Here is a 56,098-nt window from a genome sequence, read left to right on the forward strand (position 1 = left end):
ACTCTAGTCGATCGGCCGATGTCCGCTTTGACAGCAGTCGCGCCTTAAACCTGCCGGTCTGCAACCGGCCCAGATCCCGTCATTCGATCATTCGCGAAGAGAACGGCAGAAAGTGGGCCGATAGCTGAATGTCGGGTCTGGGGTGAGATATTACCAAAACGGTCGCTGTCGGCTCGCCCGCGGCGGGGTCCGCAACCCCACAGCCCTAGAGATTCCACTGATTTCACGAGCGGTTGAACGTGATTGCGGCAATCAGCCTGCGCGGAGTAACGTCCGCGATGTACTCTCTACATTATATTGGGGGAGAGCTGTCGACGAGAACTCTTGCCCTGCGCACCACAGCGTTAATTCCGCTACGCTCATGGGCTTCGCAAATAGATAGCCTTGCGCAAGACTGCAGCCCACGGCCTGCAATGCAATCAATTGGCCTTCCGTCTCAACGCCCTCGATGATCAACTCCAGTTGCAACGTGCGGCACAGCCCCACTATCGCCGCGACGATATTGCGACCGCTGGGCTTGTTAATATCCGTCACGAAACTCCTGTCGACCTTTACTTTATCAAGCGGAAGCTGGCGCAAATAGCTGAGGCTGGAATATCCCGTTCCAAAATCGTCAAGCGCGACACGGATGCCTAGTTCGCGCAGCGCGCGGATCCCCATCACTGCCGCATCATAATCACTCATAACTGAAGTCTCTGTCAGTTCGAATGCGATGCGCTTGGGGTCCACCGTCGACTTGTTTATGTGGTCAAGCACCTTTGCGATTGTACTTGGAGACACAATGTCATGGGCAGATAAATTGAACGAAAGCCCGATTGATTCGGGCAGCGTAGCGAAATCAGCGAGCGCCTTGCCCAAAAGGTTGAGGGTGATCGATTGCATCATCCCCAGCCGTTCGGCCGTAACGATGAAGCGCTCCGGGCTGACGTCGCCCAAGACCGCGCTCCGCCACCGCCCAAGCGCCTCCACGGCAGTCACGACGTTAGTTCGCGTACACAAAATCGGTTGAAAGACGACGTAGAGTTCCGTCGCGAGATCGGCTTCCCGGAGCGCCGTTTCAAGTGAGCGATCGGAACGGATGCGTGTCTCGTGCTCGAGCGAAAAAAGGGAAGAACTCCCGACCGAGGCCGATTTGGCATGGTATAACGCGTAATCCGAGCGGTCGAACAGCTCATGAACGGTCGTGCCAGCCTCAGGAAATGAGGCAAAGCCGCCGGAACAGCCGATGGTGACACTGTGGCCGTCCACCTCGAACGGCTGCCCGAGAGCTTCACAAATCGCGGCTCCCAAACCCTCGACGTCGCTATCGGCGGGAATGATCAGCCCGAATTCGTCTCCGCCTAGGCGAGCAACGACGGTCCGTGCACCGACGTTGTGTAAAAGTCTCTCGCCGACGGCGGCCAGAAGACGATCGCCCAGCGCATGCCCGAAGGTATCATTGACCGGCTTGAATCGATCGAGGTCTAGCACGCCGACTGACAAGCGGGACCCACCCTCCTTGGCGTCTGCGAGGCGGCGGCCGAGCTCACTGAAGAAGAAGCGCCGGTTAGGCAACCCGGTCAGCGCGTCCGTATGCGCGAGCCGAGCGTTCTCCGTGCTAAGTATTTCCGTCTCTCTCTGCTTCGCAGCGACGGCAGCGGTGGCAATTATTGACGTCTTGAAGCTCATAAAGCTGTTGCACAGGACGCGGATCATCACAGTGTTGACCAAAAAGATGTTGAGCGCCATGGCCGTGAAGACGGCGTTTCCTCGCGATACGTAATAAAGGAGGTATGGTACCGTCACGACCAAAGTTCCGGTCGTTGCTGCTTGGGGGAGCTCGACGAAGCAGAAGATGCAGCCGATGACGGTAACCGCGACGAACAAAGCGATATGCCCGTGCTCAGCGGTACCGCCATAGTGATCCAGCAGCAGTGACCAAATGAGAAATCCACTGCCGAGGACGGCGGAAAGGTAGATCGTCCGACGCAATTGATGCCGAGCTTTGCAGTACTCGTTCCGCTGGAGGTTGGTTGTTCTCATCCAAAAGACAATCCGCCAGGCGCAGACGACCCCAAGCAAACCGCTGAAGCCGATAGTGAGCCACTTTGGCGCGACGCTCCAGTGCGTGTATGTTACGGCCGCCGTGTTGACGAAGATCAACGTGTACAACAGCGGCATCTGCCGCTTCAGCGCGCCATATTGCGCAACCAGTACCTCTGGCTCTTTTGGGAGCGCTAGCCAACTCCTCCAGACCGCGGCGTTCCAACCGATCTTCGACATTTTCAAGTTGTACAGAACGCGCCGTTAATGTCCCGTAACCACCGTTTCTCGTGAGCTCGTCTTTAGCCACCGACGACTGACGGCCAGCAGGTTACAGACTCGTCCAACACCGGATCGAACGTCTGAACCGGGCGCGCGTTGCTGCCATCGCAACGCTAGCTGACCGTTATCCTTGATGAGGCCTTGAGGTCGGACGATAAGAAGTCATGCGCGCCGAGTTCCTTACCTGCCTCGCTGTCATCCTGACAACCTCGCTCGCGGCGCCGGCGGCCGCGGGCGACGATGCTCCGCTCACGTCACGCCAGATGCGCGCTTTGTCAGCGCAAAAGGCGAACCGCCAAGTACGGCGCGATCTGAACTCGATCCTTAAGGGCACTGGCAAGATCGCTCGCGGCAACCGCGCCGCGGTGAGCACAGTGTGGATCCAGACAAAATCGTACGGTACTCAATTTCCCGGCCTGTGCCGCAGCGACAACCTGTTCCTCAAATATAACCAGCTTGAAGATCGGCCGAGCGAAGATAGTCCGATTCGTCCGTATGGAGTCGAAAGCACCGCCTCTTATCGAGTCGTCGGAGCCGTGCGGCAGAAGGATTGGAAATATTCGCGCCAGGAAACTACTTGGCAGCCTGCCTGCGCCGACCTGAACGACGAGCATTGGTTCTCTGCTTCGAATGTTGTCGACGCCTATGAGGGGGTAGTCGTGCTGCGCGAGGCGACCACGCGGCTGAAGACCGACACATCACCAGTGTTCGACTGCACCAAGGCCAACCTGCCCAAGGACAGGGATTGCAAGCAGACGATGCTCGCGGCGATGGCCGTCGCCAACCTGAACAGCATCGACGCCTGCGAACCCGCCGCCACGCATTGTCGCCACTACGACCTGGGCGAATGGACGATGACGATCCTGACGGACTGGAGCGGCGGCGACGCCGGTCCGCCGCGAATTGAAAAGATCGAACTGGATGGACCGAACATCATCGTCACGTGACGCCGCCCTCCGAGGTAAGGACCGCACGACCATTCGGCCCGTGGCGAAACGTCGCGCATCCTAGTCGCCCGGCGTCGGAGCAGCCCATCTCGAGTGCGGACCGGCCGCTCCAGCTTCAGATCTCGGTTCGCTCTCAAAGGGTGTGGGCGTCTTCAATATTGGCGCCGAGATAACGGACGGTGTTCTCGATCTTCGTGTGGCTCAGCAGGATCTGGATCGCATGAAGATTGCCGGTGGCCTTGTAGATCATCGATGTTTTCGTGCGGCGCAGTGAATGCGTGCCATACCCGGCACGCTTGAGACCCGATCACCCGCCAGACTGAGAATATCATATCAAGTTGGAAAGGTACGCCGTTATCGGCGCGATCCGGGCAGCGTGTGCGGGCGCGAAGAACCCGGTCGCACTGACGAATCGTCCTTGGCGAGAGCTCATTTCATCGCATTTCGTCCGATGATGTTTTCCGTACGTTTTCCGTACCTCCATCGCGACGCTCAGCTAAGTCATTGAGATTGTGGCGCACCCGACAGGATTCGAACCTGTGGCCTCTGCCTTCGGAGGGCAGCGCTCTATCCAGCTGAGCTACGGGTGCGAGCCGGGTGCGCCTAGCAAAGCATCGCCGCGCGCGCCAGCGATTCTATTCCGGCCCGATTTCGCGGCTATTTCGTAATCGTGACCGGCTGGAACTTGCCCAGGCCGCAGCGCGGGCCGGGACCGGCACCGCCCGATTGCAGCACGGTGATCGTATCGACCGAGCATAATTGGTTGGTCGACACCGAATAGGCGAACCTTTCCTCGAAGCCGAGGCCGGGGCAGGCGCTGGGCAAGGTGTTGCGCAGGATCTTGCGGTTGTTCATCTCGAAATCGATCACCTGGTCGCTGCGGACATGCGTCTCGCGCACCTGGCTCAGATTGACGCAATCGACCGCGGGGCCGGACGGAGTCGCGGGCGGCACTTCCTTGTCCTTCGCGCTCAACGGGGCGACGATCGCGGCGGCGGCGAGAGCGAATAGCAGCGGGCGCATGGTCTTCTACTCCAAAACATCTTGCGGAAAAGTGGGTACCGGTTTTCCGCCTAAACGATGCGACAACAAATCAATCAGGCGGCGCGCGATTTGGGCGCCGGCGTCTTGGGCTTGAACGCACAAAGATCGGCAACGACGCATCGCCAGCATTCTGGCGTGCGCGCCTTGCAGACATATCGGCCGTGCAGGATTAACCAGTGATGAGCATGCAGCCGGAACGGCTGCGGCACGGCCTTCTCCAATTTGAGCTCGACCGCCAGCGGCGTCTTGCCCCGCGCCAGCCCGGTGCGGTTGCCGACGCGGAAGATGTGGGTGTCGACCGCGAAGGTCTCGGCGCCGAACGCGACGTTCATCACGACATTGGCGGTCTTGCGTCCGACCCCGGGCAGTTTCTCGAGTTCGTCGCGATCGTCGGGGACTTCGCCGCCATGCTCGACGATCAATTGCTCGGACAAGGCGATGACGTTCTTGGCCTTGGTGTTGAACAGCCCGATCGTCTTGATGTGCTCCTTGAGCTTCTCCTCGCCGAGCTGCACCATCTGCTCCGGAGTATGCACGTCCTGGAACAGCTTTCGCGTCGCCTTGTTGACGCCGACATCGGTCGCCTGGGCCGACAGCACGACCGCGACCAGCAATTGATAGGGATTGCCCGATTCGAGCTCGGTTTCGGGATGCGGATTGTCGGCGGCGAGACGGCTGAAAAACTCGACCACATCGGCCTTGTTCATTGCGCGCCTCAGAGTCCGAGGACTTCGGGCATCGTGTAGCGCCCGGCCGGCTGGCCCGCGAGCCACATGGCCGCGCGGACCGCGCCGCGCGCGAACATCTCGCGGCTTTCGGCGCGGTGGATCAGTTCGAGCCGCTCGCCCGGCCCGGCAAAGATCACCTGATGGTCGCCGGCAATCGATCCGCCGCGGATCGACGCAAAGCCGATCGTTCCTTCGCTGCGCGCTCCGGTCAGCCCGGCTCGATCGACGACCTTGAGGTCGGCGAGCTTGGCGCCACGTCCCTCGGCGGCGGCGTCGCCCAACAGCAAGGCGGTGCCCGACGGCGCGTCGACCTTGTGGCGATGATGCGCCTCGACGATCTCGATGTCCCATTCCGGCCCAAGCCGCGCGGCGGCATCGGCGACGATCCGCGCGAGCAAGGTGACGCCGAGCGAGGTGGTGCTGGTCTGCAGCACGGCGACCCGCGCCGCGGCATTGTCGATCAGGTCATGATGGGCTTGCCCCAGCCCGGTGGTCCCGACGACGATCGGCGTTCCTGCTTCGCACGCCGCTGCCAGGTTCGCTTCGAGCGCCGAAGGGGCGGTGAAGTCGACCAGCACGTCCGCGCTCTTGGCCAGCGCCAGCGGATCGCCGTCGGCGTCGACCCCACCCGCCACGGTCGCGCCGAAATCGGCGGCGATCGCGGCGATCGCGCGGCCCATCCGGCCCTCGCTTCCCAAAATACCTATCGCGGTCATGGCTGGCCCCTTGCACCAATCTCCGTCGGCGCGACAGGGGGTAAGGGAGGCTGAACGCCGGGCAGCGCAGGTGCTGTGTCCAATACCAGCGACCAGGGCTGGGGCAGGTAATCGACCGACATGTAGAAATAGAAGGCGCAGCTGCCGTCGGGACGATAGGTCGCCCCCTTCAATATGCCGAGCGCGGTCGTCCCCGAAAAAACCGGCGAACCGCTGTCGCCGCCCTTGCAGGTCGGTCCCGATACCGTGACCCAGGTCGGCAGGCACGCTCCACCGCACAGATCGCCGGCCGGCGCGAAATCGGTCAGTTCGACCAATGCACAGCTATAGCCGGTACGCTCACCGCGATGGCAGACGAAGTCGCCCGCGCGCGTCTGGTCGCGCGTTCGCATCCCAGTGACCGGCCGCTCGATCGTCTTGGCGGTGTCGGCGTAGAACAGGCCGGCGAGCGGTTCCGCCACCGTGCCGATCTGGACGTCGTGATAGCCCCATCCCCATTGCCCGACGAAGTTCAGCGGCACTTCGCTATGGTCGGGCGCGACGAAGCTCATCTGGTCGAGGCAATGCGCGGCAGTGGCGACGCCGTAGCGCGTGCCGTCGGTAACGACGAAGCCGCTGGTGCAGAGGTAACGCTTGCCGTCGTCGGGACTGTTCCCCTCGAGCCGCGCGCCGCCCGCGGGCGAGGCCAGGTTGACGTCGACCTGATCGACCACGCGGATGCTGACCGGGACGCCCGCCACCGCCTCCACCTTCTTGCGCCATTGCTCGACGCCGCTCTTCGCCTCGCCGCTGGTGATCAGCACGACCAATTCGCCGGTGCGCGGGTCGAGGCCCATGGCGGGCGGGCGTGAGAACATCGCGCGGATCTGCGCCTGGTGCCAGGTCACTGCCCAGATCACTTTGTCGCGCGAGGCGAGCGCGCCCGTTCGAAAGGTGACGGGGACGGTCATCCCGCCGAGCTGCAAAGTCTCGTCGGGGACGGCGTCCGTGCCGGTCAGGTAGACGTTGATGCGGAAGTCGGGGCGGTGCTGGATCGAGATACCGGCGATGCGGTCGCGATACCGGGCTTCGATTGCGTCCGTGATCGGAACGCTGGCATCGAGCGCGGAGAGGCGGCGCTCGGCTTCACCCTGCGGCACTGCGAAGATTTTGGCGTATTCGGCGGCGTCGCGGGTCAGGGCTTCCGCAGGGCTCTCGACGGTCTGTGCCGCCGCCGCGCGCGGCAGGAGCGCCAGGAGAAGGAGCAAGCCGGTCAGCAGAACACGCATACAGCCGTCGTCCCTATTTGGTGACCCACTACTACTCCGTCATCCCGGCCTTGTGCCGGGATCCACTGTGCCTCAATCCCGAAGCAAGAGCCTCTTGTCCAGCGCCTGCCTCGCCGTGGACCCCGGCACAAGGCCAGGGTTACCAACGGAGGGAGGTTGGATTCGCAACTTACGTTGCCGCCGTTGCCCCCATCGTCACATAATCGAGCTTTCCCGTCCCGAGCACCGGGAGCGCGTCGACCACCCGAATGTCGCGTGGAATGGCAAGTTCGGCGATCCCATTGGCCTTGCCCCATGCCTGCAACTCCGCCGCCTTCGCTCCCTTGGCCGTCGTGAACAGCACCAGCTGCTCCCCCTTGCGTGCATCGGTCCGCGTCACGACCGCATGGTCGGCGTCGGGCCAGGTCGCGGCGGCATAGCCCTCGACCGCGGGCAGCGAGACCATCTCGCCGCCGATCTTGGCGAAGCGCTTGGCGCGGCCGCGGATCGTGACGAAGCCCATCTCGTCGATCGTCACGATATCGCCGGTATCGTGCCAGCCTTCTTCCGGGGGTTGCAACGCGCCCGGCCGGTCGGCCTTCATGTAGCCGGCCATGATGTTGGGCCCGCGGATCGACAATTTGCCGCCTTCCCAGATGCCCTCGACCGGCTCGACCTTGGCCTCGATCCCCGGCAACAGGCGGCCAACGCTGCCTGCCTTGAAGTGCATCGGTGTGTTGACCGCGATCACCGGCGCCGCCTCGGTCGCGCCATAGCCTTCGAAGATGCGCACGCCGAATTTCTCGGCCCAGACCTTGCGCGTCTCGTCGCGGACGCGCTCGGCGCCGGCGAAGACGTAGCGGACGGAGTAGAAGTCGTAATTATGCCCCATCCGCGCATAGCCGGCCAGGAAGGTGTCGGTGCCGAACAGGATCGTCGCATTGGCGTCGTACGCGAGCGCGGGCACGATCCGGTAATGGAGCGGGTTGGGGTAGAGCAGAGTGCGAATCCCGCTCAGGATCGGCAGCAAAGTGCCGCCGGTCAGCCCGAAGCTGTGGAACACCGGCAATGCGTTGAGCACCAGGTCGGACGAGTTGAAGTCGATCCGCGCCGACAGTTGCTGGCAATTGGACAGCAAATTGCGATGAGTCAGCACCACGCCCTTGGGCAGCCCTTCCGAGCCGCTGGTGAACAGGATCACCGCGGCATCGTCGGGCGAGACCTTGCGCTTGCGATGGAGCCGTCCCGCCCAGCGCGCCGCGACCAATGCGCGCAGCTTGGCGATCGTACCGATGCCGGCGCCGATATCCTCGAGATAGACGATCTTGCGCCCGTCGGCTTCGAGGCCCTCGACGATCGGCTCCAGCTTGCCCTGGGCGATGAAGGCGCGGGCGGTGATGATCGTGCGCACCTCGGCCGCCTGGCACGCCGCCTTCAAATTGGTCAGCCCGGCCGTGTAGTTGAGCATCGCCGGTACGCGCCCGATCCGTTGCAGCGCGAAGAAAGTCGCGACCACGCCGGCGACATTGGGCAGCAACACGCCGACGGCTTCGCCCTGTCGGGTGATCGGATCGAACGCGCGGCCCAGCGCCATGCTGCCGACGACCAGTTTCTTGTAGGTCATCGGCTCGCGCTTGATGTCCTCGACGATCGGCGACTTGCCACCATTGACGTCCTTGGCGTCGAGCAATGCCTGGAACAGCGTCGTCTCGGTTTCCGACGTCGCGAAGATCATGCTGCTCATCTCGTCATAGAGACGGCGCCCGGCGATCGCGCGGCGGGCGCGCGCGGTCATCTCGCCTTTGATCTCGAACCGCCGCGGCGGCAGCACGGTTAGCGTGATCTTGGGGAACAGCTTCAGCCGAACCTTGCCGCGCAGCTTGGAGAAGGTCGAATATTGCGCGCCGTCGATCCGCACCGGGATGATCGGCGCATCGGCCTTGTCGGCAACCATGCCGGGGCCGTCGAACACCTTCATTAGCGCGCCGGTGACGGTGATTCGTCCCTCGGGGAAGATCACCAGGGTATTGCCGTCCTTGACCGCCTTGACCATCGCCTTGGTCGACATCGGATTGGTCGGATCGACCGGGAAGGCGCGGAACAGCTTGAGCGCGGGCTTGATCCACCAGCTCGCGACCACTGCACTATGCACCGCGAACACCGGCTTGCCGGGCAGGAACACCGCGAGCAGCAGACCGTCGAGCCACGACACATGGTTGACCACGACGACCGCGCGCTCGCCGGGCTTGGGCATATTCTCCTTGCCATGGACCTCGACGCGATAGGCGATTTCGAGCAGCGTTCGCATCAGCCGCTTGATCACCGTTTCGGGCAGCAGCCAGCAGCTGATGAGCGCGACGACCAGGGTCGAGAAACCCATCGTCGCGATCACCGCGGGGATCGACGCGCCCAAGGCCGCCATCGCGATCACCACCGCCATCACCAGCACGATGACGAGCGAATTGACGATATTGTTGGCGGCGATGATCCGCGAGCGCTCGGCGACCGGGCTGTTGGTCTGGAGCAAGGCATAAAGCGGCACGATGAACATGCCGCCGGCAAAGGCGAGGCCGGCGAGGTCGATCAGGATGCGCCAGCTGCCCGGCGCGGCCACGAAGCGGGCGATATCGGCACCGGGGGCGGTGACGACGAAATGGTGCGTCGCCTGCCACAGGTCGATCATGAACCCGGCCATCAGCAAGGCGGCGAGCGGCACGTAGCGGGCCGACACCCTGCCCTTGAGCAGGCGGTTGACCGCCAGTGAACCGATCGCGATCGAGATCGAGAAGACCAGCAGGAACAGGGTCACGACCGGCTTGCCCGCACCGAGCCGGTTGCTGACTAGCGGCGCGAAATCGTTGAGCAGCACCGCGCCGATCGCGAAGAACCAGCTGATCCCCAGGATGCACAGCCAGGCATCGCGCGCGTCATGCGCCGATCGCAACACTTGCCAGGTGCTGCGGAACACGTTGCGGTCGACCGGCACCACGCCTGGAGCTGCGGGTGCTGGCGGAATCGCCAGGCTGGCGAGGAATCCCACTACGGCCATCCCCGTCGCGACCAGGCCCGCTTCCCAGGGCGGGATGAAATTGGGCATCAGCTGGCCCGCCAGGATAGCGAGGAATGTGCCCGCCTCGATCATGCCGGTACCGCCCATGATCTCGTTGGGGCCGAGATGCTGGGGCAGGATCGAATATTTGACCGGGCCGAAGATAGTAGAATGGCACCCCATCAGGAACAGGACCATCAGCAGGAGCGGCACCGATTGCAGCGCCAGCCCGGCCAGGCCCATCGCCATGAACAGGATCTCCGCGCCCTTCACGATGCGCATCAATTTCGCCTTGTCCCACCCGTCGGCGATCTGCCCCGCGAGCGCGGAGAACAGGAAATAGGGGAGGATGAAGAGGCCGGTGGCGAGTGCCGCGAGCGACGCCGCGCCATTCTCGTCACCTTTGTAGAGCGTGAAAGTGACGAGGAAGAGCATCGCATATTTGAGCGCGTTGTCGTTGAACGCGCCGATGAACTGAACGACGAACATCGGACCGAAGCGGCGCTTCGCGAGCAGCGAGAAATCAGGTGCGGACATCGTGAATCTCCGGGAGGATCAGGCGGCCGCAGCAGCAGCTTGGCGCGATTTCATCTCGCGCAGGAAACCGTGCAGCACCTCGGTCGACAGACCGTGGAGCATCAGGCGAAAGCCCGCGCGCAGCGTCGAAAACGGCACCAGGGGATGCCGGTTGTTGATCATCGCCAGATGCTTTTCCTCCCCCGTCAGACGCGCGGCATAAAGCCCGATCGTCTCGTCCAATTGTAGCGAATTCGACGCGCGCCAGAAATCGCGATCGCTCAACAGCATGGCATAAGCCGGCGTGTAGAGCTCGATTGCAGTCTGCAGGTCGATCACGTTGAGCCAGCCGTTGGGCAGCGGGTCGAGCGCAACCTCGTCCTCGATCGCCGAGAAATCGAGATCAGTGACGCGGCCAAGTGCTACCCCGCGCCGCTCCAGTTCGCGGTTCAGGTCGATCAGGAAATTGTAGATGTTGAGGTCGTGGTGAAGGAACAGATTGTCCTTCACCTCGGCGATCCGCCGCGGGCGCATCGGCCGCAAATCGGGATGATAGCCCGGCGTGGCGTTGTCCGAAATGAACCGCAGGACCTGTGCGCCAAGGTGGAAGTGCCGCAGGATCAGGCGGTTGGCGTCGGGCGTGAGGAAGCGCCGCATACCGAACGCGATCGAGCGGTGGAGCAGTCGCGGCGCGTTGGGCCAGCGCGGGCTGATCGTGTGGACCAATTGCGCGACGACGATCATCGCGCGCGCCAGCGGGCGGACCAGCGGCAGCAGGAACTGACGGCTGCGCGATTGCTGGTCGCGGATCAGCGCGGCCTTGGCTTCCTTGGCCAGCGGTAGCGAACGGTCGAGCATCAGCGCGAGCCACGGATCGGGATCGCGCGGATCGTGCTGCGTGACGCGATCAGACATGGTCGATCTCCTCAAGCTGCAGGCGATAGAGGCGCGCGACGATCCGCGCGTGGCGCACGATCTCGTCCGCCGTCGCGCGATCGGCGATGGCGAGCGCGAGCGCGCGGTCGAACATGTCGAGATGATCCCCATCATTGGCGCCGTGATAGGCAAGGAAGCTTACCGCTTCGTCGCCAAGCCCGAGTTGTTCGCGGATTGCCTGCGACCACGGCCCGGCGAGGCGCTCGCCCAGTCCTTCGATCACATACATCGCGCCAAGCAGCCCGACCGGATCGGGACGCGACGCGGCGTGATACATGAATGCCGACAGCGCTTCCGAACCGATGTTCATGCGGCCGGCGCGAATGTCTTCGGCGGTACCGCCCGCGGCGACGTAATTGTCCTCGAGCAGACGATAGTCGCGATGTTCGGCGACCGCGTGGCGGACGAACAGCGAGCGTAATTCCTCGTGATTGGGACCCAGGTTCGACGCCGCGCGGCTGATCCAACGGCTGCCCTCCACCACTTGCTGGCGCAGATTGAACAGCAAGCGGCGATAATCCTCGAGCCGGAGCTTGCCGGCGAGCAGGCGCGCGACGACCGGCACTTGTGCCAGCGCACTTTCGAACTCGATCCAGGTCTGGGCGAGCCCGCGATGCGCGGCTTCGACCAGTGCGCGATTGTCGGCGGTCGTGGGAATGGCGGCGTTCATTGCAAGTCTCCTTCGACAACGGTCATTGCGGCATAGGCCATGATACACTGGCCACTTTCGGGCACTGCGCAGAGGATGCGCTGGCCGGGCGACAGCCGACCCGACCGCATCAGATCGTCGAGCAGCAGGAAGATGGCGGCGGCGCCGACATTCCCCTTGTCATAGATGTTGGTGAACCAGCGCTCGTCGGGGATCATGCACCCTGCGCGCTCGGCAAGCCGCGCCATTTCCTGGCGCAGCGAATGCGCCGAGAAATGGCACAGGAACCAGTCGACCGACACGGGATCAATCTTCCTCTCGTCAACCAGCCGCATGAACTCGCCGAGCCAGACGGGCAGCATGCGATAGAGCGCGTCGACGTCCTGGCGCAGCTGAAACGCGCCCGCCGCAGCGGCCTCGGCGGCGCTGCCGTGCAGACTCCATGGCTTGAGCGAGCCATCGGGCTGGTGCGCGCCGCCGCCGGTCATGCACGGCGCGAAGCGGTCGGCGAACGAACGCAGCGAGATCCAGTCGATGCGGAGCGACAGACCGTGCGCCGCGGGGCGGTCCTCGATCAGCAGGCTGGCCGCGCCGTCGCTCAAGGTCCAGCGCAGGAATTCGGCATCGCCGGGCAGGGTGCCGTCGAGCTTGACCGTGGCCGTGCCGCGATATTGGCCGGGTCGGAAATAACGACTGGAGAATTCGGCGCCGACCGCGATCGCGGCGCGGTGCTCGCCGGCGGCGACTTGCAGCGCCGCCGCCTTCAGCGCCATCATCGAACTCGCGCAGACGCTCTGCAGGCTGGCGAGCTCGATCGGCGGCAGCCCCGATTCGGCATGCACGCCGCTGGCCAGGCCCGGCACCATCAGGTCGTTCTGGGTCGTGGCGGTGGCGAGAAACCCGATGGCGGCGCGATCGATCTCGGCGTCCGCGATCAGATCGCGGACCGCTTTCCCGGCGAGCTTGGCCACGGTCCAGTCGCTGCTGCCGTCGGGACGGATCGCGTAATGGCGCGAGCGGATGCCGTTCTGGCGCAGGGTCAGGCGACCGAACCGTTCGGCCTCGGGCGACAGGCGCCCGATATAATCGGCCATCCGGTCATTCGCGATCGGCGCGCCCGGAAGGCATTGCGCGGTCGCGGTCACGTAAACGGGTTGCATTCGGACAACTCCATTCGACACCCGTCGAATCGGCGGGCGGAAGTGATGTGCCACTGAATTGAGCGGTGTTCAATAAAAATATTAGACAGTGTTCAGTTTCGCATTTAGTCAGGTCTTATGGGACGGCGGTCGGATCATACGCGTGACGAACTCGAACAGCTGATCGTTGGCGCGGGGCACACGTTGCTCGCCGAAGTCGGCTATCAGCGCTTCTCGGCGCGCGAGGTGGCGAAGCGGATCGGCTATTCGGTCGGCACGATCTACAACGTGTTCGACAGCCTCGACGACCTGATGCTCGCAATCAACGGCCGGACTTTCCTGGTCTGGGCCGAGACGGTTGCTAGATCGCTCGAAGCCGCCGGTGCGGATCGCATCGCCGTGCTGGTCGCATCATATTTCGATTTCGCGCTGAGCAACCGCAATCTGTGGATGGCGATTTACGACCACCGCCTGCCGGTCGGGGTGCCGTTTCCCGAACGCTATGCGCGGCAGCGCGGCGTGCTTACCGATATCTTGCGCGGAGAAATCGCGGCGGTGCTGCCGGACGACCGCCGCGACCGCGCCGGGGCACTGGCGAGATCGTTGCTCGCAACCGTGCATGGCCATTGCGTATTCGCGCTCAATGGCACTTTCGCGCTGCTCGGCGAACAGGACCCGCACGGCGCAGCCTTGGCGCGCGTGCGGGAGACGCTGGCGGCAGCAGGAGCCGCAATGCCCGGCGTGCCGATCCAGTCTGAGCGACCTGTCAAAGCGAGTCCGCGTGACCACTCGACACCCGCCCAGGGTGCAAACGACTCGCAATAAAAGACTTCCGGGAACGAACCTGACCAGACGCGGTTCAAGAAGAAAATCCAGGAGAAACGACATGGCCGAGAAACAGGATGCGATCGCACTGCTGAAAGCCGATCATCGCAAGGTCGAGGAATTGTTCGAGCAGTTCGAGAAGGCGAGCGGCGAAGGCCGCAAACAGAAGATCGCGCTCGAAATTTGCCTCGAACTGACCGTCCATGCCCAGATCGAGGAAGAGATCTTCTATCCGGCGTGCGAGGGCAAGATCGAAGAGAATCTGCTCAAGGAAGCCTATGTCGAGCATGACGGCGCCAAGGTGCTGATCGCCGAGATCGAAGCCGGCGCGCCGAGCGACGAATTCTACGATGCCAAGGTCAAGGTGCTCTCCGAACAGATCGAGCATCATGTCGAAGAGGAAGAAAAGCGGATGGAAGGCATGTTCAGCCAGGCGCGCCACGCCGGGTTGGACATGGACGCACTTGGCGACCAACTGTGGGCGCGCAAGGAAGAGCTGATCGCCAATTACAAGGCGAATGGGCTCACCAAGCCGGAAACCACTACCTTGACCGAGGCGACCGTCTGACAGCCTCGCCGCCCTCCTCGCCGCGCACCGGACCGGCCCGCCGCTATGCTTGATTGCGTCGTGGTGGGCGGCGGTCCGGCCGGGTTGACCGCTGCCATCTATCTCGCGCGCTTTCATCTCGATGTGCGCGTGATCGATGCGGGCAAGAGCCGCGCGGCGACGATCCCGATGACGCGCAACCATGCCGGGTTTCCCGACGGGATCGCCGGCACCGACCTGCTTGCTCGCATGCGGGCGCAGGCCCGCCGCTATGGCGCGGAATTGATACGCGCAGAGGTTGCCGGCCTGAAGGGGGTTGCCGGCGGCCTTCACGTCTCAGTCGGTGACGAGGTCATCGCCACGCGAAGCGTCCTGCTCGCCACCGGCGTCGTCAATCGCCGTCCGCCGATATCCGATGATCTGCACGCGGCTGCGTTGGCGCGCGGCTTGCTGCGTTATTGCCCGATCTGCGACGGCTATGAAGTGACCGACTGTCGGGTCGCCGTGCTTGGCACTGGCGGGCACGGAACGCGCGAAGCGATGTTCCTGCGCAGTTATACCGCCGACGTGACGTTGATCGCGCCGGACGGAAAGCACGACCTCTCGCCGGACGAGCGCGCCCTATTGGCGAAAGGCGAGATAGTGGTGGTCGATGGGCCCGCTCGCGACTTTGCGATCGATGGCGACCAGATTCGCCTGCGCATCGCGCAACGCGATTGGGGCTTCGACAGTCTCTATCCGGCGCTCGGCTCGGACATCAATTCGGAGCTCGCCATCGGTCTCGGCGCGGCGCGATCGGACGAAGGCTGCCTGATCGTCGATGCGCATCAGCGGACCAATATCGCGCGCCTGTATGCGGCGGGAGATGTGGTCAAGGGGCTGGACCAGATCAGCCACGCGATGGGCGAAGGCGGCGTGGCGGCGACCACGATCCGCAACGATCTGGCAAGCGAGCAAGCGCTGCTACGCTCCGCGCCGGATGGGTAAGCCATCGTGCGCCTATTAATGCGCCGGTCATCGGCTGGCGCTGACCGTGTTTCCGCTGAAGTGCAACCTTTCCTGGATGCGCTGACATAGGCCGTCGGGCGCCGGCAAAGCAGCCTATCGATGCTCTCCTATCCCAGCCTGCGAAGCTAACCGCGCGGGTTCCATCGGATGCTCGCGCTTCGGAAAGGAGCCAGCCATCTCGATCGCGACGATTTTCTTGATGCCCAATAAATACTAAACGGTCCAAAATGGTTCGGCATTGGGCTAGCTTGGCGTTATGGATGATTCGCGCTTCTCTTCGCTGACCCCCCGGGAGGTCGAATGTTTGAAGGGCGTCGCGCAACACAAGCGCACCAAGGACATCGCCAGCGACCTGCACCTCTCCCCCAAGACGGTGGACGCGTACATCGCCAATGCGGTGCGAAAGCTCGGCTATACAGATCGCGATAGCGCGGTTCGCGCCCTGATGAGCAGCAGCGCAATGGTAGGGGGTTTTTCCTCATCGGCAATTTCCGGCGTTGAGAATGAGGTTTCGACGGCGTCTTCCTCATGGCTCGAACGGCTGCCCTGGCCGTTCCCGACAAGAGGAAGGCCGACCAATGACCTGAATTATCCTGGAACGATCGCCGCGATTTTGATCGCGGCTTCGCTGATGGTGACGGCAGTGTCTCTCTACATGCTCGCCATCCGCATGCTCATCGAGCGCCTCTAGGCGCACACCCAGCAGTCGATTTTTGATTGGCCGGACCGGTTGGTTCCGGCGGAGGGGGAATCATGTCCGTTGCATCAATCCAAACTAGTAACCTCGCCGGCTTTCCGACAACTGATTTGGCGGTCGCGCGAAAGATCCTGCGCGCGCTACTGCCGGCCGAAACCGGCATCGACAGTGCGATCGTCGCCCAAACCGATCTCATTGGCTTGATTGTCCGTGGCCGAATGGAAATCGGCGCGTCGATCGAGGTGGGCCACGATGCCGCGGTTCTGGCGGCGCATTCGCTCGCACGCCTGTTCGAGGCTCGCGAGGACACCATCAAATGCCATCAGCGTCTCGCCGTCACGCGCGACGCGCTGGGCCTGGATGGATCCGATGTCGGCTGTGGGACCGACAAACTGATGGGGGCACGCCGCAAGGCGAGGGCTGCGTAAATTCGTCGACCGCTATAGGGATCAGAACCTATGCAACTCTATCTCTATATCGGTCTTGTCGTCTACGTCATTGCGTTTCCGAGCCTATGCGTATTCGCATGGTTTCGGGGCGGCGCGACCGAGCGACGGGTGGCAACTTCTTACATGATCGCCGCCATCGCCTCGATCTCCGCTGGCCTGTTCGGACACCATTGGCATGGACCAAATTGGGGCGTGATCGTCGTCGACGTCATATTCCTGGTCGTCCTCGTCGTCATCGCGCGCCAAAGCACAAGGTTCTGGCCGCTATGGACAGCAGCATCTCAATTGGGAGGGTGTCTCGCGCACTTTCCCGCAATCATGAATCCAGCCCTTCCCAAGGAACTCTACGTCAGCACGCAGCCCTATTGGGCACTGCCACTGCTGGTGAGTCTTTTGATCGGGACCCTTTCCGCTCATCGACTACGCCGGATGCGGGAGAAATCGGGCGGTCCACCAGTCTCGATACCGGTCTGATCGCCTATGCCAAATTCCTGCTCAAGACGGCGGGACGACGAACGAAGGTGGCGTCGGAGCTCCGCCTGGTCAGCGCGCAATGGAGCATCCTGCTCGACTTGTTCATCTCCGCGTTCGAGCGGCGAGCGGTGCCGACCGGCGATGCCTGTCTTGCCAGTTCGGCGCCGCATTCGACCGCGCTGCGTCACGTCATCTTCCTGATGGAAGCGGGGTATGTCACCCGGTTGCCGGATCCGGAGGACGCGCGCCGCACATTGGTCGGGCTGACGCCCAAAGGGTTGGATTTCGTCGGCGGTTGCCTGGAGGCGGAATTCGAAGCGCTGAGGGCTGCGCTGGCGGGGCGGATCGACTGATCACCGCCCTCCAAGGACGGCGGCCGGTCGCCTATAGTTTGTTTCAGCGAAGCTGAAAACGACTCTACGACCAGCCGCCCGCCAGGGCGCGGAACACGTCGATCTGGGCGTCGGCGATCCGCGCGTCCTGATCGGCGAGTGCCGCCTCGGTTTCCGCATAGGTGCGCTCGGCGTCGAGCCAGGCGAGCGAATCGACCGCGCCTTCGCGCTGTTGCGCACGCGTGATCGCCGCGGCGCGTGCCGCTTCGTCGCGCGCCGCCTTGAGCGCGGTGCGGCGGTCGAGCGCGCGGGCGTAAGCGTTGAGCGCGGTCTCGGTCTCTTCGAGCGCGCGCAGCACCGTGCCGTCGAAAGTCGCGAGCGACGCCTGGGTGTCGGCCTTGGCGGCCGCGATCTTGGCGCGCGCGCCTTCCTGATTGGGAAAGGCCCAGTTGATCAACGGCCCGAGCAGCCAGCGCAGCGGCCCGCCGCCGAACACGTCGCCGATATTGGGACCGGTCGAGCCGATCGACCCGCCCAGGCTGATATGCGGATAGAGATCGGCGGTGGCGACCCCGATTCGCGCGGTATCGGCGGCCAGCCGGCGGTCGGCAGCGAGGACGTCGGGGCGGCGCTTGAGCAAAGCAGCGCCGTCGCCGACCGGGATCGGTTGGGTGATCTCGAGACCGACGGCGCGTTCGCCGGCCGCGGCCGGAAGATCTGCCGGGGGCCGGCCGGTCAAGGTCGCGAGGCGGAACAAGGCGGCCTGGCGATCGGCTTCGAGCGCCGGAATGTCGGCGGCGCGCTGCTGGCGGAGCGTCGCAATGCGCGATACGTCGAGCTGCGTGGCGAGCCCGGCCTCGTGCCGGCGCTGGGTCAGCTGCAGTGATTTGTCGAGCAGGTCGACGATCTGGTTGGCCACCTTGAGCCGCGCGGCGCCAGAGGCGGCATCGGCATAAGCGCGCGTGGTGTCGGCGACGACGGCGAGGCGGACCGCGTCGGCATCGGCTGCGGCCGCGGCTTCGTCGCCGCGTGCTGCCTCGATCCCGCGTTTGACCCGGCCGAACAGATCGACCTCGTACGACACCGAGAGGCCGGTATCGATCGACCAATCCTCCCGCGGGCTGCCCGGCGCGCGCTGGCTTTCGGGCAGGCGCCCATAGGTCGCGCCGGCATTGAGCCCGGTCGACGGCAGCCGCTCGCTGCGCGCGCCGCGTAGCGAGGCGCGCGCGCGTTCCAGATTCGCCACCGCGACGCGGATGTCGGTATTCGACTTGAGCGCATCGGCGATCAGCCCGTCCAGGACGGGATCCTGATAGAGCCGCCACCAATTGGACGCGGCGGGATCATTGCTGAGCGCCGGGGAATTGGCCGAGACGAACTGGCCGGCCGCGGTCGGCGGGGTGATGGGCGCGACATAGTTGGGCCCCGCGCAGGCGGCGAGCGCGAGGGCGGAGACCATCGGAGCGATCAGACGAAGCGAATACATTGCTTGGTTCCTCATTCGGCCGGCTGCAGCGATCCGGACAGGTCCGGACCGGCGGCGGGCCGCTTGCCGCGCGCGCGGGCGATGCGATCGCCCAGCGCGCGGCACACGACGTAGAAAGTGGGGGTGAACAGCAGGCCGAAGGCGGTGACGCCGATCATCCCGAAGAACACCGCGGTGCCCAGCGCCTGGCGGAGTTCGGACCCCGCGCCGCTCGCGATCAGCAGGGGCACGGTGCCCAGGATGAAGGCGAAGCTCGTCATCAGGATCGGCCGCAACCGGGTCTGTGCCGCCTGGATCGCGGCACGTGCCGGGCTCAGGCCTTGCTGCTCCTCGCCCTGCTTGGCGAACTCGACGATCAGGATCGCGTTTTTCGCTGCCAGCGCGATCAGGACGACGAGGCCGATCTGGGTCAGGACGTTATTGTCCATCCCCCGCAAGTTCACGCCGACCATCGCGGCGAGCAGGCACATCGGCACGATCAGGATGATCGACAGCGGCAGGACGAGGCTTTCATATTGCGCCGCCAGCACCAGGAAGACGAACACCACGGCGAGCGCGAACACCACGCCGGCGGTGCTGCCCGCCGCCTTTTGCTGATAGGCGATGCCGGTCCATTCGGTGCCGTAATCGCCGGGCAGATTGTCGGCGGCGAGTTTCTCGAAGGTCTGCAGCGACTGGCCCGACGAATAACCGGGGGCTGTGTCGCCGTCGACCTCGACCGCGGGGAACAGATTGTAGCGCACGACGCGATACGGCCCGGTCTTGTCGCTGAAATTGGCAACCGATCCGATCGGCACCATCTCGCCCGAATTCGACCGCGTCTTGAGGTTGGCGATGTCGGCGACGGTCGCGCGGAACGGGGCGTCGGCCTGGGCGGTGACGCGATAGGTGCGCCCCAGCAGGTTGAAGTCGTTGACGTACGCCGAGCCGAGATAGACGTTGAGCGCTTCGAACACGCGCTCGGGCGGCACGCCGATCAGATCGGCCTTGGCGCGATCGATATCGGCGAAGACGCGCGGCGTGCTGGTGTCGAAGAAGGTGTAGATCTGGCTGAGGCCGGGAGTCTGATTGGCCTTGCCGATCAGGCCATAGGATTTGGCGGCGAGGTCGGCATAGCCGTGCCCGCCACGGTCCTCGACCATCAGGCGATAACCGCCGGCCGAGCCGATTCCCTGGATCAGCGGCGGGGGTACGATCATCAATCGCGCCTCATTGATGTCCCCGGTCGCCTTGCGCGCCTCATCCATGATGCTGGCCAGCGTCACGCCGAGTTTCTCGCGATCCTCGAACGACTTGAGCGGGATGTACGCCGCGGCCGAATTGGGCGCGAGCGTCTGCGACGGCCCGTCGAACCCGGCGAGCATCACCGCACCCTTGACGCCCTTGAGCGGCAGGATGCGGTTTGCGACCTTGCGCATCACCGCGTCGGTGCGCTCGACCGAGGCGCCGGGCGGCAGCGAGATGACGGTCAGGAAGTACCCCTGGTCCTGCGCCGGGATGAAGCCGGTCGGCGTCGCGTAGAACAACGCGGCGGTGGCGGCGATCAGCCCGGCATAGATGGTCATCATCCGCTTCGGCCGTGCGACCAGGCGCTCGGTGAGGCGCGCATAGCCGTTGCTCATCCGCTCGAACCCGCGGTTGAAACGGTCGCCCGCCGCCAGCACGAGCTGGTGGAGGCGGCCGCCCGTGGCTTCCTCGGCGCGCGGGCGCAGCAGCAAGGCGGCGAGCGCGGGCGAGAGGGTCAGTGACAGCAGCAGCGAGATGATCGTCGCGGTGGTGATGGTGACCGCGAACTGCTGGTAGAAGGCGCCCGACAGGCCGGTCAGGAACAGGGTCGGCACGAACACCGCGCAGAGCACCAGCACGATCGCGACCAGCGCGGCGGACACTTCGTCCATCGAGGTGCGGGCGGCCTCCAACGGGCTCAGCCCATGTTCGAGGTTACGCTCGACATTCTCGACCACGACGATCGCGTCGTCGACGACGATGCCGATCGCCAGCACCATGCCGAACAGCGAGAGGTTGTTGAGCGAATAACCGAACGCCGATAGCACCGCGAAGCTGCCGATCAGCGATACCGGGATGGCGATCACCGGGATGATCGCGGCGCGCCATTTCTGCAGGAACACGACGATCACCAGCACGACCAATACGATCGCCTCGAGCAAGGTGTGCATCACCGCGGTGACCGATTGCTGGATGAAGTCGGTCGGGTTCCAGATGACGCTATAGGCGAGTCCCTTGGGGAATTTCGCCGACATCGCGTCCATTTCCGCCTTCACCTTCTCGGCGGCGGCGAGCGCGTTCGATCCGGGGCGCTGGAAAATGCCCAGCACGACGGTCGGCTTGCCCGACAGATAGGTGTTGGAATTGTAATCGGCGGCGCCGAGTTCGACCCGCGCGACGTCCGACACACGGACCTGACGGCCGCTGGCATCCGAGCGGATCACAACATTGCCGAATTGCGCGGGGTCGGTCAGCCGGCCCTGCGTCTCGACGTTGAACTGGAAGGCATTGCCCTGCGCATAAGGCGGCTGGCCGAGCGAGCCGGCCGCGACCTGGACGTTCTGCGCGCGCAACGCCTGGACGATCTCACCCGCGGTCAGGTTGAGCGCGGCGGCGCGATTGGGGTCGATCCACACGCGCATCGCATAATCGCGGCTGCCGAACAGGCGGACGTCGCCGACGCCGTCGATGCGGCTCAAGCGGTCGCGCACCTGGGTCAGCGCGTAATTGGAGAGATAGCCGCGATCGAGCGAATTGTCGGGCGAGACCAGGTTGACGACCATCAGGAAGTCGGGCGAGGTCTTGCGCGTGACGACGCCCAGCCGCTGCGCTTCCTCGGGCAAACGCGGGACGGCGATCGCGACGCGATTCTGCACCAGCACCTGCGCGGCATCGAGATTGGTGCCGATCTTGAAGGTGACGGTGATCGTGACGTTGCCGTCGCCGGTCGATTGGCTCGACTGGTAGAGCATGTTGTCGACACCGTTGATCTCCTGCTCGATCGGCGCGGCGACGGTCTCCGCGACCGTCTCGGCCGAAGCGCCGGGGTAGGAAGCGCTGACCGTGACCGTCGGCGGCACGATGTCGGGATATTGCGACACGGGCAGGCTGGCCCAGGCGATCGCGCCGATGATGGTGATCACCACCGCGATGACCGCGGCGAAGATCGGGCGCGTGATGAAGAAGCGCGACAGGCGCATGATTCCTGTTCCTCGGAGATAGAGGCGAAAAGGTCGGGATTTCGCTCCGCTCGCGCCGAGCCCGCTCTTCGGCGAGCTCAGGGCGAGCGGAGAGTTGGCCCTTACTGGGCGAGCGTGGCTTGACCTGCCGGTGGCGCGGACGGAGCGGGCGGCGCGGCGGCCGGTGCCACTGGCGCGATCTTGCCGGCGAGCGTCTGCACCTTGGTCCCCGGCTGCGCCATTTGCGTGCCGACGATCACCACGCGGTCGTTCGTCGCGAGCCCGCCGCGGATCACGCGGAGACCATCGACGACCGGACCGAGCTGGACCGGCTTGGCGGCGACGCTGCCGTCCTTGGTGACGACCAACACCGTCTTGCGCGCCTGGTCGGTGACGATCGCGGTGTCGGGCACCATCAAGGCACGGGTACGGCCGCCGGTCGCCAGCCGCATGTTGCCGAACATGCCGGGGGTCAGGAACAGGTTCGGGTTGTCGAGCACGGCGCGGCCGCGGATCGTCCCCGACTTCATGTCGAGCGCGTTGTCGGTGAAGTCCAGCTTGCCCTTCCAGCGATAATCGCTCTCGTCCTGCAGCTTGACCTCGATCGGCGAGGCGGTGCCGGCGCCGGCGCGCTTGGCCTTGAGGAACAAGGCCTCTGATCCGTCGAAGCTGAAATAGATCGGGTCGAGCGCGTTGATGGTGGTCAGCAGCGTCGCATTGGCGCCTTCGCCCGCCGCGACCAGATTGCCGGCATCGACCTTGCGGTCCGAAATCCGGCCCGAGATCGGCGCCCGGACGACGGTGAACTCGACATCGAGCGCACGGGCACGAACCCGCGCCTGAGCCGCGGCGAGCGCGGCGGTGGTCGCCTGGACGCGGGCGCGCAGCCGATCCAGCTCGCTCTTCGATACGCCGTCGACGTCGACCAGTCGCGACGCGCGGTCATAATCGGCGCGTGCGAGGGCAAGGTCGCTATTGGCCGTCGCGACGCCGGCGCGTGCCTCTGCCAAAGCGGCGGCATAAGGGCGCGGGTCGATCGTGAAGAGCGGTTGGCCGGCACGGACGATCTGTCCGTCGGTGAAGTGGATCGCGGTCACCGCGCCCGAAACGCGCGGGCGCACCTCGACCGAGCGGCTCGGCTCGAACCGGCCGACATAATCGTCCCATTCGGTAACGTCGCGCTCCAACGGAGTAGCGACGGTAACGGTCGGCGGCGGCGGCGCGGCCATGGCCGGTGCCGAGCGATGGACCAGGCCATAGCCGGCGGCGAGCAAGGCGATCGGCGCGGCGACCCAGGCGGCGCGCTGCCACATCGGGCTGCGGCCCGACGCGGTGCCGTCGAGCGGCTGCGCGTTGGTATCGTCGTTGATCGGGGCGATCATGTTCATCGGCGGAAGCTCCGGGGAAGATTGGTGCGGATCGCGTTGATCCGGAAAAGCAGGGCTTCGTACTGATCGAGCGTGAAGCCGGCGGCGAGGAAGGCGCGGACTTCGGCGGGCGCGACCGAGAAGCCGCGATACCAGCTCAGCACGGCGATACGGCGCAGCGCCTCGAGCCGAGGATCGGACAAGGCCGTCTTGACCACGCCGCCGAATGCCCAACGGAAGGCGCGGGCGAGCGGACCCGGACGGTTGATCGACGACAGTCGATCGCGCTGGGCGAGATTGACGACCTGCCATTCGAGCGCGGAGAAATCGGCCGGCTTCGATGTGAAGCCGCGGGGTGCCACGGGGGACCGATCGAGCAGCGCGCCGCCGCCGACGGGGGCGAATTCGAGATAGGCCATGGCGTGTCCTCCTTGTTGTTGGGGCCGCCGCAGGGGGCGTGCGGCGGCCCATGCCCGGCGATGGGGTCGTCGCCGGGGTGATCCGATATGATTGTGACGAGTCGCGCGCTCCGGCACCGCATGGGCACCGTGGGCGAAGGCTCATTCCTGTTTACGCAAACGCTAGAGGCGGATGTCCGATCGGCCGTTCATGCGGTCTCTTCCCTTCGATCCGAAGGACGTCCTGGGGAGGACCGTCCATCTTCTATACCGAGCAGTATAGAAACTGGGATGGAACGGTTCAAGGGAAAATTCTGTACCGAGCGATATTTTTTGCAATGCGGCGTAAAGCCGGGCTTGTCAATCGCGACGAATTAGCGGCTCGGCCATACCGCGAGCGTGGTATCGACCAGCCGCTGCAAGTCTTCGCGCGAGGCGCCCGCGCCGGCCTGGACCGCCATGCCCTGAAGGATGGCGGTGAGATATTTGGTGATGCCCTCGGCATCCACCGGCGTGTGAAAATCGCCTTCGGCGACCGCGCGCTCCATCCGCTCGATCAGCGCCTGGTGCGCGATCCTGCCGCGTTCGAGCACTTCCTGCCGGATGCAATCGGCCTCGGCGCCGCAGGCGACCGAACTGATCACGCCGAGACATCCGCGCGGATCGTCGCGGCTGGTCTGGTTTTCCAGGCTGCCCTGAAGCAGGCGCTGGGCGACGCCGCGCGCGGTCGGCGCCTCGAGCGCCTGGCCCATGTAACAGAGCTTCTCGCGCTCATAGAGGTCGAGCGCCTTGCGGAACAAGGATTCCTTGTTGCCGAAAGCGGCGTAGAGGCTGGGGCGCGTGATGCCCATCGCGTCGGTGAGGTCGGTCATCGACGCGCCCTCATACCCTTTGCTCCAGAACACGCGCAGGGCCGCCGTCAACGCATGGTCGACGTCGAATTCGCGGGGGCGGCCACGGAGGACGGCAGTTTCCATATCGCTCGGTAGATAATTACGCGGTGCGACTTTGTCCAGTCGCGGTGCCTACCCAGCTTGGGGCCCCCGCGTACGGTTGTCAGCGCGCGGCTGTTCCCGGCATAGTCGCGCGATGACGAACAGGGTCGAAGAATTGGCGCCGGTCGCGGCCATCCCATTGGCTCAGCGCACGAAACCGGCGGTTTTCCGGGGAATCGCCGCAGACTGGCCAGCCGTTCGCGCGCCTGATCCCGGTGCCTATCTGGCCAGGTTCGATAGCGGCGGTCCGATCGGAATCGCCATTGCGCCACCCGATGCGGAAGGACGCCTGGCGTACACCCCCGACATGTCGGCGCTGACTTTCACCCGCGACTCGGCCACGCTCGCCCGGCTGTTTGCGCAACTCGACACCGCGGCGCGAGTGTCATCGCCACCGGCGATCGCGGCGCAAGCGGTGATGGTGCCCGAGGCACTGCCTGGTTTCGAAGCGGAGAACCGCATGCCCCTCGTGCCGGCGGGCGTGGCGCCGCGCATCTGGATCGGCAATCGCGTGCGGGTCGCCACGCATCATGACATGAACAGCAATATCGCGGTGGTGATGGCGGGGCGGCGGCGCTTCACCCTGTTTCCGCCCGATCAAGTCGCGAATCTCTACATCGGTCCGATCGAATTTACCCCGGCGGGGACGCCGATCGCTCTGTTCGATCCCGACGAACCCGATTTCGACCGCTTCCCGCTGGCGCGCGAGGCGATGGCGCACGCCCAGATCGCCGAACTCGAGCCAGGCGATGCCCTCTTCATTCCGCATATGTGGTGGCACCATGTCCGCTCGCTCGATCCTGTGAGCATCCTGGTCAATTATTGGTGGGACGAGGCGCCACCGCCGCAGCCGGGGCTCGCGCCGCTCGACACGATGGTCCACGCGATCCTGGCTTTTTCCGGCCTGCCCGAAAACCAGCGTGCGGCATGGCGGGCGATGTTCGACGAATTCGTGTTCGGCGGCGTGCCGCAGCATGTGCCGGAGGAGCGGCGCGGCATTCGCGGGTCGTTAGGCGAGGAGAGCAAGGCCAGGGTGCGACGGCAGCTGGGACAGATGATGTCGCTCTAAACTGGCGAGCTAGACCTGACGCCTCCCCGGCGAAGGCCGGGGCCCAGTTTCGCGCACTTCGAGAGGGCATCCCGCCATCGGCGGTACGTCGCGGCTGGGCCCCGGCCTTCGCCGGGGAGGCGTAAACCAAAGCAGGTCCCGGGTTACTTGACGATCGCCGCGACAGGCTGCGCCGACCTACTGGCTTCTCCACCGATCCACGTCTCGCGCACCGCGAAACTGTCGTCGAGTAACACCAGGTCCGCGCGCATACCCGCCGCGATCGTGCCGGTCCGGCCGCTCAGTCCCAGAAATGCCGCCGGCGTCGCCGAGGCCATCGTTACCGCTGCCGCCAGCGGCACGCGGCCGCGCTCGACCATGCCCTTGACCGCGCCGGACATCGTCAACGTCGACCCGGCCAGCACGCCGTCGGCGCCATGCAGCGTATCGCCGTCGCGCCAGATCTCGCGGCCCTGGAGCACGAACCGGGGCTCGTCGCTGCCGACGCTGGGCATCGCGTCGGTCACCAGCATCAGGCGATGCTGTCCCTTGGCACGGACCGCGACGCGCAACGTGGCGTCGTGGAGATGATGGCCGTCGGCTATGATGCCGGCATAGGTCGAATCATCCTCCAGCGCGGCGCCGACCATGCCCGGTGCGCGGTTGGCGAGCTGCGACATGGCGTTGAACAAATGGGTGAAGCCCGTCAGCCCTGCGTCGATCGCGGCGCGGACGGTTTCGTAGCGAGCGTCCGAATGGCCGGCACTGACGACGACGCCCTTTGCAACGAGGTGCGCGATCTGCGCGGGTGTGGCGCATTCCGGTGCCAGCGTGACCATCGTCTTGCCGCGCCTGGCCGAGGTCAGCAGGTCGAGATAATCGTCCTTGAGCGGTTGCAGCTTGTCGACCGAATGGATGCCGTGACGCGCGCTCGACAGGAACGGCCCCTCGATATGGATGCCGAGCACGCCGGGCAGTCCGGCGTCGATCGCGGCGTCGACCGCACGGATGCCGGCCTCGACCACCGAGAGATCGTCGCTGATCAAGGTCGGCAACAGGCCGGTCGTGCCATAGCGGCGATGCGTCTCGGCGATGACGCGGATCGTTTCGATGCTGGGATCGTCGTTGAACAATCGCCCGCCGCCGCCATTGACCTGAGTGTCGATGAAGCCGGGAAGCAGCGAATGGCCGCCGAGATCGACGATCCGCGCATCCTGCGGCGGAGCGGAGGAAATGGCGCAAATCTCGCCATCGCCGATCACGACGCAGACGTCGTCGCGCAGGCCGGAGGGCAGCAGCACGCGGGCATTGGTGAGCGCGGTGCGAGTCATACCGTTTCGGTTACCTTGGCGAGATGCGGCGGACGGTCGGGGTCGCGGCCGCGCGCGACGGCGAGCGCATTGGCGAGGCGATAGAAGCTCTGCACGAGCAACAACGGCTGGAGCACCGGATGCGCGTCGAGGCTCGGCAAGCGGATGCCGGGGGCATCCTGCAACCCGGCGCTCAGCACCAGCGCACCGCGCTCGGAGAATTCGGGCGCGAGGTCGGCGACGCTGTCGCGCGATTCGTCGTCTTGGCCGAGCAGCAGCACCGGAAAGCCCTTTTCGACGATCGCCATCGGACCGTGACGAACCTCGGCGGCGCTGAACGCCTCGGCATGGAAACCGCACGTCTCCTTGATCTTGAGCGCCATTTCCTGGGCGATGCCGAACGCCGGCCCGCGCGCGACGACGTATAGGTTGGCGGCATTGCGCAGCGGCTCGAGCGCGGGCGACCAATCGAGCGCCCAGGCCTGTTCCAACAACCCCGGCAGCCCATCGAGCGCGGCGAGCAATTCGCCATCCTCCGCCCAATCGGCGATCAGATGGACCAATGCGGCGACGCTGGTGATGAACGACTTGGTCGCGGCGACGCTCTTTTCCGGGCCGGCGGCGAGCGGCAGGAACGTGTCCGCCAGTACCGCGAGCGGCGAGCTTTCGTCGTTGACCAAGGCGACGAGTTGCGCGCCGCCTGTCTTGGCCATCTCGGCGGCAGCGATCAGATCGGGGCTGCGGCCCGATTGCGAGACCGCCAGCATCAGGGTGCCGGCATAATCGGGCGCCGAATCGTAGACCGACGAAACCGAGGGCGCGGCCGAACTGGTCAGCAGGCGCAGGTGCGTTTCGACCAGATAGCGCGCGACGGTCGCGGCATTGTCCGAACTGCCGCGCGCCAGGGTGACGACGGCGCGTGGCGGGTCCTGACGCAGTGCCGCGGCCAAGGCGATGCGCGTGTCGCGCTGGCGGATCGCCTGGCGTGCGACCGCCTCCGCCGCTTCGGCGGCTTCGGCGAACATCAACGTATTCTCGGGAAGAATGGGCACAAAAATCTCAGGCTGGCGGGACGTTGAGTTCGGCGACGAAGTCGTAAGCATCGCCCCGATACCATGATTTGGTGAATTCGACCGTACGGCCATCCTGGGTGTAGCCGCGGCGTTCGATCTCGAGCCCCGGCGAATTGCGCGGGATCGCCAGCAACTCGGCCTGTTCGTCGGTGAACAACACCGCCCGGAAACGCTGCAGCACGCGCACCGGGCGGTCGGCGCCCAATGCGTCGTAGAGCGATTCGGTCACCGCATCGAGCCCGGGCAGCGAGCTCGCCGGAACGGTCGCATATTCGAGCGCCATCGACACCCCATCGGCATAGCGGATGCGGGTGAAGCGATAAACCTGACTCCCAGGGCTAAGGCCCAGCGCCATCGCCTCTTCGGGTGCGACCGTGCCTTCGGTGCGCGCCAGCCACTCGCTGTGCGGCACGCGGCCGCGCGACTGCATGTCCTCGGTGAAGGACGAGATCGTCGCGAAATTCTTCTCGACCCGCGCGGCGACGAACGTTCCGGCGCCCTGGCGTCGGGTCAGCATCCGCGCATCGACCAGTCCGTCGAGCGCCTTGCGCACGGTAACGCGCGAGACGTTATAGGCCAAAGCAAGGTCGCGTTCTGGCGGCAGTGCCTCGTCGGGCGCTAGCACCTGCCGCTCGATCGCGGCGCGCAGCACGCGCTGCAGCTGCTGGTACAGCGGCGCGGTATCCCCTTCCGGCAGTTTTCCTACGCGATCGACGAACATTGCGGAGAGCCCCTTACGCGATGGTCTTTAAGCCATCAGATAATGCCATTTCAATACCAAAGTGCAGAATATTTGCACTGGTATTGATTTTGGTATTGCAATTTAATGACCAATGAGCCTTTATGACACGCGCAACAGACCTGATCCGGGCCGGAAATGAAACCGGACAGGGCTAACAGCGGCAGTTGGTCGTACTTTGGTACAGTCCAATCCAGGGGTTTGAAGGGGAAGATCATGGTCACGTTCCAAGCCAAGAAGCATCGGGCAATGTTCGCCTGTACCGCAAGCGTGTTCGCGCTGACTATGGCGGCGCCCGCTTTTGCGCAGGCCGCTCCGGTGGCTGCGGCGGCCCCCGCCGACGGCGGCAGCGGTCAAGCCACCACCGCCGATCCGCAAGATCAGAGCAACGACATCGTCGTCAGCGGTATCCGCGCTTCCATCCAGGCATCGCTGGACTCGAAGCGCGCCAACGACGTCGTCTCCGAAGTCGTCACCGCGCAGGACATCGGCAAGTTCCCCGACAAGAACGTAGCCGATTCGCTCGGTCGCCTGACCGGCGTCAACGTCGTCACCGGATCGGCCAATGCCGGCGGCTTCGGCGAGAATCAGTCGGTGTCGATCCGCGGCACCGACCCGACGCTCAACCTCACTTTGCTCGACGGCCATTCGGTCGCGACCGGCGACTGGTTCGTGCTCGACCAGACCAGCGGCGGGCGCAGCTTCGACTTCAGCCTGTTGCCGTCGGAAATCGTCGGCAAGCTGGAAGTCTATAAATCGTCCGAAGCCGATCTGCCCGAAGGCGGCATCGGCGGCACGATCAACCTTCACAGCCGCCGCCCGCTCGATTTGCCGGCCAATTCGTTCAGCCTGACCGCCCAGGCCAATTACAACGACCTGGCCGACAAGGTTAAGCCTCAGGTCTCGGGCCTCTATAGCTGGAAGAACCAGGCCGGCACGGTCGGGCTCTTGATCGCGGGCTATTATCAGGAGCGCGAGTTCCGCCGCGATGGTCAGGAATTCCTCGGCTACACCACCTACAACAATTTTGCCGGAACCGGCCAGACGGTCACCGCGCCCAACCTGATCGGCGCGGCCTATTTCAGCCAGAAGCGCGTCCGCAAGGGCGGCACCGTCGCGCTGCAATACAAGCCGAACGACGAGTTCCAGGTGACGTTGAACGGCATCTACACGCGGATGGACGCCAACAACGTCAACCGCAACTCGATGGCGTGGATCAGCCGGGTGATCGGCAGCAATTCGACGCCGGGCGTCGATAGCAACGGCCATCCGCTTTCGGTCGCTCTGGGGCCGTATACGGTCACCAACGGCTATCTGACGGCGGCCTCGTGGAACGCGATCGACAATAACGGCAACCCGATCCAGGGGCGCGTCCAGGACGACATCTTCCGCGACGCTTATTCGTCGACCTGGGTGATCAACCTGGAGACCGAGTGGAAGCCGACCGATCGCCTGACCCTGTCCGGCGAAGTGGGCTATACCAAGGGTGAGGGTGCGACCAAGGACACCTATGCCTGGGAAACCTATTGGGACACCGGCGTCAATTATGCGCTCGCCGGCAAGGGGGCGACGGTCAATTATCCCGGGCTGCCGACCGACCCGAAGTCGGCCGCCTATCTCAACAATTATTACAGCTGGTCGTGGGGCGGCCGCATCCTGTCGCCCGACAAGGAAACCTATGTCCGTGCCGATGCCGAATATAAGTTCGACGGCGATTTCCTGAAGTCGATCAAGATCGGCGGCCGCTATACCGACCATACGCGCGAAGTGAATTACACCGCTTATTCCTGGGCGGGCAACGGCCTCTATTCGGGCACCAAGGGCGTCGGGCTCGGCACCGTGTTCAATGGCGGAACCACGCCGGACGATTTCCTCGACGGGCTGGTCGCCTTCCCGCCTTATTCGATTGCCGACAAGGACAAGGTGCTGGCCGAACTCGCCACCAATGGCGGACGGCAGTTCGCTTTCTATCCGCAGGCGAGCTTCTCGGTGAAGGAAAAGACCGAGGCGGTCTATGCGATGGCCAAGCTGGGCGGCGAGAGCCAGGGCTGGCGCGGCAATATCGGCGTTCGTGCCGTGCATACCGAGCTTAACACGACACAATATACGCCAAATCCATTGGCAACGGGCGGGCTTGAGAAGGTCTTTTCGCCGTTCTGTCCGCTGCAGCCGGCGGACAACAAGAACTGGTGCGACACCAACCGCGTCAGCCGCAGCTATTGGGATTTCCTCCCCAGCGCCAATTTGACTGTCAACGCGATGCCCAATTTGCTGATCCGGGCGAGCGCGGCCAAGACGATGACCCGGCCGGGCTATGCCCAGCTTGCCGGCGCCTTCACCGTCAGTGACTTGGCGCTGACCGGTACCGCGGGCGGCAATCCCTATCTGGATCCGACCCGCGCCTGGCAGTTCAACCTCGCGGCTGAATGGTATTACGGCAAGCAGTCGCTGTTCTCGGTCAATCTCTTCTACCTCGACATCGACTCATACATCACGAGCAGTGAAACCGAGCGGTTCCTGGTTACGCAGCAGCATCCGGCCGGAGCGACGTTCAAGATCACTGGCCCGGTCAACGGCAGAGGCGGCACCAACAAGGGCGTCGAGGTCAATTGGCAACAACCGATCTATGGCGGGTTCGGCCTGCTGGCGAACTACACCTATGCCGATGCCAAGGCGGCGGACGGTGGCGTCATCGACGGCAATTCGAAGCACACGTTCAACGTGACGGCCTATTACGAGAATTCGCTGATCTCGACGCGCTTCGCTTACACCTTCCGCTCGAAATTCCGCTCCGGCATCGATCGTTCGACGCCGATGTGGCAGGCCGATTTCGGCACGCTCGACGGGTCGCTGACGCTCAACGTGACCAAATATTTCGCGCTGACCGCCGACGCGCAGAATCTGCTCAACCACAAGCTCTATTACTTCGTCGGCGATCCCTCGATCCCGCGCGCTTATTACAACAATGGCCGCACGTTCTGGGTCGGTGGCAAAGTCCACTTCTGACCTGTCGCGCATCGGCAAGACCGAATAGGATTACCCGATGCGCACCAGCCTGTTCGCCGCCGTCATGATCTTGAGCATGCCAGCGGCGGCACGGGCATTACCCGACCTCCCCCTGCTGCCGATGCCCGCGACGGTGACGTCGCAGGCCGGCAGCTTTTCTTTTGCCCGCGCGACCATGGCCGCCGACGACGCCGGCGGCATGGCCGCGGCGCGGCGGCTGGCCGATCTTGTCGCGCGCACCGGCGGACCGAAGCTCGCGCTGGCCAAAGGCGGCACGATCCGATTCCGGCGGGACGCGTCGATCAAGGGCGAAGAGGCCTATCGCCTGCGCGTCACGCCGGCGGGCGTTACGGTATCGGCGTCGACCGATGCGGGGCTCTATTATGGCGCGACCACCTTGTGGCAATTGATCGCCGCGTCCACCGACGGCCGGATCGGCGCGGTGACGATCGACGACGCGCCCACTTTCGCCTGGCGCGGCGTGATGCTGGACTCGGCGCGGCACTTTCAGCCGCCGGCCTATGTGAAGCAACTGATCGATCGCCTGTCGATGGAGAAGCTCAACGTCCTGCAATGGCATCTGACCGACGACCAGGGATGGCGAATCCAGATCGACCGCTATCCGCGCCTGACCGCGGTCGGCGCCTGGCGCCAGCCGGCGGGCGCGGCAGGTGTGGATCCGAAGACCGGCCAGCCGGTGCGCTATGGCGGCTTCTACACCAAGGCGGAGATCCGCGAGATCGTCGCTTATGCCACGGCGCGCCACGTCACGATCGTGCCCGAGATCGATATGCCGGGCCACGCCACCGCGGCGATCGCCGCCTATCCCGCGCTCGGCTCGACCGCGACCCCGCCTAGGACGCCCAGTTCCGACTGGGGAGTGATGTACAATCTGTACAACACCGACGACGCGACCTTCACCTTCCTGACCAATGTGCTCGACGAAGTGCTCGAGCTGTTCCCGTCGCGTTACATCCATGTCGGCGGCGACGAGGCGGTCAAGGACCAGTGGAAAGCCGATCCGCGTATCCAGGCGCGGATGAAGGCGCTGGGGCTGAAGGACGAAGAACAGCTGCAAGGCTGGTTCATGGCGCGGATCGGCGCCTATCTCCAGCAGCGCGGCCGGCGGCTGGTCGGCTGGGACGAGATCCTCGCGGGCAAGGTGCCGCCGTCGGCGACCGTGATGTCGTGGCACGGCGTGTCCGGCGCGATCACGGCGGCCAAGGCCGGGCATGACACGATCCTGTCGCCGTCGCCCGATTTCTATCTCGATCACATCCAAAGCGATTCCGGCGATGAACCGCCAGGGCGCGGCGGGGTCATGGACTGGAAGCATATCTACACGTTCGACCCGCTACCCGCCGCGCTGACCGCCGACGAGCGGCGGCATCTGCGCGGGCTGCAGGTCAATCTGTGGACCGAGCATGTCCGCACGACCGTTTATGCCGACCGCATGCTATGGCCGCGGGCGGCGGCGCTCGCCGAACTTGGCTGGACGCCCGCGGCGAAGCGCGACTGGAAGGGGTTCGCGGCACGGTTGCCGGCGGAGTTCGCGCGCTATCGGCGGCTGGGGCTGGGGTACAATATGACTCCGCTCGAACCGCTGGCGAGTGTCGACGGCGATGGCGGCAAGGTCGTGGTCAAGCTGCGCCAGCAGGCTGACGTCGGCATAATGCGCTACACCACCGACGGCAGCGCGCCGACCGCCGCGTCACCCGCCTATGACGGCGCGCTGACCTTGCCGGAGGGAACCCGGCTGCGCGCACGTGACTTTGCCGGCGGCGAGCCGCTCGGAATCGGGCGCGACTGGACGCTGACCGCTGCCCTGTTGCGGACGCGCACCGCGAGCGAAATGGACTTGTGCACCGCCGCGGTGCCGCTGCGGCTCGAGGATGACGGCGCGACCGACGGCGTGCGCCGGGTGCATTGGGGCGACATCTTCCATCCCTGCTGGATCTGGAAGCGCGCCCCGCTCGACGGCATCGCGTCGCTTTCGGCCGAAGTCGGGCAGGTGCCGTTCAACTTCTCGATCGGCGCTGATCTCGCCAAAGTGGTGTTCGACAAACCGCGCACGTCGACCGGCGAGCTCAAGGTCAGGCTCGATCGCTGCGATGGTCCGGTGGTGGCGAGCATCCCGCTCGGCGCCGCGACGCGCAATTCCGGCGTCAGCACGATCACCGGCTCTCTGCCTCCGCAACAAGGACGCCACGATCTGTGCATGACCTTCACCCAGACCGGCCCCGATCCCTTGTGGATGCTCGACCGACTGACCCTGGTTCCGGCACAATGAGCCTGACCATCGCGAGCCCGCTGGCGGGCTGGGCGACGCCGTTGGTCGAGGTGCCCGATCCGGTGTTCGCCGAGAAGATGCTGGGCGACGGCGTCGCGATCGATCCAGTCGATGGACGGCTGGTCGCGCCGGGCGCGGGCGTGGTGCTGTCGATGCATCCGGCGGGGCATGCGGTGACGCTGCAGCTCGATGCCGGGCCAGTATTGCTGATGCATATCGGGCTGGAGACGGTCGGGCTGGGCGGGGAGGGCTTTGCGCCCAAAGTGGTCGATGGCCAGCGCGTGGCGGCGGGCGACTTGCTGGTCGAGTTCGACCTCGACCGTCTGGCGCGGACGGCGAAGAGCCTGGTCACGCCGGTCATCGTCACCAATGGCGAGATGTTCGCGGTCGAGGGTCCGGTGAGCGACCGCGCAGTCGCCGCGGGCGAGGCGGTGATGCTTTTTCGACCGCTGGGCGGGGCGGTCGCGGCGGCCGAAGAGGCGGCGGCGACCGTCAGCCGCACGCTGGACTTGCCGCTTGCCTTTGGACTGCACGCACGGCCGGCGGCGCGGATCGCGCAACTCGCGGCCAAACATTCCGGGACGATCGAGATCGTCGCGCCGTCGGGGCGGACTGCCTCGGCCCGGAGCGCGGTGGCGATGCTCGCGCTGGCGCTGCCGCATGGTGCGGCGATAACGGTGCGCGGCAGCGATAGTGACGGCGTCGCCGCGATCGCCGATCTGCTGGCGGGCGGGATGGGCGAGTTCAAGCCGACAGGCACGGTTGCCGAGGCGCCGCCGGTGGCCGCGGCCGGCGAGATGCCGTCGCTGTTGAAAGGGGTTGTCGCTGTTCCCGGCGCCGCGATCGGACCAGCTTTCCGTCTTGCCGATCCGGCGGCCGATATTCCCGAGATCGGCGCGGGAACCGATGCCGAGCGTGCCGCGCTGGCCCGAGCGAAGGATCGCGTCCGCGCCGCGCTGGCGGCCGATGCGGAGGGTGACGGCGATGGTGCGGGGATCGCCGCCGCGCATCTGGTGCTGCTCGACGATCCCGAATTGGCCGGTGCCGCCGATCTGGCGATCGCCGCGGGCAAGAGCGCTGGGTTCGCCTGGCGGCAAGCGATCGGCACGTATGTCGAGCAATTGCGCGGCACGAGCGATGCGCGCTTTGCCGAGCGGATCGACGACTTCAACGATCTGGGTCGCCGCGTCGTGCTGGCGCTTGGCGGTGAACCCGAACAGGCACCGCCGCCGCCCGGCGCGATCCTGATCGCCGACGAACTCTATCCCTCGCAAGTGATGGCGCTGCGCGAGGCGGGGCTTGCCGGCATCGCGACCGCGCGGGGCGGGACGACGTCGCACGTCGCGATCATCGCGGCGGGGATGGGGGTGCCGATGCTGGTCTCGCTCGGCGATGCGCTGGCGCGAGTCGAACCCGGCACCGAATTGATCATCGAGAACGGCGCGCTGCGTATCGCGCCCGATGCGGCCGACGTGGCGGCGGTGCGCGCGCGGATCGACACGCGGCGGGCCCGCCGGCAGGCGGCACTGGCGCAGGCCGAGCAGCCGGCGATCACCAAAGACGGCACGCGGATCGAAGTGTTCGTCAATCTCGGCTCGGCGGTCGATGCGCGCGTCGCCGTGGCAGAGGGCGCAGAGGGTTGCGGCCTGCTGCGCACCGAATTCCTGTTCCTCGACCGCGCCACGCCGCCGGACGAAGAAGAGCAACTGGCTGCCTATCAGGCGATCGCCGATGCGCTCGGCGACCGGCCGCTGATCGTGCGCACGCTCGATATCGGCGCGGACAAGCCGGCGCCCTATCTCACCATCGCGGCCGAGGAGAACCCGGCGCTGGGCTTGCGTGGTATTCGCCTCCAATTGGCGCGGCGCGATCTGCTCGACGTGCAATTGCGCGCCTTGCTGCGCGTCAAGGCGCAGGCCCCGCTCAGGCTGATGCTGCCGATGGTCGCCGATCGTGCCGAACTGGCCGCGGCGCGGGAGGCGCTGGCGCTTCATGCGGGCGATCTCGGCGTGGCGGCGCCCGAGCTCGGTATCATGGTGGAAACGCCGGCGGCGGCGCTGACCGCGGCGGCCCTCGCCGCCGACGCCGACTTCTTTTCGATCGGCAGCAACGACCTCTCGCAATATGCCTTGGCCCGCGACCGCACCAATCCGGCGGTCGCCGCGGGACTGGACGGGCTGCACCCCGCGGTCCTGCGGTTGATCGACGAGACGGTGCGCGGCGGCGCGACGCATGGACGCTGGACCGGCGTGTGCGGCGGGCTCGCCGCCGACCCGGAAGCGGTGCCGCTGCTGATCGGAATGGGCGTGACCGAATTGTCGGTGCCGGGCGCGGCGGTCGCCGAGACCAAGGCGCTGGTCCGCACGCTCGATCTCGCCCGATGCCGCGCCGTCGCGGCGCAAGCCCTGACCGCGCCCGATGCCGCCGCGGTGCGCGCGCTCGTCTCATCTTTGTCGGAGCAAGGCCAATGAAGCTCTCGCTGCAATCGCTCCAGCCGCTCGGCCGCGCGCTGATGCTGCCGATCGCGGTCCTGCCGATCGCGGGGTTGTTGCTCCGACTGGGCCAGCCCGATCTGCTCGATATCCCCTTCGTCGCCGCGGCGGGCGGGGCGATCTTCGACAATCTCGGCTTGCTGTTCGCGCTCGGCATCGGCGTCGGCATCGCCAAGGATAATAATGGCGCGGCGGGGCTGGCCGGCCTGGTCTGCTTCCTGGTCGCGACGCGCGGGGCGATGACTTTGCTCCATGTGCCGCCCGACGTAACGGCCAATATGGGCAAGGATATCGCCGCGCTCGCCGATGCGGCGTGGCGCGACAAGGCGATTTCCAAGCTGGCGGTGCCGATCGGCATCGCCTCGGGATTGATCGCGGGGGCGTTCTACAATCGTTACTCGACCATCAAACTGCCGGATTATCTTTCGTTCTTCGGCGGCCGGCGGTTCGTGCCCATCCTGGCGGGGTTCGCCGGGCTGGCGCTCGCGGCATTGGTCGGCTTCGGCTTCGCGCCGATCGACGCGGGCGTGGACGGGCTGAGCTATGGCGTCGTCGAGTCGGGGACGATCGGGCTGTTCGTCTATGGCGTGCTCAACCGGCTGCTGATCGTGACCGGCCTGCACCATGTGCTCAACAACGTCGCCTGGTTCATCATCGGCGATTTCCACGGCAAGACCGGCGACCTCAACCGATTCTTCGCCGGCGATCCCAGCGCGGGCGGGTTCATGTCGGGATTCTTCCCGGTGATGATGTTCGGCCTGCCCGCGGCGTGTCTGGCGATGTACCGCTCCGCCTTGCCGGAGCGGCGCCAGGCGGTGGGCGGCATGTTCCTGTCGATGGCGCTGACCGCCTTCCTGACCGGGGTGACCGAGCCGATCGAGTTCACCTTCATGTTCCTCGCGCCCTTGCTCTATTTCATGCACACGATTCTGACCGGCGCGGCGATGGCGCTGATGCACATTCTGGGGGTGCATCTAGGCTTCGGCTTTTCGGCCGGATTCTTCGATTACGTGCTCAATTTCTCCAAATCGACGCGGCCGTTGCTGTTGCTGCCGGTCGGGCTGGCCTATTTCGCGATCTATTACGGCACCTTCCGCTGGGCGATCGTGAAGTTCGATTTGAAGACGCCTGGCCGCGAGCCCGAGGAGGCGGAGGAGGAAGGCGCGGCGCCGCTGCCGGCCGAACGCGGATTGGCGTTCGTCGAGGCATTGGGCGGGGCGGGCAATCTCGCCAGCATCGATGCCTGCACGACCCGGCTCAGGCTGGTGGTCAACGACCAGGACAAGGTCAGCGAGGCGCGGCTCAAGAAGCTCGGCGCCAGGGGCTTCATCCGGCCGAGCGCACAGGGACTGCAAGTGGTGCTCGGCCCGATCGCGGATTCGGTGGCGATGGAAATGCGCGCGGCGGCCGGGCCGTTGTCGCCGGCCGCGCCGGTGGCCGAGAACCGTCCGACGGTGACGGCGGCTGATCCGACGCCATGGCTGGCCGCATTGGGCGGACGCGGCAACATCACCGCATCGGGCGCGGCATCGAGCCGGCTGTGGGTCGACCTGTCCGATCCTGCGCGCGCCGATGAGGCGGCGCTGCGGCAATTGGGCGTGCGGATGATCGCGCGGCCCACGGCCAATGCGCTGCACCTGATCTTGGGAGCCGATGCCTCGCCGGTCGCGGCGGGACTTCAGGCGGCGTAGCCGCTGCTGGCGATCGTCTCGGCCAGGATCGCGCGCGCGGGCTCGAGTTCGCGTGCGTAATGCCGCCAGCGCCCGATCGAGCGATCGTTGATCGGCTCCTGGACCTGGGCATAGCTCGGGGTCGGGGCGAAGCGCCGGCTTTCGTGGAAGGCGAGTTGAGGCGGCTCCATCGCCAGACCGATATACGCCATCAGCGCTTCGGTCTCGTCCCGCTGGCCTGCGACGAAATTCTCGTAGCGGAGCTGGTGCGGCACGATTCCCGGCAGTTTCCGCCACTCGGCCGTCAGCGTGTCGGTCAGCGCATAATGGCGTGCGGCATCCTCGAGCCGATAGCCGCAATTGAAGCCATGGGTGAAATCGTGGCTCATTGCCGACACCATCACGTCGAACGGGTGACGCTTGACGGCGATCAAGGGTGCGGCGGGGAAAGCGAGCCGAAGCAGCGGCAGATACAGTTCGTTGAGCGGCATCTTGTCGGTGAAGAACGACATTCCGGGCGCGAGCAGCCCGAACGCTTCGGCCCGGGCGAGATAATGGTCGCGGAGGTGGGTCGCGAGGGTCGCGCGGGCGTCGACATGCAGCCGGTCGGCATGCGCGGGGAAGGCGCCGCCGGTCCGCTGCGTGGCGATCTCGGTGAGTTCAGCGACGAACGGCAATTCGCCGCCCGCACGGATCGCCGAATGGCTCGCCAGCACTTGTTCGGTCAGTGTCGTGCCCGAGCGCGGAAAGCCGAGGATGAAGATCGGTTGCGGGACGCCTTCGCGGGTCGGCGCAGGAGACAGCGCCGCGAACCACTCGGGCGTGAAGAATTGGGTCAGGTCGCCGGCCAGGCGCTCCACCTCGGCGCGCTCATAGCGGCGCCCCGACGCAGTGGAGAGGGCGGCCTTGCCGTCGGCGAAGTCGCGCCAAGCCTCAGCGTGGCGGCCGGCGCGGTCGCGCAGGCGCCCCCGCTGGAGCAGCGCGGCTCCGGGCAGGCTGGGCTCGGCGTCGAGCAGCGCCAGCCCGTCTCGCCAGTATTCGGTGCGCGACAGCAACGCCGCGCGCTGCAAGGTGACGTCGCTGCCTTGGGCTCGCGCCAGCCCCTCGGCGCGATCGAGCATTGCCGACGCTTCGTCGAACCGCCGCGCCTGTTCGAGCAACTCGGCCAGCCAGGCGAGCGGCGGCAATGCATCGGGCATTGCGGCGACAGCGCGGCGCAGCAAAGGTTCCGCATCCGAAAGAGCGCCTTGCCGTTGCAGATTGCGGCCAAGATTGGCCAGCAATTGCGGATGTTCGCCGGCCAGCGCGATCGCCCGGCGCAAATGGGCGGCGCCGGCAATCAGTTCCTCGCGTTCGGACAGGATATTGCCGAGCATCATTTCGGGTTGCGGATTGCCGGGGTCCGCGGCGATAGCGGCGCGGCAGGCCGTCTCCGCCTCGACGACCCGTCCGGTATCGAACAGCATCATGGCAAGGTCGTCATGCGGCCAGCGCAGACGGGAATCGATCGCGATCGCTTCGCGCAACAGGCGTTCGGCGCCAGCCGTATCGCCGCGCGCGCGATGCGCCAGAGCGAGGATCTCGATCGCGTCGAGCGACGCCCGATCGTGCGTCCGCGCTTCGGCCGCCAGCTTTTCCGCCTCGACATGGCGCCCGGACTGAAACGCCGTGCGAGCCCGGGCGATCAGATCGCTGGTGGAAGAAAAAGGGGACATGGCGTCGGATAACGCCATGTCCCGCTCTAAGGAAGCCGATGGAAGATTCGGCTCTGGATCTAGGGTTCGGTCGACTGTCGGCAAACAGTCTCGGGGGTCGGAACCGCCCGCCCTTGCGATGCAAAGGGAAGCCGGGGGCGGGCGGTTCCGGTACGACCGGGATAATGGCGGGAGGTCGCCGCCGTGTATCCCGATCGTAACGAATGATTGCTGGGGCAATCCTTCTCTGCACTAGGCGGCGAGGCGAGCGAGCCGCCCGTCGGCGCCGAGCAAGGTGACACTGGCCCCGCGCGCGCGCCGCCGCGCCAGCCACTCGCGGAACAGTTCCGCGCAGCTGTGGTCGACGGCGGCCAGATCGCGAACGTCGATCGTCAGCGGTTTGTCGGCCGGCGCCTTGTCGAGCGCGTCGCTCAGCCGCGGCAATTGGACGAAGGTCGCGGTGCCCGACAGGCTGAGCGCCGCATGCTCGTCCGCTTCGTGATGATCGACGCCAAGCTTGAGCCGCTTCAGATGCGGGATCACCTCGATCAGAGACAGAGCGATACCGACCAGCACGCCGGTCAACAGATCTTCGGCGACGACGATCACCAGCGTCGCTGCCCAGATCACCGCGGGCAAGATGCCGTGATGGTGGAACAGTTCGCGTACGTGCTTCACGTTGACCAGTTTCCAGCCGGTGACGACCAGCACGGCACCGAGCGTCGCCATCGGGATCTCGCGCAGCAGCCAGGGCAGCAAGGCGACGAAGCCGAGAATCCACACGCCGTGCAGGATCGCCGAAAGCCGGGTGACGGCTCCGGCCTGGACGTTGGCCGAGCTGCGCACGATCACCCCGGTCATCGGCAGCGAGCCGGCCACGCCGCACAACAGATTGCCGACGCCCTGCGCGCGCAATTCCTTGTTATAGTCGGTCCGGACGCCATCATGCATCTTGTCGACCGCGGCGGCCGACAGCAACGTCTCGGCACTGGCGATGAAGGCGATGGCGAGCGCCGCGACCAGGATCGACGGATCGAGCCATTTCGCGAAGATCGATGCATCGGGCAGCGTCACCGCGGCGGCGATCGATTCGGGCACGTTGACGCGGGTGACGTCGAGGCCGAACAGGAACGCGACCAGCGTGCCGGCGACCACGCCGAGCAGCGCACCCGGCACCAGTCGCAACGCGGCCGGACGGAATTTCTCCCAGGCGATCATGACGCCGATGGTCAACAGCGCGATGAACAAAGCGAGTTCGGTCGAGGTCGCGTTGCTCGGGTCGAGACCGAGCAGGCGACCCGGCATCGCCGTGAGGTTGGCGAGTCCGCTCGACATCGGCTTGGCGTCGAACAGCACGTGGAACTGGCCGGCCACGATCAGCACACCGATGCCGGCGAGCATGCCATGGACGACGGCGGGAGAAATCGCGCGGAACCAGCCGCCGAGCTTGAAGATGCCGGCAACGACCTGGATCAGGCCGGCGAGAATGAGGATCGGCCCCAGCGCGGACAGGCCCTGGTCGCGGATCAGTTCGAACACGATCACCGCCAGGCCGGCGGCGGGGCCGCTGACCTGGAGGGGGGAGCCCGCCAGCGCGCCGACGACGATACCGCCGATGATGCCGGTGATCAGGCCTTTTTCCGGGGGCACGCCAGACGCGATCGCGATGCCCATGCAGAGGGGCATCGCGACCAGGAAAACGACGATCGAGGCGGTGAAGTCGCGGGCGAGAAACCCGCCCGCCGGCTTGGCCGTACTCATTCGGCCGCCTCCGCATAGTCTTCGCCCATCGCCAGGCGCTGGCCGGCGGCGAGCGCCACCGGCAGCGGGCGATCGTCGCGGATTGGCATGAAGCGGCCGGTCTCTCCGTCGAGGCCGAGCATCACGCCCTGATGGATGTCGACGAACCAGCCGTGCAGCGAGATCTCGCCGCGCGCTATGCCGGCCGCGACCGACGGATGGGTCCGCAGATGGGCAAGCTGGACGACGACGTTCTCCAGGCTGGCGGCACGGACCTTCTCGGCCTTTTCGAGCGGGCCGTAGCCGGCGCGCACGACGCATTCGGCGGCATGGCTGTGGCGCAGCCACGCGGCGACATTGGGCATGCCCTCGAGCATTTCAGGGTTCATCAGCGCCTTCATCGCGCCGCAGTCGGAATGGCCGCAGACGATGATGTCGCGCACGCCGAGCGCGGCGACGGCATATTCGACCGTCGACGACACCCCGCCATTCTGCGTCGCGAACGGCGGCACGATATTGCCCGCATTGCGGCAGACGAACAGGTCGCCCGGCTCGGCCTGCATGATCAACTCGGGCACGACGCGGCTGTCGGCGCAGGAGATCATCAAGGCCTTGGGGCTCTGCCCGTCGACCGCGAGCTTGGCATAGAGGTCGTTGCTGGGAAAAACGCGCTTTTCGAAATCGAAGACGCGTCCGATCAGGTCGTTCACGGCATATGCTCCTCTTGGCTGGTTGCCGGGAAGAGCTAGGGCGTTGAATTTGCCGCAGTGCAGCGCGGGCGTAAGGAAATGTTGCCGGCAGCGGCCGGCTGAGCCGAGACCACGGTCAGTTCGCGTCGGTGCTCGCGCTCACCCGTTTGAAGACGATCGACCGCCCATAACGTTCGAGCAGCAGGTTGCCGTTATCGATGCGCAGCGGGGTCTTGGCGAACGCGACCTTGCCAAGGTCGTTCTGCTCGAACCGGACGTGGATGGTGGAAGCGGCCGTGCCGTCGAGGCGGAAGGCGTCGCTGCGGATCTCGTACACGCCCAGTGTCAGGCGCAGCGATACCGGCCGATCGCCGGGCGCCACCGGAAACGCGTCGCTGTCATCGGACAATTGACCGCCGATGACGCGCCCGTCAGCCAGGCCGATCTCCGCGTCAAAATATTGCCTCGTCCAACCCTTGGGCACGTCGAGCACAAGATGCGTCTTTCCGTCGGATGCCGGTTGCTGCCCCAGCATCACGAATGTCGGCGGGGTGACCGGATCGCTGGTGAGGAGCACGTTGTCGCCTTGCACGCGCCAGGTGCCGGTCGCGCTTTCGTCCAGCGCGCCATAGGACAGACCATAATCGAACCGCCCGTCGGCCTGCAGTTTCAGGCCGACCGCCATTTCCATCTGGTGGCCGTCATACGTGCCGACCAATCCGGAAGGATCAGGGGACGCGACTTGCGCGACCGCGCCAGAGGATGACGACAGCGCCGCAGTGGACAGCAATAGACCGGCCAGCGCGACGATCGCGCTGCGTCCTGGCCGATGGCGATCTAGGGACCCCATCCGGCGAGGCCAGGCGCATTCGCCTCGGCGGTACAGCGCGCTGCGGTCAATCAACGTCGGTGGTCCCGGCACGCGGTCGGCGTCGGCGAACGAGCAGGAACAGTCCGGCCAGCATGAAACAGGCCCAAGGTACCGTCAGCCAGTCGATCAGGTCCGGCCCGGTCGAGGGAATGTCATAGATGTTCAGATACGCCGCCAGGAGCGTCAGCGCGACGACATGCGCCAGCGCCAGCCACAAACTCGACGCCGGAATCCGCCACGATCGCTTGTCGGGAGCGACCCCCAGCAAATTCCACAAGGCCGACAGAGCGGCGATCGCCGCGAACATCGCGCCGCCCGCGACGAGGAGCAGCAGGAGCAGTAGCCCGTCGACCCGGATCGAAATGTCGCTCAATCGCCCTCCCGTTCTCCGTCCCGCTCAATGACCCGATCGCACGATTATCATCGGTCGGACTCAATCGTCGGTTTTTTTGCCGCGCAACGCCTTGAACACCTCGCCCGGCCCCGCCGCGAGGCTGGCAGCGATGATGAATCCCAGGGCAAACGGCGCCACAATGATCGCGATATACGTGCTCTTCAGCACGGATTTCTTGATCGGAGCGGGGTCCATCGCGGAAATCATATCAGTTTCGGCGACCGCAGGGCAGTCCGTCCGACGCTCTCGACTCTGTTTCAGCAAAGCTGAAACGGTTGCGGTACCGATTCAGCGACGCCGAATGCGACTCTACCCAACGATTGCCGCCCCGCGCGGCAGGGTGATCCGAGCGCTGAGCCCGCCCGACGGCGCAGCGTCGAGCGCGAATTCGCCGCCATGCGCCGCCACCGCGCGCTGGACGATAGTGAGGCCGAGGCCGAACCCTTGGGTATCGCGGCCGCGCGCCGTATCGAGCCGGACGAAGGGTTCGAGCGCGCGGGCGCGATCTTCTGGGGCGATGCCGGGGCCGTTGTCCTCGACCGCGATCGTCACCCGATCGGGCGTCGCATCGAGCCGAATGTCCACGCGCTTGCCATAATGCAGCGCGTTGTCGACCAGATTGGTGAGCGCGCGCTTCATGGCGACGCGGCGGACGATCACGTCGCAATGATCGGGGCCGTGATATCTGGCCTTGCCGCCGCGATCGACGGCGTCGTCGGCCAGGGTCGCGCACATCACCGCAAGGTCGGCGGCGGTCGGCGCCTCGGCATCGCCCTCATCCTCCCCAGATAGATAGGCGAGCAGCGACGCGACCATCTGGTCCATCTCGACCACATCGTGTTGGATCGCGTTGCGCAACTCGTCCTCGTCGATCGCGTCGGCGCGCAAATGGAGGCGAGCGAGCGGGGTGCGGAAGTCATGCCCGACCGCAGCGAGCGCCTGGGTGCGGTCGGCGATCAATGTGTGGATGCGCGCCTGCATCGCGTTGAACGCGACGATCACGTCGCGCACTTCGCTCGGGCCCCGCTCGGGCACCGCTTCGACTTCGCCATGGCCGACGCGGTCGGCGGCACGGGCGAGGTCGCGCATCGGGCGCAGCATCTGGCGCACCAGCAATCCGCCGATCAGGATCAGCGCGACCGCCGGGGTCAGCGCGAGCAGGATGCGGCTGACCGCCATGTCGAGCGCGCGCACCGGCTGGCGCGTGCGAAAGGTGACCCAGCTGGCATCGTCGAGCCGGAACGCGCCGGTGATGAAGCCGTCACGACCCGGGGAGGTCAGGCTGAGGCGGAGGTCGCGCCCGTCGAGATCGGGCTCCCAGGCGAGCACTTGCTCGGTCAATTTGTCGAGCGACGGTGCGACCGCGGGCGACTTGGGCAGGACCGCGCGCCACGCGACCGCGTAGCGCGAGGTGGTGAGTTCGGACGCCATCGCGTTGCGCTCGCCAAGCGGTGCTTCCTCGATCAATTTGCTGGCGATGACGAGGTGTTCGGCGAGGCGGTGCGCTTCATCCTGGCGCACCGAGAATTGGCTGGCGCGCTCGTACAGGAACGTGCTCGCGCCATATTCTACCAGCACCGCGAGCAGCAGGATCGCGAAGACGCGGCCGATCAGCCCCAAGGTGAGGTGGGGCAGGCGCGTCAACGCCGCTCCACCGCGACGTTGAGCATATAGCCGACGCCGCGCACGGTGATGATCGGGGCGGGCTTGCCTGCGCTCGACAATTTGCGGCGCAGGCGGCTGATCAGCACGTCGACGCTGCGGTCCGAGCTGTCGCCGAGCCGGGTGCGCGACAACTCGATCAGTCGTTCGCGCGCGATCACGCGTTGGGCATTGTCGCACAAGGCGACGAGCAGGTCGAACTCGGCACCGGTCAACTCGACTGCCGCGCCGGTCGGCGACAGCAATTCGCGGCGCGGCAGGTTGATCGTCCAGCCCTCGAAGCTGAGCTCGCCTTTCTCGCGATCGGCGGGGCCGCGTTCGATGGCATGGCGGCGCAGCACCGCGCGGATTCGCGCGACCAGCTCGCGCGTGCCGAACGGCTTGGCGAGATAGTCGTCGGCGCCGAGCTCGAGCCCGACGACGCGGTCGGTCTCGCTGCCCTTGGCCGAGATGAAGATGATCGGCACGTCGCTGGTGCGGCGAAGCTCGCGGCACAGATCGATGCCGCTGGTGCCGGGCAGCATGATGTCGAGCAGGACGAGATCGACCGGACCCTGTTCGAACGCGCGCCACATTTCGGGCGCGGTCGCCGCGGGGCGGACGGTATAGCCATTCTCCTGCAGCGCGCGGGTGGTCAGCGTGCGGAGCGGTGGGTCGTCCTCGACCAGGACGATGTTGGGGGCGGTCATCGGACGGCCTCTGTCAGTTTCATGCGCCGGACCTAGTCGCGCGGCGCTCCGCCCTCAAGGTCGCCACCCCGGGCCGGCAATGATTTGTTACGGAGCGGCAAGGCACCGCGACGGGCCGAATGGCAGGAAGCGGGCTCTTTCGAGGAGTCCGATGTGAAATCCGTCCTGATCGCCGTGGCCGCCGCGCTCGTCCTGCCACTGCCCGCCGCCGCGCAATCGCTCGATGAAACGCACGAACTGGTCTGGCACCCGGCCGGCAAGACCCCTGCGGCCATCCATCGCATGCGCGACCGTCCCGCCTGCGCCCCGAGCGCGGGACATCACCAATCGGGCAAGACGGCGATGCCGGCGAAGAAGGCCTGCATAGTCGAAGTAGCGAAGGCACAGACGGCGCCGAACAGCGGAGAGCCGGCGGTCGCGAGGTAAACGCTCGGATCGTTCTTCAACCAAAATCGTCATCCCAGCGAAAGCTGGGACCCATCTCCTGAGCGGGCGGCAAAGCGCGGCGGTTAATTTTTGCGGATGACGCCGGAGATGTGTCCCCGCTGTCGCGGGGATGACGGTCAGAGAGGTGAGCCTCTCACGGCAGCGCGAGTTGCGCCTTGGCGACCTGCTGCAATTGGACCGCGACCTTGGGGTCGATGCCGAGATCGTCGGCGGCGCGCTCATTGGCGCCCAACCGCGTCGGATCGAGCCCGGTGACGCGGCCGAACACGACCAACGCCTCGAGATAATAGCCGAAGATGCTGGCGTGATAATGGTCGTAGGTCCACAGATCGACCTGGCCGAACGCGACGCCGTTATAAGGGTCGGGGTCGGCGATCCCGCTCGCAATCGCGCGGTTCCACGCTTCCCCGACCGGCAGCACGCCGCGGAACGCGGGCGACAGCGCGCGCACGCCGTCGGCCGCGCGGCGCAGGTCCTGCGCCATTGTCGTGATCGGCTTGCCCGACCAGGGACTGCCCGGCTGATAGACCAGGTCGGCACGGCTCCAGGTCGCCATCAGATAGACGTCGACCCGCGGGTTGTTGCGCGCGAACATCGCGGCGAGTTGCGGCGCGTAGGTGCGGTAATCATCGGGGTCGCCGGGACGCTCGCGGTCGAGCGTGCTCAATTCCTGGAGGACGACCACGTCCCATTGCCGGTCGACCAGCTGACGGCGCTGGTTCCAATGGAAGCCGAGCGTCTTGCCACCATCGGTCTCCAGCGACACCGCGTAATTGAGGCCGGATTCGGCGGCGAACAATTTGAACAGCGCCGGCACGCCGCCATAGCCGTCGCCGTTCAGATCGATCACGGTGTTGTTGCGATAGCGCTTGACCGCGGAATGCGCGCCTTGCGTGAAGCTGTTGCCGATGAACAGGATCGAGCGCGGCCGGGTGACCGTCGCGGTGCGGGGCGCAGCGGTCGTGGCCGGCGGCGGCGGGGCCACCTGTGCCGCCGCGGGGCTGGCAGCAACGGTGGCAAGCGCGGCGCCGAGTGCCAGGGTGAACAGGCTAAGTCGCTTCATCGTCAGAACTTCTTCCCGATCTGCATGTACCAATAGCGCCCATAGGGCACGTAGAGCGAGCCGAGATAGCCCGACTCCGTTACCGGCGGCTGTTTGTCGAAGATGTTGCGCGCGCCGACGCGGAAGCTGGTGCCGTCCATCGGGCCTTTCCGGAAGCGATATTGTGCGTAGAGGTTGAACTGGGTCTGGCCGTCGACGACGAACGGATTGCCCGCGCCGTCGAGGAAGTTGGTGTCGTAGACCGTGCCGATATAATTGGCGTAGCCGCCCAGCTGGAACCCGCCCAAGGTCCAGGTCAATGACCCCGACCAGCGCCATTTGGGCTTGCCGTTGACCTGCAGCAGGCTCCTCGCGTCGGTCAGCGGGGTTGCGGGATTGATCGTGCCGGCGGCGCGCGCGTCGAACAGCGCCTGCACCGCGGGCGGCGTCTGGCGGCTGTACTTCGTCAGCCGCGCGACGTTGACGTTGAGATTGAACCGCCCGAACCCGGTCCTGACCGTATACAGCATCGTAAGATCGTAGCCGCGCACCGTCTGCGGCAGCAGGTTGACGAACTGGTCCTTGATCAAGGTGACCGCACCGGCGGGCGCCAGGCCGGTACCGGCAAAGATGGGTGTGTCGTCGCTGGTCGGCGCGGCGCGGACCACGTTGGGATTGCTCGATCCCTGCAGGCGCAACAAATAATCGAGCACCAGAGCATTCTGCGCGCCGAACTGGCCGACGATACCGGTCTGCTTGATCGACCAATAATCGGCGGTGAAGGTCAGCTTGCCATATTCGCTCGGGATGAACTTGGGTTCGAGCACCACGCCCGCCGTCCAGTTGGTGCTGTTCTCGGGCTTGAGATCGGGATTGCCGCTGACCGCGATCGAATAGCCGATCGTGCGCGTGCAGCCGGGAAAGTTGTTGGCGGCAAGGCGCCCGGCGCGGACGTCCGCCTCGCAACGATAATAATCGGTAGAGGCCGCGCCATTGGTATTGAGCCGCGAGAAGGCGACCGCGTTGGTCTGCTCGAGGTTCGGCGCGCGGAATCCCTTCGAATAGGAACCGCGCAGGCGGATGCCGTCGATCAGGTCCCAGGCAGCGGCGATCTTGGGCTTCGCCACCGACCCGAAGTCGCTGTAATGCTCGTAACGCCCGGCGAGCTGGACATCCAGGCGGCGGATCAGCGGCACTTTCATATCGGGCGAGATCACGGGTACGGCGAGTTCGCCGAACGCCGAGAAGACGGTGCGTGCGCCATGCGTGCTGAAGGTCGGACTGACCGCCGCGATGTTCGACAGGTTGGTCGCCCCGGTCACCGAATCGGTGAACGTGTTGGTGCCGTTGAGGTTGGGGTCGCGATCGTCGCGTTGCGTCTCGCGCCGGCCTTCGATCCCGAGCGCGATGCCCAGGCCGCCGGCGGGCAGGGCGACCAGGTCCGGCTTGGACAATTTGAAGTCGGCGAGCCCGAGCGTCGTCTTGGACTGGCGGCGCAGATTGACCTTGAACTGATCGATCGTCGACTGGCTGGCGGGTGAGCAGTCGCCGAGGCTTGGGCTCGCCGCGCAGCCGCCGCTGAACGGATTATAGGCGTCCGGCGTCGACAGGCTCAGATTCTTCTGCAGCTTGGTCATGTCGATCGCGTTCGAAGTGTCGGTCGCCTGCGCTTCCGAATAGAGCAACCCGGTATCGAAATCGAAGCTGCCGATCTTGCCCTTGGCGCCAACCAAGAAGCGGTCCTGCCAATTGACCGTGTTGACCACCTGATAGCCGGCATCGAGGAAGCGGTAGGTGCTCAGGGTCACCGGCAGGCCGGCGGCCGGGACGTTGGTCAGGCCGGGGATCCGATTGGGGTTGGTCTGGCCATTGGCGAATTTCACCGGCCCGAACGGGTTCCAGTAATTCGACGCCGGAATGGTGATGGCGTTGAGGTTGATCGTCGGCGGCTGGATGCGCTGCGTGTCCGCGCGGTAGTAGCCGAGCTCGGTATAGAGCGTGACGCGGTCCGACACGTCGTAATGCGCGGTCAGGAAGCTGTTATAGCGGTTGAGCGACGGCGTGACCGTGGTGCCCGGCCGCGTATCGAACCGCTCCGAACGCAAGGTCGTCGCGGTCGCGCGCGAGCCGGTGCCGAGGCAGGTATCGGCGCTGAGCACGAACACGCAACCCGGGTTGAGCACCGACTGGGTATGGAAGGCGCCGGCGGATGAGGTCACCGCCTTGTTGCCCGGGCTCATGCGGATCGTGCCGGGGCCGCCGACCACCGCGAGGTTGGCCCAGGGCGACTGGGTGGCGCGGCCATCCGCAGTCAGGTTGCCGGCAAAGGCGGGATTATCCGCGAACAAGGACAGCAGATTATCCGTCGCGGTATAGGGCTGATCCGACGCGAGCTGTGCCGTGTGGCGGGTATAGTCGAGATAGAGCGACACGTTGCCGCGGCCGCCGCCGAAATTCTTGCCGTAGGTGCCGGTGACTTCGTAATCGCGGCGGCTGGTACCTTCCGGCCCACCATAGCGGAAAGAGAAATTGCCGCCGTTGAGGTCGGTCTTGGTCACCGTATTGACCACGCCGGCGACCGCGTCGGAGCCGTAGATCGCGGCGGCGCCGTCGCGCAGGATCTCGACCCGCTCGAGCCCCGCGACCGGAAGCGAATTGGCGTTGTAGCCGAGCACCGGGACGTTGCCCTCGCCGGCCTGACTGGTCGGGTGCGAGACCAGGCGGCGGCCGTTGAGCAGCACGAGCGTATAGCCGATGCCCAGGTTGCGCAGGTTGATCGAATTGACGTCGCCGCGCGCCGCGTTGCTGGTCTGGGGGTTGTTGCCCTCATTGAACGTGACGTCGCCGGCCTGCGGGATCGAGCGGAACAGGTCGTCGCCCGACGCCGCGCCCATCGCGTCGATCTGGTCGCTGCCGATCACCGTCACCGGAAGCGCGGCAGTGGTCTTGGCGCCGCGGATCTGGGTGCCGACGACGACGATGTCCTTTTCCGCCCCGGACTGGCCGTTCGCCTGGCTGTCGCTGCTTTGCGAGTCGGTGAGGCCGGGGACATTGTCCTGCGGCGTCGGCTGGGTTTGGGGTTGGTCCTGCGGTGGCGCGGCGGGAATATCCTGCGCGACTGCCGGGCGCGCCGCGGTCAGCGCCGCCAGCGCGGTGCCGGCGGCCAAAGCGCTTAGCCTGATCGATCGGTTCATGTCACTCTCCCCGTTATTGTTATGCGATGATCTGCGGCTCGACGGCCGCTTCGAGATTCTCTTCGACCAAGGGCCGCTGGCTGAGCGCGCGGTCGAGCGCGGCGCGGTCGAGCTTGCCTTCCCAGCGCGCGACGACGATCGCGGCGACAGCGTTGCCGATGAAATTGGTCAGGCTGCGGCACTCGCTCATGAAGCGATCCACACCCAGGATCAGCGCCATGCCGGCGACCGGTACCGACGGCACGATCGACAGCGTTGCAGCCAGCGTGACGAAGCCGGCGCCGGTGACGCCCGCGGCACCCTTCGAACTCAGCATCGCGACCGCCATCAGCAGCAACTGATCGCCCAGCGACAGATGCACTCCGGTCGCCTGCGCGATGAACAAAGCCGCCAAGGTCATGTAGATGTTGGTGCCGTCGAGATTGAACGAATAGCCAGTCGGCACGACGAGCCCGACCACGCCGCGATCGCAGCCCGCCGCTTCCAGCTTGGCGATAAGGTTGGGCAGCGCCGCCTCGGACGACGAGGTGCCGAGCACGAGCAGCAATTCGGCCTTGAGATAGCCGAGCAGCTTGAGGATCGAGAAGCCGTGCGCGCGAGCGACCGCACCGAGCACGATCAGGACGAACAGCAACGAGGTCAGATAGAAAGTCGCGACCAGCGCGCCCAGATTGATCAGGCTGCCGACGCCATATTTGCCGATGGTGAAGGCGATCGCGCCGAACGCGCCGATCGGGGCAGCCTTCATCAGGATTCCGGTCAGCTTGAACACGACGAGACCGAGCCGTTCGACCAACTCGAGCACAGGTTCGGCAGGGCGGCCGACCAGCGACAATGAAATGCCGAACAGGATCGCGACGAACAAGGTCTGGAGGATCGATCCTTCGGTCAGCGCCGAAACCATGGTGGTCGGGATGATCGCCATCAGGAAACCGGTGACGCTGGTCTCATGCGCGTCGTGCGCATAGCCGGCGACGGCCTTGGCATCGAGCGTGGCCGGGTCGACGTTCATCCCCGCGCCCGGCTGGACGACATTGGCGACGACCAGGCCGACGATCAGCGCCAGCGTCGAGAAGACCAGGAAATAGCCGAATGCCTTGAGCGCGACGCGACCGACCGAGCCGAGCTCGCGCATCCCGGCAATGCCGCCGACCACGGTCAGGAAGATGACCGGGGCGATGATCATCTTGACCAATTTGATGAACCCGTCGCCGAGCGGCTTGAGCGCTTCGCCGCCGGCCGGCCAGACATGGCCGAGCAGCGCGCCGAGCACGATCGCGGCGAGCACCTGCGCATAGAGGTGGCGGTAGAAAGGCTTGCGCACCTGGCGCGCCGGTGCCTCGACGGAGTGAGCGATCATTGTTCCTCTCTGTGCGGGGCGGCGAGCCCCGTGGCCCTTGTCACCGGGCCTTGGTCATGCATTCTTGCAGCAGCGAATGCGGCAGGCCAGCAGCTTGGTTACATAGGATAAGATATTGAAAAATATACTATCTGTGGAATCCTCTAACGCTAGTTCGGTGGCGGCATGTGCGGATTTCCGCACATCCATGGAGCAATAGTGCGGGTTTTCGCCCTTTCGCTCCGCGCGTTTTGGCGCAGGATTTGGCTGGTCGGCCTTGTCCTGCTGGCGGTCGTCGTCCTGCTGGTCTGGGCGGGTGCGCGCTGGTCGCTGGGCCAGGCCGAGGCGGTGGCCGACGCGACCGCGCGCCAGACCGCGCGCACGCACGTCGCCCTGCTGTCGAGCGAACTCCAGAAATTCCGTCTGCTGCCGGTGGTGCTGGTCGAATATCCGGATGTGGCGGCGACCCTGGCCGATGGAAGCAGCCCGGCGCAGTCGCGGCTGGACCGCACGCTGGAGCAACTTGCCCAGCGCACCGACGCTGCCGCTATCTATGTCGTCGATGCGAGCGGCACGACCCGCGCGGCGAGCAATTGGAACAGTCCGGCCAGCTTTGTCGGCCAGAATTACGGGTTCCGCCCCTATTTCCGCGACGCGATGGCCAAGGGCTCGTCCGAATTCTTCGCGCTCGGCACGGTCAGCGGCCGTCCCGGCCTGTACCTTGCCCGGCGGGTCGATCGCGACGGCCGCGCGCTCGGCGTGGTGGTGGTCAAGGTCGAGTTCGACGGTGTCGAGGCGGCCTGGACACGCAATACCGGCATGACATTCGTGGTCGACGCGCATGGCGTCGTCCTGGTGACGGGCGTGCCCGACTGGCGCTTCCACGCGATCCGGCCGATCGACGCGGCAACGATCGCCGACCTCAGGCGCACGCTGCAATTCGGCAATGCCCCGCCCGCGCCCGCGCCGATCGCGTTCGACGGCGCCGGCGCGCTGATCGGCGGCAAGACGCGCTACCGTGTCGCGGTCGAGCCGGCCCCGCTCGGCAGCGGGCGGTTGTACCATTTGTCGCCGCTCGATCCGCCGCTGGCGGCGGCGCGCAGCCAGGCGCTGTTGCTCGGGCTGGGATTGCTGCTGGTCTTTGCCGTCGCCGCGGGTGTGCTGATCCGCTCGGCCGAGACGCGGCGGATACAGGCGCGCGCGCGCGCCGCTTTGGAAGAAGAAGTGAAGCGCCGCACCGCCGAGCTGAGCGATGCCAATGCGCGCCTGGTGATCGAATCCGAGGAGCGGATCGAAGCCGACCGCCGCTATCGCGAATCGCGCGAAGAATTGGCGCAGGCCAACCGGCTCGCCTCGCTGGGCCAGATCACGGCGGGAGTCGCCCATGAAATCAACCAGCCGGTCGCGGCAATCCGTACCTTCGCCGAAAACGGCACGACGCTGATCGATCGCGACGCGCCCGAAAAAGCGCGCGAGAATTTGGCGCGGATCGTCGATTTGACCGCGCGGATCGGCACGATCACCGGCGAACTTCGCGCCTTTGCGCGGCGCCGGGCAAGCGCGGCCGGAACCGCGCCGCTGGGATCGGTACTCGACGGCGTCCTTCTCCTGCTCGGCGAACGCGCGCGCAACGTGGTGCGGGTCGAGATCGCTCCGCGGCTGCTCGTCACGCCCTTGATCGGCGACCGCACGCGGCTCGAACAGGTCGTCATCAACCTGGTCCAGAATGCCATCGAAGCGGTCGAGGGGCGTCCCGACCGCCGCGTGACGCTGACCGCTGCGCCGGTCGACGGGGCGATCGAACTGACCGTCGCCGACAATGGCGCGGGTCTCGATCCCGCCGTCGCGGCGAGCCTGTTCACCCCATTTGCCTCGGCCAAGCCCGAAGGCCTGGGGCTGGGGCTGGCGATCGCACGCGATATCGCGCGCGAATTCGGTGGCGACATCTCCCACCGCTCCGCGCCCGCGGGTGCCATTTTCGTCGCGCGATTGAAAACCGCGTGACGGGGCAGGTGATCTTCGTCGAGGATGACGACGCACTGCGGCAGGCGACGGCGCAGGCGCTAGAACTCGCCGGGATCGACGTGCTGCCGTTCGCGCGCGCCGATCATGCGATGGCAGCGGTCACGCGGGACTTTGCCGGCGCGATCGTCAGCGATATCCGCATGCCGCACATGGACGGGCTGGAATTGCTGGCGGCGGTCCGCGCGATCGACGCCGAGATTCCCGTCATCCTCATCACCGGGCACGGCGATATCGCGATGGCGGTCGGCGCGATGCGCGACGGTGCCGCCGATTTCCTGACCAAGCCGTTCGCGACCGATCATCTGGTCGCCGCGGTCCGGCGTTCGCTCGACCATCGCGCGCTGGTGATGGACAATCGCCGGCTGCGTCTGCTCGCCGAGCAACCTGCCGACGATGCGTTGATCGGCGACAGCCCCGCGATGCAGCGGCTGCGTCACGTCGTCCGCCAACTCGCAGAGGCCGATATCGACGTGCTGGTCGAAGGCGAGACCGGGACCGGCAAGGAATTGGTGGCGACCTTGCTGCATCGCTGGGGCCGGCGCCGCGCGCGGCCGCTGATGGCGGTCAATTGCGGGGCGCTGTCCGAGGGGCTCGCCGAAATCGAACTGTTCGGCCATGCCTCGGACAGCGTGCCGCACACCCGGCTGTCGCGCGTCGGTCAGATCGCCGCATCGAGCGGCGGCACGTTGCTGCTCGACGAGATCGACAGCATGCCGCTGGCCATGCAAGCGCGGCTGCTGCGCGTGCTCGAGGAACGCGAGGTCCATCCGATCGGCGCCGAGCGGCCCGAACCGGTCGACCTCCGCGTCGTGGCGACCAGCAAGATCGACCTGGCCGAGGCGGTCCGCGCGGGGCACTTCCGCGCCGACCTGCTCTATCGGTTGAGCACCGCGCGCATTCGCGTGCCTCCCTTGCGCGAACGTGGCGATGACGTGCTGGCGCTGTTCGCCGTGTTCGCCAAAGATGCCGCCGAGCAATTCGGCCGGCCGGAATGGCGGATGGACGCGGCGACGCGCGGACGGCTGCGCCACCACGACTGGCCGGGCAACGTGCGCGAGCTGCGCAATTTCGCGGTGGAGGCGGTAATGGGCGTTACCGGTGACGGCCCGGCCGGTCGAGCCGCGGCTCGATCGCTGCCCGAACGTGTCGCCGATTACGAAGCGGGCGAAATCCGTGCCGCGCTGGAAGCGAGCCGGGGACGCATTCCCCCGGCGCTCGAAGCGCTCGGGCTTCCGCGAAAGACGTTGTACGACAAGATGGCGAAGTACGGGATCGTGCCTGGCGACTATCGCCGCCGCGATTGAGTGAATTTACCTGTCGAGGTGCGGTGGCGCCGACACATCCCCCCCGGAATGCCCGAAGCGCGGCCCTATCCTCGCGGATCGGCCAGCAGGCTCCTGTTGCAGCGCCACCGAGGGGGTCTTTAGCGCGGAATCGCGCGGCGGCGGTTGAACGCCACAACCATCGATTTGAACCAGTGTTTCAAATTTCGCCGTTAATGATCTTCTTCAGGCCGCTTTCCCCGCATAAGACGGCATATCCTTGCGATCCTTCGATCTTCGAAGGAGCCTATCGCGTTCGTTCCGCGAACCCGCGGCACCGATCGCACGACGAATTGCACGGATGTTCCGCCGGTGCATGCTTCT

The 56,098-nt window shown here is 65.7% G+C and carries 44 protein-coding genes, 1 tRNA gene and 1 pseudogene; 16 read left to right on the forward strand and 30 right to left on the reverse strand.

All coding sequences use genetic code 11. From position 1 onward, the window contains the following. Positions 1-252 precede the first annotated feature (252 nt). Positions 253-2,262, reverse strand: coding sequence for a putative bifunctional diguanylate cyclase/phosphodiesterase (locus SPR01S_RS09455; RefSeq protein ID WP_066588531.1), 2,010 nt, complete (start codon positions 2,260-2,262; stop codon positions 253-255). A gap of 206 nt (positions 2,263-2,468) precedes the next feature. On the opposite strand from SPR01S_RS09455, the gene SPR01S_RS09460 reads away from it, so the two are divergent. After that, positions 2,469-3,251: a hypothetical protein gene (locus SPR01S_RS09460; RefSeq protein ID WP_066588540.1), complete on the forward strand. Its 783-nt coding sequence runs from the start codon at positions 2,469-2,471 to the stop codon at positions 3,249-3,251. Positions 3,252-3,384: 133 nt separating this feature from the next. Here SPR01S_RS09460 and SPR01S_RS21205 read toward each other — a convergent pair. The 10 genes and pseudogenes from SPR01S_RS21205 to SPR01S_RS09505 all read right to left on the reverse strand — a co-directional run. Further along, positions 3,385-3,555 (reverse strand): annotated as a pseudogene (locus SPR01S_RS21205) (integrase); the annotation flags it as partial. 209 nt (positions 3,556-3,764) lie between these two features. Further along, positions 3,765-3,841: transfer RNA gene (locus SPR01S_RS09465), tRNA-Arg, on the reverse strand. A 67-nt stretch (positions 3,842-3,908) separates the two neighbouring features. Beyond that, positions 3,909-4,274 (reverse strand): hypothetical protein, encoded by a 366-nt coding sequence (locus SPR01S_RS09470; RefSeq protein ID WP_066588542.1) that lies wholly within the window; start codon positions 4,272-4,274, stop codon positions 3,909-3,911. 74 nt (positions 4,275-4,348) lie between these two features. Next, complete coding sequence (nth, locus tag SPR01S_RS09475; RefSeq protein WP_066588549.1) at positions 4,349-5,002, reverse strand: endonuclease III; 654 nt, start codon at positions 5,000-5,002, stop codon at positions 4,349-4,351. 8 nt (positions 5,003-5,010) lie between these two features. Continuing rightward, the gene (gene dapB, locus SPR01S_RS09480) at positions 5,011-5,739 is read right to left on the reverse strand and encodes a 4-hydroxy-tetrahydrodipicolinate reductase (RefSeq protein WP_066588552.1); all 729 of its coding nucleotides are present in this window, start codon (positions 5,737-5,739) and stop codon (positions 5,011-5,013) included. Beyond that, the gene (locus SPR01S_RS09485; RefSeq protein WP_174531882.1) at positions 5,736-7,007 is read right to left on the reverse strand and encodes a chymotrypsin family serine protease; all 1,272 of its coding nucleotides are present in this window, start codon (positions 7,005-7,007) and stop codon (positions 5,736-5,738) included. Before SPR01S_RS09485 ends, dapB begins: the two co-directional genes overlap by 4 nt. A gap of 169 nt (positions 7,008-7,176) precedes the next feature. After that, the gene (locus tag SPR01S_RS09490) at positions 7,177-10,572 is read right to left on the reverse strand and encodes an acyl-[ACP]--phospholipid O-acyltransferase (protein ID WP_174531883.1); all 3,396 of its coding nucleotides are present in this window, start codon (positions 10,570-10,572) and stop codon (positions 7,177-7,179) included. An 18-nt stretch (positions 10,573-10,590) separates the two neighbouring features. Continuing rightward, a complete protein-coding gene (locus tag SPR01S_RS09495) occupies positions 10,591-11,466 on the reverse strand; it encodes a DUF6999 family protein (RefSeq protein WP_066588554.1) in 876 nt (291 codons plus the stop codon). Then, positions 11,459-12,157 (reverse strand): iron-containing redox enzyme family protein, encoded by a 699-nt coding sequence (locus SPR01S_RS09500; protein ID WP_066588556.1) that lies wholly within the window; start codon positions 12,155-12,157, stop codon positions 11,459-11,461. The genes SPR01S_RS09495 and SPR01S_RS09500 overlap by 8 nt, the downstream gene beginning before the upstream one ends. Next, positions 12,154-13,296, reverse strand: coding sequence for a 3-oxoacyl-[acyl-carrier-protein] synthase III C-terminal domain-containing protein (locus SPR01S_RS09505; protein ID WP_066588559.1), 1,143 nt, complete (start codon positions 13,294-13,296; stop codon positions 12,154-12,156). Before SPR01S_RS09505 ends, SPR01S_RS09500 begins: the two co-directional genes overlap by 4 nt. 117 nt (positions 13,297-13,413) lie before the next feature. On the opposite strand from SPR01S_RS09505, the gene SPR01S_RS09510 reads away from it, so the two are divergent. The 7 genes from SPR01S_RS09510 to SPR01S_RS09540 all read left to right on the forward strand — a co-directional run bounded on the left by SPR01S_RS09510 (position 13,414) and on the right by SPR01S_RS09540 (position 17,628). Next, positions 13,414-14,100, forward strand: coding sequence for a TetR/AcrR family transcriptional regulator (locus tag SPR01S_RS09510; RefSeq protein ID WP_084251074.1), 687 nt, complete (start codon positions 13,414-13,416; stop codon positions 14,098-14,100). Between the two features lie 61 nt (positions 14,101-14,161). Further along, complete coding sequence (locus SPR01S_RS09515; RefSeq protein WP_066588561.1) at positions 14,162-14,668, forward strand: hemerythrin domain-containing protein; 507 nt, start codon at positions 14,162-14,164, stop codon at positions 14,666-14,668. 45 nt (positions 14,669-14,713) lie between these two features. Beyond that, positions 14,714-15,634, forward strand: coding sequence for an NAD(P)/FAD-dependent oxidoreductase (locus SPR01S_RS09520; protein WP_066588563.1), 921 nt, complete (start codon positions 14,714-14,716; stop codon positions 15,632-15,634). A gap of 277 nt (positions 15,635-15,911) precedes the next feature. Continuing rightward, positions 15,912-16,346, forward strand: coding sequence for a response regulator transcription factor (locus tag SPR01S_RS09525; protein ID WP_066588564.1), 435 nt, complete (start codon positions 15,912-15,914; stop codon positions 16,344-16,346). A gap of 26 nt (positions 16,347-16,372) precedes the next feature. Then, positions 16,373-16,780, forward strand: a complete 408-nt coding sequence (locus SPR01S_RS09530) for a hypothetical protein (protein WP_169803411.1) — start codon at positions 16,373-16,375, stop codon at positions 16,778-16,780. A 30-nt stretch (positions 16,781-16,810) separates the two neighbouring features. After that, positions 16,811-17,275 (forward strand): hypothetical protein, encoded by a 465-nt coding sequence (locus tag SPR01S_RS09535; protein WP_066588570.1) that lies wholly within the window; start codon positions 16,811-16,813, stop codon positions 17,273-17,275. A gap of 47 nt (positions 17,276-17,322) precedes the next feature. Beyond that, positions 17,323-17,628: a winged helix DNA-binding protein gene (locus tag SPR01S_RS09540; protein WP_066588572.1), complete on the forward strand. Its 306-nt coding sequence runs from the start codon at positions 17,323-17,325 to the stop codon at positions 17,626-17,628. 64 nt (positions 17,629-17,692) lie between these two features. Here SPR01S_RS09540 and SPR01S_RS09545 read toward each other — a convergent pair whose 3' ends face one another. The 5 genes from SPR01S_RS09545 to SPR01S_RS09565 all read right to left on the reverse strand — a co-directional run bounded on the left by SPR01S_RS09545 (position 17,693) and on the right by SPR01S_RS09565 (position 25,020). Further along, a complete protein-coding gene (locus SPR01S_RS09545) occupies positions 17,693-19,093 on the reverse strand; it encodes an efflux transporter outer membrane subunit (protein ID WP_066588574.1) in 1,401 nt (466 codons plus the stop codon). 11 nt (positions 19,094-19,104) lie between these two features. Beyond that, positions 19,105-22,299: an efflux RND transporter permease subunit gene (locus tag SPR01S_RS09550; protein ID WP_066588577.1), complete on the reverse strand. Its 3,195-nt coding sequence runs from the start codon at positions 22,297-22,299 to the stop codon at positions 19,105-19,107. Between the two features lie 101 nt (positions 22,300-22,400). Next, positions 22,401-23,666: an efflux RND transporter periplasmic adaptor subunit gene (locus tag SPR01S_RS09555; protein ID WP_066588579.1), complete on the reverse strand. Its 1,266-nt coding sequence runs from the start codon at positions 23,664-23,666 to the stop codon at positions 22,401-22,403. Beyond that, the gene (locus tag SPR01S_RS09560; protein WP_066588582.1) at positions 23,663-24,064 is read right to left on the reverse strand and encodes a hypothetical protein; all 402 of its coding nucleotides are present in this window, start codon (positions 24,062-24,064) and stop codon (positions 23,663-23,665) included. Before SPR01S_RS09560 ends, SPR01S_RS09555 begins: the two co-directional genes overlap by 4 nt. Before the next feature lie 353 nt (positions 24,065-24,417). Beyond that, on the reverse strand, positions 24,418-25,020 hold the full coding sequence (locus SPR01S_RS09565; RefSeq protein ID WP_066588584.1) for a TetR/AcrR family transcriptional regulator: 603 nt from the start codon (positions 25,018-25,020) through the stop codon (positions 24,418-24,420). A gap of 112 nt (positions 25,021-25,132) precedes the next feature. Here SPR01S_RS09565 and SPR01S_RS09570 point away from each other — a divergent pair, with 112 nt between their 5' ends. Continuing rightward, positions 25,133-26,107 carry a cupin-like domain-containing protein gene (locus tag SPR01S_RS09570; RefSeq protein WP_066588586.1) on the forward strand — a complete coding sequence of 325 codons (975 nt, stop codon included), beginning with the start codon at positions 25,133-25,135 and terminating at the stop codon, positions 26,105-26,107. 143 nt (positions 26,108-26,250) lie between these two features. On the opposite strand, the gene nagA is transcribed toward SPR01S_RS09570, so the two are convergent. From nagA to SPR01S_RS09585, 3 genes are read right to left on the reverse strand one after another with little or no spacing between them, the layout of a single operon-like run. Next, the gene (gene nagA, locus SPR01S_RS09575; protein WP_066588589.1) at positions 26,251-27,417 is read right to left on the reverse strand and encodes an N-acetylglucosamine-6-phosphate deacetylase; all 1,167 of its coding nucleotides are present in this window, start codon (positions 27,415-27,417) and stop codon (positions 26,251-26,253) included. Beyond that, positions 27,414-28,421, reverse strand: coding sequence for an SIS domain-containing protein (locus tag SPR01S_RS09580; protein ID WP_084251075.1), 1,008 nt, complete (start codon positions 28,419-28,421; stop codon positions 27,414-27,416). The genes nagA and SPR01S_RS09580 overlap by 4 nt, the downstream gene beginning before the upstream one ends. A 34-nt stretch (positions 28,422-28,455) precedes the next feature. Then, positions 28,456-29,190: a GntR family transcriptional regulator gene (locus tag SPR01S_RS09585; RefSeq protein ID WP_066588595.1), complete on the reverse strand. Its 735-nt coding sequence runs from the start codon at positions 29,188-29,190 to the stop codon at positions 28,456-28,458. 234 nt (positions 29,191-29,424) lie between these two features. Here SPR01S_RS09585 and SPR01S_RS09590 point away from each other — a divergent pair, with 234 nt between their 5' ends. The 4 genes from SPR01S_RS09590 to nagE are packed head-to-tail and all read left to right on the forward strand — an operon-like array spanning position 29,425 to position 38,687. Further along, complete coding sequence (locus tag SPR01S_RS09590) at positions 29,425-32,214, forward strand: TonB-dependent receptor (RefSeq protein WP_245661933.1); 2,790 nt, start codon at positions 29,425-29,427, stop codon at positions 32,212-32,214. Positions 32,215-32,251: 37 nt separating this feature from the next. Further along, positions 32,252-34,504 (forward strand): family 20 glycosylhydrolase, encoded by a 2,253-nt coding sequence (locus SPR01S_RS09595; RefSeq protein ID WP_066588596.1) that lies wholly within the window; start codon positions 32,252-32,254, stop codon positions 34,502-34,504. Further along, on the forward strand, positions 34,501-36,975 hold the full coding sequence (gene ptsP, locus SPR01S_RS09600) for a phosphoenolpyruvate--protein phosphotransferase (protein ID WP_066588598.1): 2,475 nt from the start codon (positions 34,501-34,503) through the stop codon (positions 36,973-36,975). Before SPR01S_RS09595 ends, ptsP begins: the two co-directional genes overlap by 4 nt. Continuing rightward, a complete protein-coding gene (gene nagE / locus SPR01S_RS09605; protein WP_066588600.1) occupies positions 36,972-38,687 on the forward strand; it encodes an N-acetylglucosamine-specific PTS transporter subunit IIBC in 1,716 nt (571 codons plus the stop codon). The genes ptsP and nagE overlap by 4 nt, the downstream gene beginning before the upstream one ends. On the opposite strand, the gene SPR01S_RS09610 is transcribed toward nagE, so the two are convergent. The 8 genes from SPR01S_RS09610 to SPR01S_RS09640 form a co-directional block, all read right to left on the reverse strand. Then, complete coding sequence (locus SPR01S_RS09610; RefSeq protein WP_066588602.1) at positions 38,675-40,399, reverse strand: tetratricopeptide repeat-containing sulfotransferase family protein; 1,725 nt, start codon at positions 40,397-40,399, stop codon at positions 38,675-38,677. The two genes, nagE and SPR01S_RS09610, sit on opposite strands and share 13 nt — an antisense overlap. 213 nt (positions 40,400-40,612) lie before the next feature. Beyond that, complete coding sequence (locus tag SPR01S_RS09615; RefSeq protein WP_066588605.1) at positions 40,613-42,121, reverse strand: SulP family inorganic anion transporter; 1,509 nt, start codon at positions 42,119-42,121, stop codon at positions 40,613-40,615. After that, entirely contained in the window at positions 42,118-42,810 is a 693-nt protein-coding gene (locus SPR01S_RS09620) for a carbonic anhydrase (RefSeq protein WP_066588607.1), read from the reverse strand. Before SPR01S_RS09620 ends, SPR01S_RS09615 begins: the two co-directional genes overlap by 4 nt. Positions 42,811-42,925: 115 nt before the next feature. Further along, entirely contained in the window at positions 42,926-43,639 is a 714-nt protein-coding gene (locus SPR01S_RS09625; RefSeq protein ID WP_157082125.1) for a hypothetical protein, read from the reverse strand. A 46-nt stretch (positions 43,640-43,685) separates the two neighbouring features. Further along, a complete protein-coding gene (locus tag SPR01S_RS09630; RefSeq protein ID WP_066588613.1) occupies positions 43,686-44,033 on the reverse strand; it encodes a hypothetical protein in 348 nt (115 codons plus the stop codon). Between the two features lie 60 nt (positions 44,034-44,093). Next, a complete protein-coding gene (locus tag SPR01S_RS21820; RefSeq protein ID WP_169803412.1) occupies positions 44,094-44,249 on the reverse strand; it encodes a hypothetical protein in 156 nt (51 codons plus the stop codon). Between the two features lie 114 nt (positions 44,250-44,363). After that, on the reverse strand, positions 44,364-45,698 hold the full coding sequence (locus SPR01S_RS09635; RefSeq protein ID WP_066588616.1) for an ATP-binding protein: 1,335 nt from the start codon (positions 45,696-45,698) through the stop codon (positions 44,364-44,366). Next, positions 45,695-46,405 carry a response regulator gene (locus tag SPR01S_RS09640; protein WP_066588619.1) on the reverse strand — a complete coding sequence of 237 codons (711 nt, stop codon included), beginning with the start codon at positions 46,403-46,405 and terminating at the stop codon, positions 45,695-45,697. The genes SPR01S_RS09635 and SPR01S_RS09640 overlap by 4 nt, the downstream gene beginning before the upstream one ends. Positions 46,406-46,558: 153 nt before the next feature. Here SPR01S_RS09640 and SPR01S_RS09645 point away from each other — a divergent pair, with 153 nt between their 5' ends. After that, positions 46,559-46,831, forward strand: coding sequence for a hypothetical protein (locus SPR01S_RS09645; RefSeq protein WP_066588622.1), 273 nt, complete (start codon positions 46,559-46,561; stop codon positions 46,829-46,831). 154 nt (positions 46,832-46,985) lie between these two features. On the opposite strand, the gene SPR01S_RS09650 is transcribed toward SPR01S_RS09645, so the two are convergent. The 3 genes from SPR01S_RS09650 to SPR01S_RS09660 are packed head-to-tail and all read right to left on the reverse strand — an operon-like array spanning position 46,986 to position 52,448. After that, positions 46,986-47,915, reverse strand: coding sequence for an SGNH/GDSL hydrolase family protein (locus SPR01S_RS09650; RefSeq protein WP_066588625.1), 930 nt, complete (start codon positions 47,913-47,915; stop codon positions 46,986-46,988). A gap of 2 nt (positions 47,916-47,917) precedes the next feature. Further along, positions 47,918-51,088 (reverse strand): TonB-dependent receptor domain-containing protein, encoded by a 3,171-nt coding sequence (locus tag SPR01S_RS09655; protein ID WP_066588630.1) that lies wholly within the window; start codon positions 51,086-51,088, stop codon positions 47,918-47,920. A 19-nt stretch (positions 51,089-51,107) separates the two neighbouring features. Then, entirely contained in the window at positions 51,108-52,448 is a 1,341-nt protein-coding gene (locus SPR01S_RS09660; protein ID WP_066588632.1) for a dicarboxylate/amino acid:cation symporter, read from the reverse strand. Between the two features lie 198 nt (positions 52,449-52,646). Between SPR01S_RS09660 and SPR01S_RS09665 the strand changes: the two genes are divergently transcribed. Both SPR01S_RS09665 and SPR01S_RS09670 read left to right on the forward strand, forming a co-directional pair. After that, positions 52,647-54,431, forward strand: a complete 1,785-nt coding sequence (locus tag SPR01S_RS09665; RefSeq protein WP_066588634.1) for a sensor histidine kinase — start codon at positions 52,647-52,649, stop codon at positions 54,429-54,431. Continuing rightward, complete coding sequence (locus SPR01S_RS09670; RefSeq protein WP_066588637.1) at positions 54,428-55,756, forward strand: sigma-54-dependent transcriptional regulator; 1,329 nt, start codon at positions 54,428-54,430, stop codon at positions 55,754-55,756. Before SPR01S_RS09665 ends, SPR01S_RS09670 begins: the two co-directional genes overlap by 4 nt. The last annotated feature ends 342 nt before the right edge of the window (positions 55,757-56,098 follow it).

The sequence above is a fragment of the Sphingomonas pruni NBRC 15498 genome (assembly GCF_001598455.1).
In the GTDB taxonomy this organism is placed as follows: domain Bacteria; phylum Pseudomonadota; class Alphaproteobacteria; order Sphingomonadales; family Sphingomonadaceae; genus Sphingomonas; species Sphingomonas pruni.

Excerpts from the sequence above, each read along its gene's own strand:
- SPR01S_RS09455 (WP_066588531.1), bottom strand. The coding sequence starts at position 2,262 with ATGTCGAAGATCGGTTGGAACGCCGCGGTCTGGAGGAGTTGGCTAGCG.
- SPR01S_RS09460 (WP_066588540.1), top strand. The coding sequence starts at position 2,469 with ATGCGCGCCGAGTTCCTTACCTGCCTCGCTGTCATCCTGACAACCTCG.
- SPR01S_RS09470 (WP_066588542.1), bottom strand. The coding sequence starts at position 4,274 with ATGCGCCCGCTGCTATTCGCTCTCGCCGCCGCCGCGATCGTCGCCCCG.
- nth (WP_066588549.1), bottom strand. The coding sequence starts at position 5,002 with ATGAACAAGGCCGATGTGGTCGAGTTTTTCAGCCGTCTCGCCGCCGAC.
- dapB (WP_066588552.1), bottom strand. The coding sequence starts at position 5,739 with ATGACCGCGATAGGTATTTTGGGAAGCGAGGGCCGGATGGGCCGCGCG.
- SPR01S_RS09485 (WP_174531882.1), bottom strand. The coding sequence starts at position 7,007 with ATGCGTGTTCTGCTGACCGGCTTGCTCCTTCTCCTGGCGCTCCTGCCG.
- SPR01S_RS09490 (WP_174531883.1), bottom strand. The coding sequence starts at position 10,572 with ATGTCCGCACCTGATTTCTCGCTGCTCGCGAAGCGCCGCTTCGGTCCG.
- SPR01S_RS09495 (WP_066588554.1), bottom strand. The coding sequence starts at position 11,466 with ATGTCTGATCGCGTCACGCAGCACGATCCGCGCGATCCCGATCCGTGG.
- SPR01S_RS09500 (WP_066588556.1), bottom strand. The coding sequence starts at position 12,157 with ATGAACGCCGCCATTCCCACGACCGCCGACAATCGCGCACTGGTCGAA.
- SPR01S_RS09505 (WP_066588559.1), bottom strand. The coding sequence starts at position 13,296 with ATGCAACCCGTTTACGTGACCGCGACCGCGCAATGCCTTCCGGGCGCG.
- SPR01S_RS09510 (WP_084251074.1), top strand. The coding sequence starts at position 13,414 with ATGGGACGGCGGTCGGATCATACGCGTGACGAACTCGAACAGCTGATC.
- SPR01S_RS09515 (WP_066588561.1), top strand. The coding sequence starts at position 14,162 with ATGGCCGAGAAACAGGATGCGATCGCACTGCTGAAAGCCGATCATCGC.
- SPR01S_RS09520 (WP_066588563.1), top strand. The coding sequence starts at position 14,714 with ATGCTTGATTGCGTCGTGGTGGGCGGCGGTCCGGCCGGGTTGACCGCT.
- SPR01S_RS09525 (WP_066588564.1), top strand. The coding sequence starts at position 15,912 with ATGGATGATTCGCGCTTCTCTTCGCTGACCCCCCGGGAGGTCGAATGT.
- SPR01S_RS09535 (WP_066588570.1), top strand. The coding sequence starts at position 16,811 with ATGCAACTCTATCTCTATATCGGTCTTGTCGTCTACGTCATTGCGTTT.
- SPR01S_RS09545 (WP_066588574.1), bottom strand. The coding sequence starts at position 19,093 with ATGTATTCGCTTCGTCTGATCGCTCCGATGGTCTCCGCCCTCGCGCTC.
- SPR01S_RS09550 (WP_066588577.1), bottom strand. The coding sequence starts at position 22,299 with ATGCGCCTGTCGCGCTTCTTCATCACGCGCCCGATCTTCGCCGCGGTC.
- SPR01S_RS09555 (WP_066588579.1), bottom strand. The coding sequence starts at position 23,666 with ATGAACATGATCGCCCCGATCAACGACGATACCAACGCGCAGCCGCTC.
- SPR01S_RS09560 (WP_066588582.1), bottom strand. The coding sequence starts at position 24,064 with ATGGCCTATCTCGAATTCGCCCCCGTCGGCGGCGGCGCGCTGCTCGAT.
- SPR01S_RS09565 (WP_066588584.1), bottom strand. The coding sequence starts at position 25,020 with ATGGAAACTGCCGTCCTCCGTGGCCGCCCCCGCGAATTCGACGTCGAC.
- SPR01S_RS09570 (WP_066588586.1), top strand. The coding sequence starts at position 25,133 with ATGACGAACAGGGTCGAAGAATTGGCGCCGGTCGCGGCCATCCCATTG.
- nagA (WP_066588589.1), bottom strand. The coding sequence starts at position 27,417 with ATGACTCGCACCGCGCTCACCAATGCCCGCGTGCTGCTGCCCTCCGGC.
- SPR01S_RS09580 (WP_084251075.1), bottom strand. The coding sequence starts at position 28,421 with ATGTTCGCCGAAGCCGCCGAAGCGGCGGAGGCGGTCGCACGCCAGGCG.
- SPR01S_RS09585 (WP_066588595.1), bottom strand. The coding sequence starts at position 29,190 with ATGTTCGTCGATCGCGTAGGAAAACTGCCGGAAGGGGATACCGCGCCG.
- SPR01S_RS09590 (WP_245661933.1), top strand. The coding sequence starts at position 29,425 with ATGGTCACGTTCCAAGCCAAGAAGCATCGGGCAATGTTCGCCTGTACC.
- SPR01S_RS09595 (WP_066588596.1), top strand. The coding sequence starts at position 32,252 with ATGCGCACCAGCCTGTTCGCCGCCGTCATGATCTTGAGCATGCCAGCG.
- ptsP (WP_066588598.1), top strand. The coding sequence starts at position 34,501 with ATGAGCCTGACCATCGCGAGCCCGCTGGCGGGCTGGGCGACGCCGTTG.
- nagE (WP_066588600.1), top strand. The coding sequence starts at position 36,972 with ATGAAGCTCTCGCTGCAATCGCTCCAGCCGCTCGGCCGCGCGCTGATG.
- SPR01S_RS09610 (WP_066588602.1), bottom strand. The coding sequence starts at position 40,399 with ATGGCGTTATCCGACGCCATGTCCCCTTTTTCTTCCACCAGCGATCTG.
- SPR01S_RS09615 (WP_066588605.1), bottom strand. The coding sequence starts at position 42,121 with ATGAGTACGGCCAAGCCGGCGGGCGGGTTTCTCGCCCGCGACTTCACC.
- SPR01S_RS09625 (WP_157082125.1), bottom strand. The coding sequence starts at position 43,639 with ATGGGGTCCCTAGATCGCCATCGGCCAGGACGCAGCGCGATCGTCGCG.
- SPR01S_RS21820 (WP_169803412.1), bottom strand. The coding sequence starts at position 44,249 with ATGGACCCCGCTCCGATCAAGAAATCCGTGCTGAAGAGCACGTATATC.
- SPR01S_RS09640 (WP_066588619.1), bottom strand. The coding sequence starts at position 46,405 with ATGACCGCCCCCAACATCGTCCTGGTCGAGGACGACCCACCGCTCCGC.
- SPR01S_RS09650 (WP_066588625.1), bottom strand. The coding sequence starts at position 47,915 with ATGAAGCGACTTAGCCTGTTCACCCTGGCACTCGGCGCCGCGCTTGCC.
- SPR01S_RS09655 (WP_066588630.1), bottom strand. The coding sequence starts at position 51,088 with ATGAACCGATCGATCAGGCTAAGCGCTTTGGCCGCCGGCACCGCGCTG.
- SPR01S_RS09660 (WP_066588632.1), bottom strand. The coding sequence starts at position 52,448 with ATGATCGCTCACTCCGTCGAGGCACCGGCGCGCCAGGTGCGCAAGCCT.